Source organism: Serratia sp. 121840015-1 (assembly GCF_053627655.1).
Genome location: NZ_JBSEYF010000004.1, coordinates 171,891 through 228,585, shown reverse-complemented (window position 1 = coordinate 228,585; position 56,695 = coordinate 171,891). Strand labels below are relative to the sequence as shown.

Annotated in this window: 52 protein-coding genes and 1 other RNA gene (1 of these 53 running past the window's edge); 31 read left to right on the top strand and 22 right to left on the bottom strand. The window is 61.6% G+C overall.

Annotation, left to right across the window (positions count from 1 at the left end; genetic code table 11):
- Positions 1-871, top strand: the 3' portion of a protein-coding gene (locus ACUXAC_RS19275) for an AraC family transcriptional regulator (protein ID WP_342179159.1). The gene continues 8 nt to the left of window position 1, outside the view; only the last 871 of its 879 coding nucleotides appear in the window; the start codon falls outside the window, past its left edge; the stop codon is at positions 869-871.
- A gap of 13 nt (positions 872-884) precedes the next feature.
- On the opposite strand, the gene ACUXAC_RS19270 is transcribed toward ACUXAC_RS19275, so the two are convergent.
- Positions 885-1,601, bottom strand: a complete 717-nt coding sequence (locus tag ACUXAC_RS19270; protein WP_387445055.1) for an HPP family protein — start codon at positions 1,599-1,601, stop codon at positions 885-887.
- Between the two features lie 171 nt (positions 1,602-1,772).
- Between ACUXAC_RS19270 and yfcF the strand changes: the two genes are divergently transcribed.
- On the top strand, positions 1,773-2,408 hold the full coding sequence (gene yfcF / locus ACUXAC_RS19265; RefSeq protein ID WP_387444990.1) for a glutathione transferase: 636 nt from the start codon (positions 1,773-1,775) through the stop codon (positions 2,406-2,408).
- Between the two features lie 73 nt (positions 2,409-2,481).
- Here yfcF and ACUXAC_RS19260 read toward each other — a convergent pair whose 3' ends face one another.
- From ACUXAC_RS19260 to ACUXAC_RS19250, 3 genes are read right to left on the bottom strand one after another with little or no spacing between them, the layout of a single operon-like run.
- Positions 2,482-3,723 carry an aromatic amino acid transport family protein gene (locus ACUXAC_RS19260; protein ID WP_454266833.1) on the bottom strand — a complete coding sequence of 414 codons (1,242 nt, stop codon included), beginning with the start codon at positions 3,721-3,723 and terminating at the stop codon, positions 2,482-2,484.
- Between the two features lie 58 nt (positions 3,724-3,781).
- The gene (locus ACUXAC_RS19255; protein ID WP_225529196.1) at positions 3,782-5,236 is read right to left on the bottom strand and encodes an NAD-dependent succinate-semialdehyde dehydrogenase; all 1,455 of its coding nucleotides are present in this window, start codon (positions 5,234-5,236) and stop codon (positions 3,782-3,784) included.
- 12 nt (positions 5,237-5,248) lie between these two features.
- Positions 5,249-6,514 carry a 4-aminobutyrate--2-oxoglutarate transaminase gene (locus ACUXAC_RS19250; protein ID WP_454266832.1) on the bottom strand — a complete coding sequence of 422 codons (1,266 nt, stop codon included), beginning with the start codon at positions 6,512-6,514 and terminating at the stop codon, positions 5,249-5,251.
- A gap of 121 nt (positions 6,515-6,635) precedes the next feature.
- On the opposite strand from ACUXAC_RS19250, the gene pdxR reads away from it, so the two are divergent.
- Positions 6,636-8,126 (top strand): MocR-like pyridoxine biosynthesis transcription factor PdxR, encoded by a 1,491-nt coding sequence (pdxR, locus tag ACUXAC_RS19245; protein WP_454266831.1) that lies wholly within the window; start codon positions 6,636-6,638, stop codon positions 8,124-8,126.
- A gap of 15 nt (positions 8,127-8,141) precedes the next feature.
- Here the strand turns inward: pdxR and ACUXAC_RS19240 are convergent, their stop codons facing one another.
- On the bottom strand, positions 8,142-9,761 hold the full coding sequence (locus ACUXAC_RS19240; RefSeq protein ID WP_454266830.1) for an ABC-F family ATP-binding cassette domain-containing protein: 1,620 nt from the start codon (positions 9,759-9,761) through the stop codon (positions 8,142-8,144).
- Positions 9,762-10,068: 307 nt separating this feature from the next.
- Here ACUXAC_RS19240 and ACUXAC_RS19235 point away from each other — a divergent pair, with 307 nt between their 5' ends.
- Positions 10,069-12,090 (top strand): oxidoreductase, encoded by a 2,022-nt coding sequence (locus ACUXAC_RS19235; RefSeq protein WP_454266829.1) that lies wholly within the window; start codon positions 10,069-10,071, stop codon positions 12,088-12,090.
- 34 nt (positions 12,091-12,124) lie between these two features.
- Here the strand turns inward: ACUXAC_RS19235 and rlmG are convergent, their stop codons facing one another.
- Positions 12,125-13,264 carry a 23S rRNA (guanine(1835)-N(2))-methyltransferase RlmG gene (gene rlmG, locus ACUXAC_RS19230; protein ID WP_015379148.1) on the bottom strand — a complete coding sequence of 380 codons (1,140 nt, stop codon included), beginning with the start codon at positions 13,262-13,264 and terminating at the stop codon, positions 12,125-12,127.
- A gap of 149 nt (positions 13,265-13,413) precedes the next feature.
- Here rlmG and ACUXAC_RS19225 point away from each other — a divergent pair, with 149 nt between their 5' ends.
- From ACUXAC_RS19225 to sstT, 5 genes are all read left to right on the top strand, one after another.
- On the top strand, positions 13,414-13,920 hold the full coding sequence (locus ACUXAC_RS19225; RefSeq protein ID WP_004937154.1) for a M48 metallopeptidase family protein: 507 nt from the start codon (positions 13,414-13,416) through the stop codon (positions 13,918-13,920).
- A 50-nt stretch (positions 13,921-13,970) separates the two neighbouring features.
- The gene (locus tag ACUXAC_RS19220) at positions 13,971-14,951 is read left to right on the top strand and encodes a Gfo/Idh/MocA family protein (protein ID WP_070915396.1); all 981 of its coding nucleotides are present in this window, start codon (positions 13,971-13,973) and stop codon (positions 14,949-14,951) included.
- Between the two features lies 1 nt (position 14,952).
- Complete coding sequence (locus ACUXAC_RS19215; protein ID WP_060424716.1) at positions 14,953-15,684, top strand: glutamine amidotransferase; 732 nt, start codon at positions 14,953-14,955, stop codon at positions 15,682-15,684.
- Between the two features lie 252 nt (positions 15,685-15,936).
- Positions 15,937-16,905, top strand: coding sequence for a TerC family protein (locus tag ACUXAC_RS19210; RefSeq protein WP_318653017.1), 969 nt, complete (start codon positions 15,937-15,939; stop codon positions 16,903-16,905).
- A gap of 262 nt (positions 16,906-17,167) precedes the next feature.
- Complete coding sequence (gene sstT, locus ACUXAC_RS19205) at positions 17,168-18,403, top strand: serine/threonine transporter SstT (protein WP_454266828.1); 1,236 nt, start codon at positions 17,168-17,170, stop codon at positions 18,401-18,403.
- Positions 18,404-18,455: 52 nt separating this feature from the next.
- On the opposite strand, the gene ACUXAC_RS19200 is transcribed toward sstT, so the two are convergent.
- Genes ACUXAC_RS19200 through ACUXAC_RS19190 form a run of 3 tightly spaced genes read right to left on the bottom strand, consistent with a single transcriptional unit; the run spans position 18,456 to position 21,599 of the window.
- Positions 18,456-19,943 (bottom strand): UxaA family hydrolase, encoded by a 1,488-nt coding sequence (locus ACUXAC_RS19200; RefSeq protein WP_141960322.1) that lies wholly within the window; start codon positions 19,941-19,943, stop codon positions 18,456-18,458.
- A gap of 20 nt (positions 19,944-19,963) precedes the next feature.
- Entirely contained in the window at positions 19,964-21,376 is a 1,413-nt protein-coding gene (gene uxaC / locus ACUXAC_RS19195) for a glucuronate isomerase (RefSeq protein ID WP_060424706.1), read from the bottom strand.
- A gap of 55 nt (positions 21,377-21,431) precedes the next feature.
- A complete protein-coding gene (locus ACUXAC_RS19190; RefSeq protein ID WP_454266827.1) occupies positions 21,432-21,599 on the bottom strand; it encodes a hypothetical protein in 168 nt (55 codons plus the stop codon).
- Between the two features lie 77 nt (positions 21,600-21,676).
- Between ACUXAC_RS19190 and ACUXAC_RS19185 the strand changes: the two genes are divergently transcribed.
- From ACUXAC_RS19185 to ACUXAC_RS19135, 11 genes are all read left to right on the top strand, one after another.
- Complete coding sequence (locus tag ACUXAC_RS19185) at positions 21,677-22,975, top strand: MFS transporter (protein ID WP_060424703.1); 1,299 nt, start codon at positions 21,677-21,679, stop codon at positions 22,973-22,975.
- 119 nt (positions 22,976-23,094) lie between these two features.
- A complete protein-coding gene (exuR, locus tag ACUXAC_RS19180; protein ID WP_033636102.1) occupies positions 23,095-23,871 on the top strand; it encodes a transcriptional regulator ExuR in 777 nt (258 codons plus the stop codon).
- Positions 23,872-24,057: 186 nt separating this feature from the next.
- The gene (locus ACUXAC_RS19175; protein ID WP_060424701.1) at positions 24,058-24,504 is read left to right on the top strand and encodes a hypothetical protein; all 447 of its coding nucleotides are present in this window, start codon (positions 24,058-24,060) and stop codon (positions 24,502-24,504) included.
- A 136-nt stretch (positions 24,505-24,640) separates the two neighbouring features.
- Positions 24,641-25,321 (top strand): DedA family protein, encoded by a 681-nt coding sequence (locus ACUXAC_RS19170; RefSeq protein WP_049198505.1) that lies wholly within the window; start codon positions 24,641-24,643, stop codon positions 25,319-25,321.
- Positions 25,318-25,692, top strand: coding sequence for an EnvZ/OmpR regulon moderator MzrA (gene mzrA / locus ACUXAC_RS19165; RefSeq protein WP_004937130.1), 375 nt, complete (start codon positions 25,318-25,320; stop codon positions 25,690-25,692). The genes ACUXAC_RS19170 and mzrA overlap by 4 nt, the downstream gene beginning before the upstream one ends.
- Positions 25,693-25,933: 241 nt before the next feature.
- A complete protein-coding gene (locus ACUXAC_RS19160) occupies positions 25,934-26,305 on the top strand; it encodes a DUF1090 domain-containing protein (protein WP_084827508.1) in 372 nt (123 codons plus the stop codon).
- Between the two features lie 164 nt (positions 26,306-26,469).
- Entirely contained in the window at positions 26,470-26,775 is a 306-nt protein-coding gene (locus ACUXAC_RS19155) for a DUF883 family protein (protein ID WP_060424699.1), read from the top strand.
- Positions 26,776-26,777: 2 nt separating this feature from the next.
- Complete coding sequence (locus tag ACUXAC_RS19150; protein WP_015379160.1) at positions 26,778-27,179, top strand: phage holin family protein; 402 nt, start codon at positions 26,778-26,780, stop codon at positions 27,177-27,179.
- Positions 27,176-27,463 carry a YqjK-like family protein gene (locus ACUXAC_RS19145; protein WP_004937121.1) on the top strand — a complete coding sequence of 96 codons (288 nt, stop codon included), beginning with the start codon at positions 27,176-27,178 and terminating at the stop codon, positions 27,461-27,463. Before ACUXAC_RS19150 ends, ACUXAC_RS19145 begins: the two co-directional genes overlap by 4 nt.
- 294 nt (positions 27,464-27,757) lie before the next feature.
- The gene (locus ACUXAC_RS19140; protein WP_004937119.1) at positions 27,758-28,153 is read left to right on the top strand and encodes a DoxX family protein; all 396 of its coding nucleotides are present in this window, start codon (positions 27,758-27,760) and stop codon (positions 28,151-28,153) included.
- A 70-nt stretch (positions 28,154-28,223) separates the two neighbouring features.
- Positions 28,224-29,210 (top strand): glutathione S-transferase family protein, encoded by a 987-nt coding sequence (locus ACUXAC_RS19135; protein WP_060424696.1) that lies wholly within the window; start codon positions 28,224-28,226, stop codon positions 29,208-29,210.
- A 50-nt stretch (positions 29,211-29,260) separates the two neighbouring features.
- Here the strand turns inward: ACUXAC_RS19135 and ACUXAC_RS19130 are convergent, their stop codons facing one another.
- Positions 29,261-30,157 (bottom strand): LysR family transcriptional regulator, encoded by an 897-nt coding sequence (locus tag ACUXAC_RS19130; RefSeq protein WP_004937113.1) that lies wholly within the window; start codon positions 30,155-30,157, stop codon positions 29,261-29,263.
- A gap of 107 nt (positions 30,158-30,264) precedes the next feature.
- On the opposite strand from ACUXAC_RS19130, the gene ACUXAC_RS19125 reads away from it, so the two are divergent.
- Entirely contained in the window at positions 30,265-30,966 is a 702-nt protein-coding gene (locus ACUXAC_RS19125) for a pirin family protein (RefSeq protein ID WP_049273683.1), read from the top strand.
- Positions 30,967-31,023: 57 nt separating this feature from the next.
- Here the strand turns inward: ACUXAC_RS19125 and rnpB are convergent.
- Positions 31,024-31,401: RNase P RNA component class A (gene rnpB / locus ACUXAC_RS19120), an RNA gene on the bottom strand.
- 41 nt (positions 31,402-31,442) lie between these two features.
- Entirely contained in the window at positions 31,443-32,306 is an 864-nt protein-coding gene (gene rsmI / locus ACUXAC_RS19115; protein WP_004937108.1) for a 16S rRNA (cytidine(1402)-2'-O)-methyltransferase, read from the bottom strand.
- Positions 32,307-32,368: 62 nt separating this feature from the next.
- On the opposite strand from rsmI, the gene ACUXAC_RS19110 reads away from it, so the two are divergent.
- The 4 genes from ACUXAC_RS19110 to dolP are packed head-to-tail and all read left to right on the top strand — an operon-like array spanning position 32,369 to position 35,985.
- Positions 32,369-34,408, top strand: a complete 2,040-nt coding sequence (locus ACUXAC_RS19110) for a penicillin-binding protein activator (protein WP_308342916.1) — start codon at positions 32,369-32,371, stop codon at positions 34,406-34,408.
- On the top strand, positions 34,405-34,758 hold the full coding sequence (locus tag ACUXAC_RS19105) for a YraN family protein (protein ID WP_094300729.1): 354 nt from the start codon (positions 34,405-34,407) through the stop codon (positions 34,756-34,758). The genes ACUXAC_RS19110 and ACUXAC_RS19105 overlap by 4 nt, the downstream gene beginning before the upstream one ends.
- Before the next feature lie 51 nt (positions 34,759-34,809).
- Positions 34,810-35,400 carry a DnaA initiator-associating protein DiaA gene (gene diaA / locus ACUXAC_RS19100; protein WP_004937103.1) on the top strand — a complete coding sequence of 197 codons (591 nt, stop codon included), beginning with the start codon at positions 34,810-34,812 and terminating at the stop codon, positions 35,398-35,400.
- 9 nt (positions 35,401-35,409) lie between these two features.
- Positions 35,410-35,985 carry a division/outer membrane stress-associated lipid-binding lipoprotein gene (dolP, locus tag ACUXAC_RS19095; RefSeq protein ID WP_004937101.1) on the top strand — a complete coding sequence of 192 codons (576 nt, stop codon included), beginning with the start codon at positions 35,410-35,412 and terminating at the stop codon, positions 35,983-35,985.
- 40 nt (positions 35,986-36,025) lie between these two features.
- On the opposite strand, the gene mtgA is transcribed toward dolP, so the two are convergent.
- The 4 genes from mtgA to ACUXAC_RS19075 all read right to left on the bottom strand — a co-directional run bounded on the left by mtgA (position 36,026) and on the right by ACUXAC_RS19075 (position 41,015).
- Positions 36,026-36,757: a monofunctional biosynthetic peptidoglycan transglycosylase gene (gene mtgA, locus ACUXAC_RS19090; protein WP_187321787.1), complete on the bottom strand. Its 732-nt coding sequence runs from the start codon at positions 36,755-36,757 to the stop codon at positions 36,026-36,028.
- Positions 36,754-37,407 carry an isoprenoid biosynthesis glyoxalase ElbB gene (gene elbB, locus ACUXAC_RS19085; RefSeq protein ID WP_187321788.1) on the bottom strand — a complete coding sequence of 218 codons (654 nt, stop codon included), beginning with the start codon at positions 37,405-37,407 and terminating at the stop codon, positions 36,754-36,756. The genes mtgA and elbB overlap by 4 nt, the downstream gene beginning before the upstream one ends.
- A gap of 237 nt (positions 37,408-37,644) precedes the next feature.
- Positions 37,645-39,984 (bottom strand): aerobic respiration two-component sensor histidine kinase ArcB, encoded by a 2,340-nt coding sequence (gene arcB, locus ACUXAC_RS19080; protein WP_087763593.1) that lies wholly within the window; start codon positions 39,982-39,984, stop codon positions 37,645-37,647.
- A 92-nt stretch (positions 39,985-40,076) separates the two neighbouring features.
- Positions 40,077-41,015 (bottom strand): TIGR01212 family radical SAM protein, encoded by a 939-nt coding sequence (locus ACUXAC_RS19075; protein ID WP_060424679.1) that lies wholly within the window; start codon positions 41,013-41,015, stop codon positions 40,077-40,079.
- A 692-nt stretch (positions 41,016-41,707) separates the two neighbouring features.
- Between ACUXAC_RS19075 and gltB the strand changes: the two genes are divergently transcribed.
- The 3 genes from gltB (at position 41,708) to ACUXAC_RS19060 (ending at position 48,246) form a co-directional block, all read left to right on the top strand.
- Complete coding sequence (gene gltB, locus ACUXAC_RS19070) at positions 41,708-46,168, top strand: glutamate synthase large subunit (protein ID WP_084827504.1); 4,461 nt, start codon at positions 41,708-41,710, stop codon at positions 46,166-46,168.
- Positions 46,169-46,182: 14 nt separating this feature from the next.
- A complete protein-coding gene (locus ACUXAC_RS19065) occupies positions 46,183-47,601 on the top strand; it encodes a glutamate synthase small subunit (RefSeq protein WP_454266826.1) in 1,419 nt (472 codons plus the stop codon).
- Between the two features lie 165 nt (positions 47,602-47,766).
- The gene (locus tag ACUXAC_RS19060; RefSeq protein ID WP_084827503.1) at positions 47,767-48,246 is read left to right on the top strand and encodes a hypothetical protein; all 480 of its coding nucleotides are present in this window, start codon (positions 47,767-47,769) and stop codon (positions 48,244-48,246) included.
- Positions 48,247-48,310: 64 nt separating this feature from the next.
- Here the strand turns inward: ACUXAC_RS19060 and sspB are convergent, their stop codons facing one another.
- The 5 genes from sspB to zapE form a co-directional block, all read right to left on the bottom strand.
- Positions 48,311-48,811 (bottom strand): ClpXP protease specificity-enhancing factor, encoded by a 501-nt coding sequence (gene sspB, locus ACUXAC_RS19055; RefSeq protein WP_004937084.1) that lies wholly within the window; start codon positions 48,809-48,811, stop codon positions 48,311-48,313.
- Positions 48,812-48,816: 5 nt separating this feature from the next.
- Positions 48,817-49,458 carry a stringent starvation protein SspA gene (gene sspA, locus ACUXAC_RS19050; protein WP_004937082.1) on the bottom strand — a complete coding sequence of 214 codons (642 nt, stop codon included), beginning with the start codon at positions 49,456-49,458 and terminating at the stop codon, positions 48,817-48,819.
- A gap of 325 nt (positions 49,459-49,783) precedes the next feature.
- Positions 49,784-50,176, bottom strand: a complete 393-nt coding sequence (rpsI, locus tag ACUXAC_RS19045) for a 30S ribosomal protein S9 (protein WP_004937080.1) — start codon at positions 50,174-50,176, stop codon at positions 49,784-49,786.
- A gap of 15 nt (positions 50,177-50,191) precedes the next feature.
- Entirely contained in the window at positions 50,192-50,620 is a 429-nt protein-coding gene (gene rplM, locus ACUXAC_RS19040; protein WP_004937079.1) for a 50S ribosomal protein L13, read from the bottom strand.
- Between the two features lie 264 nt (positions 50,621-50,884).
- The gene (gene zapE, locus ACUXAC_RS19035) at positions 50,885-52,012 is read right to left on the bottom strand and encodes a cell division protein ZapE (RefSeq protein WP_084827502.1); all 1,128 of its coding nucleotides are present in this window, start codon (positions 52,010-52,012) and stop codon (positions 50,885-50,887) included.
- Positions 52,013-52,243: 231 nt separating this feature from the next.
- Here zapE and zapG point away from each other — a divergent pair, with 231 nt between their 5' ends.
- The 3 genes from zapG to degS all read left to right on the top strand — a co-directional run bounded on the left by zapG (position 52,244) and on the right by degS (position 55,344).
- Positions 52,244-52,645, top strand: a complete 402-nt coding sequence (gene zapG, locus ACUXAC_RS19030) for a Z-ring associated protein ZapG (RefSeq protein ID WP_004937074.1) — start codon at positions 52,244-52,246, stop codon at positions 52,643-52,645.
- Between the two features lie 181 nt (positions 52,646-52,826).
- Complete coding sequence (gene degQ, locus ACUXAC_RS19025) at positions 52,827-54,197, top strand: serine endoprotease DegQ (protein WP_060440980.1); 1,371 nt, start codon at positions 52,827-52,829, stop codon at positions 54,195-54,197.
- Between the two features lie 88 nt (positions 54,198-54,285).
- On the top strand, positions 54,286-55,344 hold the full coding sequence (gene degS / locus ACUXAC_RS19020; RefSeq protein ID WP_019453130.1) for an outer membrane-stress sensor serine endopeptidase DegS: 1,059 nt from the start codon (positions 54,286-54,288) through the stop codon (positions 55,342-55,344).
- A gap of 71 nt (positions 55,345-55,415) precedes the next feature.
- On the opposite strand, the gene murA is transcribed toward degS, so the two are convergent.
- The gene (gene murA, locus ACUXAC_RS19015) at positions 55,416-56,675 is read right to left on the bottom strand and encodes a UDP-N-acetylglucosamine 1-carboxyvinyltransferase (protein WP_004937068.1); all 1,260 of its coding nucleotides are present in this window, start codon (positions 56,673-56,675) and stop codon (positions 55,416-55,418) included.
- Between the last annotated feature and the right edge of the window lie 20 nt (positions 56,676-56,695).

Sequence of the window (56,695 nt, the reverse complement as noted above, 5' to 3'; positions counted from 1 at the left end):
GAACAGTTCCTCCAGGCCAATGAAAACCAGACGCGAGCCAGATGCGAAGCGTTTGCCCTGGTATTCTCCTTCGGGGGCTCCGGTGTCAAGGCGCCGGCTATGCGGGGTGTGTCAGCCGACATTGAAACGCCAGCTGCATACGCCGCAATTCGTCTTCCATGAAGCGACGGTCTTGTTGATCGTGGCCGGCCAGCTCGATATTACAACGGCCTCACACCACCTCTCTCTGGAGAACCCCGACGAACTGGTCTTGATCGCCCCCAATACCCGTGCAGATTTGGTCAAAACACCGGTCGACATCGATCGGCCTTTTCGCTCGCTATTCCTGACGCTGTCGGCAGAATTGCTGGATACCTTTCACCGAAACCGGCAAGCTTCGGCCCCCATTCGCTATACAGACTACGCGTGTAACACGCTGCCTCTGAACGAAGATCTGTCGGCGACGTTTTATCACGTGATTGAAAGCGTGGAAAAACAAGAAATCAGCGATATTCGCCTGCAATATCGCCTGTTGGACTTTTTGACCGCGCTGGCCGAACGGGGGCATGTTTTCACGCATTTGCCATTGGATAGCGCATCACAGCGCCTGCGCACCTTGATTTTTGAGGCTCCGGAACAAAACTGGACGGCGGAAACAGCGGGAAAAACGTTAGCGATGAGCCCGGCAACGTTGCGGCGGCGTCTTGCCGCCGAACAGACGCGCTTCGAAGACTTACTGATAGACGTCCGTATGCATCACGCCATGATGTTGGTTCAAACCACCCGATGGGATATGACCCGCATTGCAGAAGCCTGCGGCTACAAATCCAGAGCGCGCTTTAGCGAACGCTTTCAAAAGCGTTTTGGTTACGCGCCTTCCGCCATCAGATAAAACGCTGGGCTGATCAGGCAATCTTGCTTTGCCGCTGATGCGCCAGCTGCTCGGCGCGCAGCAGGATCTCCTGCAGATCGTCCTCATCGATATCGAACAGATCCCCCTCCATCAGCGCCTCGTGCAGATCGGCGCGGGTGATGGAAACGGCATCGATCGGCAGATTGGCCGGCTTGGCCTCCGCCGGCGCCAGCGCGTGCGGGTAGCGTCGCCCGGCCAGGTTATTGAACAGAATGGCCAGCGCCGCCAGCAGCACCGAGTTCAGCAGCACCGGGTACAGCACAAAGTGATAGCCCATCTGGTGAATGCCGGGGCCGCCGAGGATGGCGGTCAGCGCCACCGCGCCGCCCGGCGGATGCAGGCAGCGCAGCTTGAACATCAGGCCGATGGCCACCGCCGTCGCCACGCCGCAGGCCAGGCCCGGATCGGGGATCAGCAGACCGGCGCTGACGCCCACCGTCGCCGCCAGCGCATTGCCGCCGACGATCGACCAGGGCTGCGTCAGCGGGCTGTTGGGCACGCCGAACAGCAGCACCGCCGAAGCGCCCATCGGCGCGATAAACCACAGGTTCACCTCACCCAAAATAAAGTGGCTGATCCAGCCGGCGAGCATCAGCCCCAAACCGGCGCCGACGCTGGAAATCAGCATCTCTCGCTTGCCCACCGCCAGCGGGTGCGGCCACAGGCGCGCGCATCCCACTTTTACTCGTTCTATCCACTGCGTCTTCATGTTACCCAATACGGCTCAATTCACGTGTTGGCAACAAATATATCACATCACCCTGAAGGAACTCACGGCGCCGTAAACCGCGCCGCCCAAGAACTTTTAGGCTAACAGATTGATTTTTAGCCTCCCCTCGTCAATGATGAATGTTCCCCCCTTAACCCCGAGGAACCGCCGATGTCTCAACCGATCATCGAGCTTTATACCGACAGTGAATTTTTCAGCCCGTACGCCATGTCCGCCTTTGTCGTGCTGACGGAAAAAGGCATTCCGTTCACCGTGAAGCCGGTGGATCTGGCGAAAGAAGAGAACAAAGAGGCGGCCTACGCGGCGCTGTCGCTCACCCGCCGGGTGCCGACGCTGGCGATCGGCGAGTTTCAGCTCTCGGAGTCTTCGGCGATCGCCGAATACCTGGAAGACATCCACCCGGCCCACGCCGTGTACCCGCGCGACGTGAAGCTGCGCGCCAAGGCGCGCGAGATCCAGGCCTGGCTGCGCAGCGATCTGTTGCCGATCCGCGCCGAGCGCTCGACCGAGGTGGTGTTCAACAACGGCAAGTTCCCGCCGCTGTCCGAAGCCGCGCAGGAGGCCGCGCGCAAGCTGATCGCCGCCGTGGAAAAGCTGCTGAGCCACGGGCAGGACAATCTGTTCAGGGAGTGGTGCATCGCCGACACCGATCTGGCGCTGATGCTCAACCGGCTGGTGATGCACGGCGACCCGGTGCCGGAGCGCGTGCGCCACTATGCGCACAAGCAGTGGCAGCGCCCGTCGGTGCAGGCCTGGCTGGCGTTGTCGGAAAAAGGGCGCGCCTGAGAAAAAAATCGGCGGCCACGACGCCGCCGTTCTCAATGCCGAGAAACAACATCACTGCTTGAGGGAAGGCAAATCACCATCCAGAGGGCAGATAGCCTAACAATGAAGCGATGGCGTACACCGCGCTGGCCAGGTACAGCAGCACAATGCTGACCTGCAGCAGCGGGTGCGTGATCCAGTTGCACTGCCAGCGCGGGGTCTGGTCGCCATGTTTGCGCGCGCCGCGCAGGATCAGCATCGGCATGATCGACAGGATCACTCCGCTGAACACCCCGGCGAAGTAGAGCGCGTTGACGAACGACACCAGCCCGCTGTAGGCCAGCACGAACGGCGGCACTACCACCAGCAGCAGCACGCCGAAGCGGCGCAGCGGCAGCTCGTCGTTGCCCAGCCGAAACTTGTCGAAAATATTGGTCAGGAAGCTGCCGCCCAATCCCCAGTACGAGGTTAGCATCGCACACAGCGCAAAGATGTTGGCGGAGAAGAACGCCCACTGCCCCAGCGCCTGGCCCCAGGAGATGGTGGCCACGTCGGAGATGTCATCCAGCCCGCTGAGCGCGATCACCGACATCGGCACCGCCGCCAGCAAAATGAAGGTCACCACCATACCGACGATGATCGCCTTCGGCAGTTGTTCCGGCTTGTCGGCAAAGCCGCGCGCCATTTCCGGCACGATGTACTGCGCCGAGAAGCAGAACACCACCACGTTGAACACCGGCACCATATAGCGCCAGTCACCGTCCAGCAGGTTGCGCATCTGGGTGGTGTCTTTCAGCAGCGTTGCCGCCACCAGCGCGGTCAACATCACCACCATGCCGATGCTCATGAACTTCTCGCCGCGGCCGATCGCTTTCAAACCGAGGTACAGCACGCCGGCGGCGGGCACGAAGAACAGCAGGCTGCCCAGCGCCGGCGAGATGCCGAACAGCGATTGCAGCAGCTTGCCGCTGCCGGTCATGTAGGCGGTAAGCGCCCCAACGCTGTTGACGCACACCGAAGCGAACATAAGCCAGGCGCCCAGGCCGCCGACGTAGCGCTTCGCCAGCCCGCTCAGCTGCAGATGTGCGCGGGTGCGCAGCGTGGATTCGGCGACGTACAGCATAGTGATGGTGGTCAGGCTCCCCACCAGCACCAGCCAGAACAGCAGCGGCAGGAAACCGGCCTTGCTGGAGGCGTAGGCGATGGAGAGCACCCCGGCGCCGATGTTGGTGCCGACGATCATCGCCACCCCTTCGAGGAAACTTAACGATTTGGCGGGTGCAGGTGCTCGCACCCCGGCGGCAAGCGCCGGAGAAACAGAGATATTATCAGACATGCATCATCCTTTATCGCCCGGCGACGCTGGCCGCCGGGATGGGTTAACGTCCTGACGCTCAACAGCTCACATCGATACACAGGTATTTCAGCTCCAGATATTCTTCTATCCCGTAGCGCGATCCTTCACGCCCGAGCCCTGACTGTTTCACGCCGCCGAACGGCGCCACTTCGTTGGAAATCAGCCCGGTGTTGATGCCGACCATGCCGTACTCCAGCGCTTCCGGCACGCGCCACTGGCGCGCGGCGTTCTGCGTGAACAGGTAGGCGGCCAGGCCGAATTCGGTGTCGTTGGCCATGGCGATGGCTTCCGCCTCGTCATGGAAGCGGAACAGCGGCGCCACCGGCCCGAAAGTCTCTTCTTTGGCGAAGCGCATCTTCTGCGTTACCCCGGTCACCACCGTCGGCTGGAAGAAAGTGCCGCCAAGCGCGTGCGGCTGGCCGCCGGTGGCGATCTGCGCCCCTTTGATCAGCGCGTCGTCGATATGGCTCTGCACCTTCGCCACCGCATCGCTGTCGATCAGCGGCCCCTGGGTGGTGCCTTCCTGGCTGCCGTCGCCAACTTTCAACTGCTCGACCGCCGCCACCAGTTTCTCCGCCAGCCGCTCGTAGATGCCGTCCTGCACGTAGATGCGGTTGGCGCAGACGCAGGTCTGGCCGCTGTTGCGGAACTTGGAGGCCATGATGCCCGCCACTGCCGCGTCCAGATTGGCGTCGTCGAACACGATGACCGGCGCGTTACCGCCCAGCTCCAGCGACAGTTTTTTGATGCTCGGCGCGCACTGCGCCATCAGGATGCGGCCAACCTCGGTCGAGCCGGTAAAGCTCAGCTTGCGCACCACCGGGCTGTCGCACAGCACCTTGCCCACCTGCGCCGCTTCGCCGGTCACCACCTGCAACACGCCGGCGGGAATACCGGCGTCCTGCGCCAGCTTGGCCAGCGCCAACGCGGTCAACGGCGTTTGCTCAGCCGGTTTGACGATGATGGCGCAACCGGCCGCCAGCGCCGGCGCCACCTTGCGGGTGATCATCGCCGCCGGGAAATTCCACGGGGTGATGGCCGCACACACGCCGATCGGCTGTTTCACCACCACCAGGCGCTGCGAAGCCTGCGGCGCCTGCAATACCGCGCCGTCCACCCGCTTGGCCTCTTCGGCGAACCAGGTGATGAACGACGCGGCGTACGCCACTTCGCCACGCGCTTCCGCCAGCGATTTTCCCTGCTCGGCGGTCATCAGCTGCGCCAGATCTTCCTGTGCGGCCAGCACCTTGTCGGCCCAGGCCAGCAGCAGCGCAGAACGCTGCTTGGCGGTCTGCTGTTTCCACTCGTTTTGCGCCCGCTGCGCCGCCGCGATCGCCTGCTGGGTTTCCTCTTCGCTGACCAGCGGAATGCTGGCCAGTTCGGCGCCGGTGGCCGGGTTGATCACCGCTTCGCGCTTGCCGCTCAGGGCATCGCACCATTCGCCGTTGATCAGACACTGGCTGCGCAGCAGCTCGGGATTGTTCAATTTCATGCCGTTCGCTCCTTAGTGGGCCAGCGCGCGAGACAGGATGCCCATCGCCTTGGTGAACTGATCGTCCGGGATGGTCAGCGGGTACAGGAAGCGAATCACGTTGCCGTTCACGCCGCAGCTCAGCAGCAGCAGCCCTTCCTCCATCGCCTTCTGCTGCACCTGACGGGTGATATCGGCTGAAGGTTTACCGGTAGCCGGATCGTTGAACTCCACCGCCACCATCGAGCCTTGCGCGCGCACATCGGCGATCGCCGGGCTGGTTTTGCGCGCCTGCTGCAACACTTCCACCAGATGCTGGCCGAGACGCTGAGCGCGCTGGCACAGCTGCTCTTCGTCGATCACGTCCAGCACCGCATGCGCCGCGGCCACCGCCAGCGGGTTACCGGCGTAGGTGCCGCCCAGCCCGCCCGGCGCCGGCGCGTCCATCACCTCGGCGCGGCCCGCCACCGCCGACAGCGGCATGCCGCCCGCCAGGCTTTTCGCCATGGTGATCAGATCCGGTTTAACGCTGTAGTGCTCCATAGCGAACAGTTTGCCGGTACGGGCGAAGCCGGTCTGCACTTCGTCGGCGATCAGCAGAATGCCATGCTGGTCGCACAGCGCACGCAGCGCCTGCATGAATTCGGCCGGCGCCACGTTGAAGCCGCCTTCGCCCTGCACCGGCTCCAGCACGATCGCCGCCACCTGCTTGGGATCGATATCCGCTTTAAACAGGCGATCCAGGCTGTTCATCGCGTCTTCGGTGGTCACGCCGTACAGCGCGTTCGGGTACTGGCCGTGAAACACCGAGCCGGGGAATGGGCCAAAGCCCAGTTTGTAAGGTGCCACTTTGCCGGTCAGCGCCATGGTCATATAAGTACGGCCGTGGAAACCGCCGCCGAAGGTGATCAAGCCCGGACGGCCGGTGTAAGCGCGGGCGATCTTCACCGCGTTTTCCACCGCTTCCGCGCCGGTGGTGAAGAAGGCGGTTTTACTCGGGCCGGCGATCGGCGCGCGCTGGTTGATGCGCTCCGCCAACGAAACATAGCTTTCGTAAGGAACGATCTGATAGGCGGTGTGGGTGAAGGCCTGCAGCTGCTTTTCAATCGCGGCGATCACCTTTGGGTGGCGGTGGCCGGTGTTCAGCACGGCGATCCCCGAGGCGAAGTCGATCACTTCTTTGCCTTCCACATCCCACAGCGTGGCGTTCTCTGCGCGCTCGGCGTAAAAACCACACATCACGCCCACTCCGCGCGGGGTGGCGTCCTGACGGCGTTGGTTCAATTCTGCGTTTTTCATGCTGTTCTCTCCGGTCGGTGCCAGTTACACGTTTCGTTCACATTCGTGAAACAATGCCGTTTATTTACACAGGATGTGGCCCTATAATCGAGTGCCAGTTACGAATAATTGAGGGATCCAATTGCGCTCATTGAGTGGTGATCTGTTGCTGCAGCGCCTCGGCGAGCAGCCCGATGACAAGCTGCACAAGCGGCTTTACAACGCGATCCGCACCAGCATTCTCGACGGCAGCCTGCCGCCCTCCAGCCGCCTGCCCGCCTCGCGCGATCTGGCGCAGGAACTCAGCCTATCCCGCAACACCGTGTTAACCGTTTATGAACAACTATTGGCGGAAGGTTACGTGTTGGCGCGCACCGGCAGCGGCACCTTCGTCGCCGACACGGTGCCGGACAGCTGCCTCTCCACCGGCAGCGCCCCGGCGGACGGCAGCGGGCAACCGCGCCGCGTCGAACTGTCGGAGCGCGGCGCCACGCTGCTGCACCACGCCAGCGCCAGCCCCAAACAGTGGGGGGCATTCATTCCCGGCGTGCCCGACGTCAACGCCTTTCCCCATCAGCTGTTCAGCAAGATCCAGGCGCGCCTCAGCCGCCGCCCGGCGCCGCAGCGGCTGACCTACAGCAATCAGGGCGGTAGCCCGGAGCTACAGCATGCGCTGGTGGAGTATTTACGGGTGGCGCGCTCGGTGCGCTGCTCGCCGGAACAGATCCTGATCACCGAGGGCATCCATCAGGCGATCGATCTGGTGACGCGCATGCTGTGCAATCCAGGGGATGACGCCTGGATCGAAGAGCCGGGCTATTGGGGGATCCGCAATATCCTGCGCATCAATGCGCTGAACATCTGCCCGCTGGCGGTGGACGAAGCCGGGCTGGTGCCGCCGGAGCAGCCGACCACCCCGCCGCGGCTGATCTTCGTCACCCCGTCACACCAGTATCCGCTCGGCTCGGTGATGAGCCTGGCGCGCCGCCAACGGCTGCTGGCGCTGGCGCGCAACGCCGGCGGCTGGATCGTCGAGGACGACTACGACAGCGAATTCCGCTTTTCCGGCCAACCGATCCCGGCGCTGCAAGGGCTGGAGGCCGACGCGCCGGTGATTTACATCGGCACCTTCAGCAAAACGCTCTACCCGGCGCTGCGCCTCGGCTATGTGGTGTTACCGCCGCCGCTGGTGCAGGCGCTGAAAACCGCCCACGCCGAGCTGTACCGAGGTGGGCACCTCCTGATCCAGAGCGCGCTGGCTGAATTTATTCAGGCAGGGCACTACACCGCGCATATCCGCCGCATGCGGTTGCTGTACGCCCGGCGGCGCGCCTTCCTGACCGGATTGATCGAACAGCACATCGGCAAACAGGCGCTCAGCGAATTCAACAGCAACGCCGGATTGCACCTGATCCTCAACCTGCCGGACGAGGCCGACGACGTGGCGATCGCCGCCGCCGCCGGCGCGCAGGGGGTGCTGGTGCGGCCGCTGTCGCGCTACTACATGCTGCCCAACCGCCGGCGCGGCCTGCTGATGGGGTTTGCCTGCGTGCCGGAAGAGCAGATGGCCGCGGCCTTCACCCAACTGTTGGCCTGCATTAACGCGCCCGAGATGAAAAAGGCGGCCCCCTAGGGCCGCCTTTGCGCGTTACCAGGCCTGAAGCCGCCAGCCGTCCGCCTGCCGGTTCAGGCGGTGCGTCGGCCGCAGCGCCTGCAGGAAGTCTTCGTCGTGCGATACCACCAGCATCGCGCCGGGGAAATCCGCCAGGGCAGTTTCGATCGCCAGCGACGACGCCAGATCCAGGTGGTTGGTCGGTTCGTCCAGCAACAGCAGCTGTGCCGGTTGTCGCCGCCACAGCGCGCAGGCCAGCGCCGCCTTGAGCCGTTCGCCGCCGCTCAGCGCGCCCAGCGGCAGCGCGATGCGATCCGCGCCAAGCTGCAGCTGCGCCAGCCGGGTGCGAAACGCGCCTTCCGCCAGCGGCGAATCCTGCAGCCCCAGATGGTCCATCACCGACAGACTCGGGTCGAGCTGCGACAGAGTTTGATCGAGGTAGGCCGTCGACAGCGGGCAATGACAATGGCCGGAAAGCGCCGTCAGCTGACCGAGAACGGTCTTCAGCAAGGTGGATTTGCCGCAGCCGTTGGGGCCGGTCAACGCCACGCGCATCGGGCCGTCGATCCGCAGATCCAGCGGCGGCGCGCTGACGAACGGCAGCTGCAGCTGCTCGAGTACCAGCACCTGCTTGTTCGCGCTCACTTCGCTGCCCGGCAGCGCCAGCAACACCGGCTGCTCGTCCTCCACCCGCTGATAGGCCTCGCGCACCGCCGCATCGAGGCTGTCGCGCTGATCCTGATGCTGTTTGCGCAGCGTGCCAAGGCTCTCCTTCGCCGCCGATTTGTAGGCCGCCCGTTCGAAAGAGGCGATATTCAGCGTATCGACGACGCGCAGCGTTTGCGCCGAGCGCCGCTGGCTCATGTCGTGCTCTTTCTGCTGACGGGCGCGGGTGCGGCGGCGCTCCTCGCGCGCATGTTCCAGATCGGCGCGCGCCGCCTGCTGCTCCGTGTCGCGCTGGCGCCGGTAGTCGTCGTAGTTGCCGCCATAGCTGCGCAGCGCGCCGGGCGTCAGTTCGACGATGCGCTCCATACGCCCCAGCAGCTGCCGATCATGGCTGGCGATCAGCAGCCCGCCGCGCCACTGATCCAGCTGCTGATACAGCCAGGCGCGCCCGGCGCTGTCGAGGTGGTTGGTCGGTTCGTCCAACAGCAGATAATCCGCCTCCCCCAGAAAAGCGCCACACAGCGCCGCGCGCATCCGTTCGCCGCCGCTCAGTGAGCTTGCGGATCGCAGCGGATCGAAGGCCGGCAGCCCGGCGGCGGCGAAGGCGCTTTGCAGGCGATCGTTGAGATCCCAGCGTCCTTCCAGACGATCGATGTCGTCCGCCAACGGCCGCCCTTGCTCGATGCGCGCCAGCGCGGCGAAGACCTCTCCGTAGCCCAGCAGCTGCGCCAGCGTGGTGTTCGCCGCGATCTCCGGCTGCTGCGCAACGTAAGCCAATGCGGCATGGGATTCGACGTGCCCGTTGCCCGGCCGCTCCCGCCCGGCGATCAGGCGCAGCAGCTGGGTTTTGCCGACGCCGTTACGCCCCACCAGGCCGCAGCGCGACCGTTCGAAAGCGAGATCCAGCGGGCCGAACAGCGTTTCGCCGTCAGCAAATTGGCAGGTCAGTTGATGTAAAACGAAATAAGGGGACTGCGCAAAATGAGCCATAAGCACTCCTGAATGAGATCAAAACATCCCCACAGGGCGCGGGAGCGCACAGCGTGGGACCCGATATCAGCAGGTGTGGTTGTTCATTTTCGGTTATGGCTCCGCAGAGAGAAGGTATTTACAACGCGCAAAGGTTAACCGATCTTTTGTTCGTTATGCAAACGGTGCCTGAGATTCATGACGTCTATCACATTCGGCACAACGCAGATTCCCAAGCGGCGCGACAACGGCTAGATTTATCTCATCCGACCACTTATGTTCACATAATTATAACAACGGGCCCCGATTTCACCCGATGGAGAGTGCAATGAGCAATTACCCTCACCTGCTGGCGCCGCTGGATCTCGGCTTCACCACCCTGAAAAACCGGGTGCTGATGGGATCGATGCATACCGGCCTGGAAGAGCTGCCTGACGGCCCGCAGCGCCTGGCCGCGTTCTATGCCGAGCGCACCGCCGCCGGCGTGGCCCTGATCGTCACCGGCGGCATCGCGCCCAACGACAAAGGCGTGGTGTATCGCGGCGGCTCCACCCTCAACAGCGAGGCGCAGTTGCCTCACCATCGGCCGGTCACCGAGGCCGTTCATCGCGCGGGCGGCAAGATAGCGCTGCAGATCCTGCATGCCGGCCGCTACAGCTATCAGCCGCACCCGGTGGGCCCTTCCGCGCTGCAGGCGCCGATCAATCCCTTCGCGCCAAGCGCGCTGAGTGAAGCGGAGATCGAGCAGACCATCGCCGACTTCGCCCGCTGCGCGGCGCTGGCGCAACAGGCCGGCTACGACGGCGTTGAGGTGATGGGTTCCGAAGGCTACCTGATCAACCAATTTTTGGCGGCGCGCACCAACCAGCGCGACGATCGCTGGGGCGGCAGCTTCACCAACCGCATGCGCTTCGCCGTCGAGATCGTGCGGGCGGTGCGACAGGCGGTGGGCGCGGAATTCATTCTGATCTACCGGCTGTCGATGCTCGATCTGGTGGAAGACGGCTCCAGCTGGCAGGAGATTGAACAGCTGGCGCTGGCGGTCGAACAGGCGGGCGCCACGATCATCAATACCGGCATCGGCTGGCACGAGGCGCGCATCCCGACCATCGCCACCATGGTGCCGCGCGCCGGGTTCAGCTGGGTGACCCGCAAGCTGATGGGCAAGGTGGGTATTCCGCTGATCACCACTAACCGCATCAACGATCCGGCGGTGGCCGAGCAGGTGCTGGCGGACGGCTGCGCCGACATGGTGTCGATGGCGCGCCCGTTCCTCGCCGACGCCGCCTTTGTGCAGAAAGCCGCCGAGGGACGCGCCGACGAGATCAATACCTGCATCGGTTGCAACCAGGCCTGTCTCGACCAGATTTTTGAAGGCAAGCTGACGTCTTGCCTGGTCAACCCGCGCGCCTGCCGCGAAACCGAAATGCCGTTGACGATGGCGGAGAAACCGAAAAAGCTGGCGGTGATCGGCGCCGGCCCCGCCGGGCTGGCCTTCGCCACCACTGCCGCCAGCCGCGGCCATCAGGTGACGCTGTTCGACGCGGCCGATCAGATCGGCGGCCAGTTCAACATCGCCAAGCAGATCCCCGGCAAGGAAGAATTCCATGAAACCCTGCGTTACTTCCGCCGCCAGCTGGCGCTGCGCGAAGTGACGGTCAGGCTGGGCGTCAAGGTCGAGGCGGCGGATTTAAGCGAATTCGACGAAGTGATCCTCGCCTGCGGCATCTTGCCGCGCACCCCGGACATCCCCGGCATCGGCCACGCCAAGGTGCTGAGCTATCTGGACGTGCTGCGCGATAAAAAACCGGTCGGCCAGCGGGTGGCGATCGTCGGCGCCGGCGGCATCGGCTTCGACACCGCCGAGTACCTCAGCCAGCACGGCGTGTCCAGCAGCCAGGATCAGGCGGAATTCAACCGCGAATGGGGCATTGACGGCCGCCTTGAGCAGCGCGGCGGGCTGGCGGCGCAAGGCCCTCAGGCGCCACGCGCCGCGCGGCAAATCTATCTGCTGCAGCGCAAAACCAGCAAAGTGGGCGAAGGCCTGGGGAAAACCACTGGTTGGATCCACCGCGCCAGCCTGGCGATGCGCGGCGTGAAAATGCTCAACAGCGTCAGCTATCGGCTGATCGACGACGAAGGGCTGCACATCACCCGCGCCGAGCAGGACAGCTGCCTGCCGGTAGACACGGTGGTCATCTGCGCCGGGCAGGAACCGCGCCGCGAGCTGCAGCAACCGCTGCTGGCGATGGGGAAAACCGTGCATCTGATCGGCGGCGCCGACGTGGCCGCCGAGCTGGACGCCCGCCGCGCGATCGATCAGGGTACGCGGCTGGCGATGGCGCTGTAAAAAAGGGGCGCACCGCGCCCCTTGGTCATCACGCTCAGCGACGCGCGCCGGATTTCACCGCTCTCAAGATCACGAACTTCTTGTTCGAGGCTACCAGCGTGCAGTTGCCGAACAGACGCTTGAGCTTCTGATGATAGTCGAGGTGGCGGTTGCCGACGATGCGTAACTCGCCGCCTACCTGCAGGCAGCGCTTGGCGTCGCAGAACATCTGCCAGGCGGTGTGATCGGTAATGGCATGCTGCTGGTGGAACGGCGGGTTACACAGCACCGCCTGCACGCTTTCGCGCTCGATGCCCGCCAGCGCGTTGTTCACCTCAAACTGGCAACGATCCAGCTCTTGCGGCAGGTTGTGCTCCACGTTCAGTTCGCTGGAAGCCACCGCCATGTAAGATTCATCGACGAAGGTCACCTGCGCTTCCGGGTTTTGCGCCAGCGCCGTCAGGCCAATCACGCCGTTGCCGCAGCCCAGATCGACGATATGGCCGTTCAGGCCACGCGGCAGATGTTCCATAAACAGGCGCGCGCCGATATCCAGGCTGCCGCGCGAGAAGACGTTGGCGTGGTTATGGATAAGCCAATCGGTGCCGTCCAGCGTCCAGTCGGTGGTTTCCGCCGCCGCCGGTGGGACGATATCCGCCGCCTGGCAGAAGATCAGGCGCGCTTTCTTCCACGCCAGGCTGGTGCGCGTCGGGCCCAGCACCTTTTCAAACAGCTGCATCGTCGAGGTATGCACGTCGCGCGCCTTGGCGCCGGCGACGATCAGCGTGTCTTCGGTCACGACGTGGCGCAGCGCGCGCAGCTGCTGCTCCAGCAGCGCCAGCGCTTTCGGCACGCGAATCAGCACCACCGCCGGCGCCGCCGGCAGCTCGGCCAGGCTGTCCAACAGCGTGACCTGCTCGGGATCCAGACCGTTGAGCTTCAGGTTGTGGCGCGTCGCCAGCTGGCTCATGTACGAGTCGCTGACGCTGTAAGGACGATGCGCGTGCAGCGCACAGGCCAGGGTGCCGAAGTTATCGTTGAAAATCAGCACCGGACGGCCGCCGATATCTACGTTTTCAAGCTGTTGCAGCAGATATTCGTCCGCTGCTTCCCACGCCTGCAGTTGGGTGGATTCTTCCTGTTGGGGATAACGCTCCAGCTCAAGTTGCTGTGTTCCCAGATCGAGTTGGCTCATTGCCCCTCCTGACTGATAAAATTTGGGCTGTTTATCCCCTAAAAACGCCCGTCAGTAAAATGTTTTTTCGGATAAATTGCGTATGTCAGGATTTGAGCGAAAAAACAGCATAGAATGACCGGCTGAATGGCCGTTGATACGGAACAAGAATGTCTGAATTGACCTACCTGCAAGGCTACCCAACGCATCTGCAAAGCCAGGTGCAGCAACTGATCCATCAGAATCGGCTGGGAGACGTGCTGCTGCAGCGCTATCCGCAGGTGCACGACTGTACCACCGACAAGTCGCTGTATCAGTTTACCGTCGATCTGAAAAACCAGTATCTGCGCAACGCCCAGCCGCTGAGCAAGGTGGCCTACGACAGCAAGATCCACGTCATGAAGCACGCGCTTGGCCTGCACACCGCCATCTCGCGCGTGCAGGGCGGCAAGCTGAAGGCCAAGGCGGAAATCCGCGTGGCGACGGTGTTCAAGGTGGCGCCCGAACCCTTCCTGCGCATGATCGTGGTGCATGAGCTGGCGCACCTGAAAGAGAAAGATCACAACAAGGCGTTCTACAGCCTGTGCTGCCATATGGAGCCGGATTACCACCAGCTGGAGTTCGATACCCGGCTGTATCTGACGCACCTTTCGCTGTTCGGCGAGCTGTATGCATAGCGAGTGAGGGCGTGATAATCTGCGGTTTTAGGCCTGGACCGGAGCTCGCCATGATTCGCTTTGCCGTCGTCGGCACCAACTGGATTACGGAACGTTTTATCGATGCCGCCCATGAAAGCGGCAAACTCAAGCTGAGCGCCGTGTATTCACGCTCGCTGGACCAGGCGCAGGCATTTGGCGCCAACTATCAGGTCACGCAGTTTTTCGACTCGCTCGAGGCGATGGCACAGTCTGACGCCATAGACGCGGTGTATATCGCCAGCCCCAATTCCCTGCACTGCCCGCAATCGCTGCTGTTCCTGCGCCATAAAAAACACGTGATCTGCGAAAAGCCGCTGGCCTCCAACCAGCGCGAAGCGGAACAGCTGGTAGCCTGCGCGCGGGAAAATCAGGTGGTGCTGTTCGAAGCGTTCAAAAGCGCCTACTTGCCGAATTTCCTGGCGCTGCAGCAGGCATTGCCGAAAGTCGGCCGGCTGCGCAAAGCCTTTATCAACTACTGCCAATACTCTTCGCGCTACCCGCGCTATCTCGCCGGCGAGAACCCCAACACCTTTAACCCCCAGTTCTCCAACGGCTCGATCATGGACATCGGCTACTACTGCCTGGCCAGCGCGGTAGCGCTGTTCGGCGCGCCGCAGTCGGTGCTGGCCAGCGCCACGCTGCTGGATACCGGCGTGGACGCCCACGGCACCGTCTGTCTGAACTACGGCGATTTCGACGTCACGCTTTCCCATTCCAAGGTCAGCGACTCGGCGATCCCCAGCGAGATCCAGGGGGAAGAAGGCACGCTGATTATCGACAAGATTTCCGAGTGTCAGGGCGTGGCGCTGACGCCGCGCGGCGGCAACCGCCAGGATCTGAGCCAGACGCAGCACATCAATACCATGCTGTATGAAGCGCTGGCCTTCGCCGAGCTGATTGAGAAGCATCAGGTGGAACACCCGGGGCTGGAGAATTCGCTGATCGTCGCCCGCCTGCTGACCGACATCCGCCGCCAGACCGGCGTCGTCTTCCCCGCCGACGGAGAATGAGATGAAACCGCTGCTCGTGATGCAAACCGGCGACGCGCCGCAGGCCATTCGCCAGGAACTTGCCAACTTTGAAGGTATGTTCCTGCAACAGGGCAACATCGACGCCGAACGCGCGCACATCGTGCATCTTCCCGCCGGCGAGAGGCCGTTGCCGCCGGCCGCCTATTGCGGCGTTGTCATTACCGGCTCACCGGCGATGGTGACCGAACAGCTGCCGTGGAGCGAGGAAGCCGCCGAATGGCTGCGTCAGGCGATGGCGATCAAACTGCCGTTGTTCGGCGTCTGCTACGGCCACCAGCTGCTGGCCTACGCGCTCGGCGGCGAAGTGGGCTACCACCCGCAGGGCATGGAGGTGGGTACGCTGGAGATCGAACTGCTGCCCGCCGCGGCCGAAGACCGGCGGCTCACCCTGCTGCCGCCGCGTTTCAAGGCCAACCTTATCCATTCGCAGAGCGTGCTGACGCCGCCCGCCGGCGCGCAGACGCTGGCGCGTTCGCAGCAGGACGCGCACCAGATCCTGCGCTATGGCGATCACGCCCTGACCACCCAGTTCCATCCGGAATTCAACGGCGCGGTGATGAGCCAGTATCTGCAGTGGCTCGGCGAACTGCATCCCGAGCAGCAGGCCCGCTATCAACAGCAACAACAACAGGTTAGCGACACGCCGTTCAGCCGCCTGCTGCTGCAGGGATTCGTCGTCAGCCTCGGCGCGCAAAAAGCGATGGCCGGCTAACGCGATTCACGTTGACCGCCGACACATTTTGCATTACTTTCTGCTCTGCAAAGGGGAGTAACTTCATTGCCGGTCAATCGTCATTACGATGCGCAAGCATCCGGTTACCGGGCAACCTGATGTCAAAGGTGTAACCACCTTCATCAACGTTGTAAGTGAGACCTTGCCGGAAGGCGAGGTTTGCTTGCAGCGTTCACAGAGCGGCTGGCGTCTTCCGACGTTGGCCGTTTTTGTTTTTGAAGGATACCTCTGATGATGAATTCCGTTGGCACACCGTGGTTATGGGGCAGCTTCGCCGCCGTCATCGTCGTGATGCTCGCAATCGACCTCCTGTTGCAAGGCCGTAAAGGCGCGCACACCATGACCCTGAAGCAGGCCGCCAGCTGGTCGCTGGTGTGGGTCAGCCTCTCCCTGCTGTTCAATTTCGGTTTCTGGTACTACCTGAATGAAACCGCCGGGCGCGCCGTCGCCGATACCCAGGCGCTGGCCTTCCTGACCGGCTACCTGATCGAAAAAGCGCTGGCGGTGGATAACGTGTTCGTCTGGCTGATGCTGTTCAGCTACTTCGCCGTGCCGGCCAATCTGCAGCGGCGGGTGCTGATCTACGGCGTGCTGGGCGCGATCGTCCTGCGTACCATCATGATCTTCGCCGGCAGCTGGCTGGTCAGCCAGTTCCAGTGGCTGCTGTATCTGTTCGGCGCCTTCCTGCTGTTCACCGGTATCAAGATGGCGCTGGCGAAGGAAGATGACTCGGCGATCGGCGACAAGCCGCTGGTGAAATGGCTGCGCAGCCACCTGCGCATGACCGACAGCCTGGAAGGCGAGCGCTTCTTCGTGCGCCGCAACGGCATCCTGTTCGCCACCCCGCTGGTGCTGGTGCTGATCCTGGTCGAATTGAGCGACGTGATCTTCGCGGTGGACAGCATCCCGGCGATCTTCGCCGTGACCACCGATCCGTTCATCGTCCTGACCTCTAACCTGTTCGCCATCATGGGCCTGCGCGCCATGTACTTCCTGCTGGCCAACGTAGCGGAGCGTTTCTCGATGCTGAAATATGGCCTGTCGGTGATCCTGGTGTTTATCGGCATCAAGATGCTGATTATCGACTTCTTCCACATCCCGATCGGCGTGTCGCTCGGCGTGGTGGCAGGCATCCTGACGCTTACCTTGCTGATCAACGCCTGGGTCAATAGCCGCAACGATCGCCTGGCGAAGAAATAACCACAATCTGTTATCCGGGGCGCTAGTCGCCCCGCGATTGTTTGGCAATTCCCCCAAAACGCCAAACGTTATTGCGATCACACAAATGTAACCAGTATGTTATCAAGTGTTGATCCGCGCTCAGAATTTCATCCCCGCCTCTTTCCAACATCATTCGATTGCTGAATACTGATTCGGCAAACACACTTAGTTACAGAATCATATAAAGCTACCCGGCGTCGTTCCCGCCGCGGCGGCCAGATAACATCAGGAAGAAAGCACTATGCAAAAACTACTACAAAAGATCACGCAGGGTAGCCTGGTCAAACAAATCATGGTTGGCCTGGTGGCCGGCATTCTGTTGGCGCTGGTTTCGCCGGCGGCGGCTTCCGCCGTCGGCCTGCTCGGTTCCCTCTTCGTCGGCGCGCTGAAAGCGGTGGCGCCGGTGCTGGTGCTGATTCTGGTGATGGCCTCGATCGCCAACCATAAACAGGGGCAGAAGACCAACATTCGCCCGATCCTGTTCCTCTACCTGCTGGGCACCTTTGCCGCCGCGCTGGTGGCGGTCGTCGTCAGCTTTATCTTCCCTTCTACGCTGGCGCTGACCACCGGCGCGACGGACATTACCCCGCCGGGCGGCATCGTGGACGTGATGAAAGGCCTGTTGATGAGCGTGGTGGCCAACCCGTTCCATGCGCTGATTAACGCCAACTACATCGGTATTCTGGCGTGGGCCGTCGGGCTGGGGCTGGCGCTGCGCCACGCTTCCGAAACCACTAAAGGGCTGATCAACGACATGTCCCATGCGGTTACGCTGGTGGTGCGCGCGGTGATCCGCTGTGCGCCGCTCGGCATCTTCGGCCTGGTGGCTTCCACGCTGGCGGAAACCGGCTTCGGCGTGCTGTGGGGCTACGCCCAGCTGCTGATGGTACTGCTCGGCTGCATGCTGCTGGTGGCGCTGGTGCTCAACCCGCTGATCGTTTACTGGAAAATCCGCCGCAACCCGTATCCGCTGGTGTTCGCCTGCCTGCGCGAGAGCGGCGTGACCGCCTTCTTCACCCGCAGCTCCGCCGCCAACATCCCGGTGAACATGGAGCTGTGCAAGAAGCTGAATCTGAATGAGGACACCTACTCGGTTTCCATCCCGCTGGGCGCCACCATCAACATGGCCGGCGCGGCGATCACCATCACCGTGCTGACGCTGGCGGCGGTGAACACGCTGGGCATCGCGGTGGACGTCCCGACCGCTCTGCTGCTGAGCGTGGTGGCCGCCCTGTGCGCCTGCGGGGCCTCCGGCGTGGCCGGCGGCTCGCTGCTGCTGATCCCGTTGGCGTGCAACATGTTCGGCATTCCGAACGACGTGGCGATGCAGGTGGTGGCGGTCGGCTTTATTATCGGCGTGCTGCAGGATTCGGCGGAAACCGCCCTCAACTCCTCCACCGACGTGCTGTTCACCGCCGCGGCCTGCCAGGCGGAAGATCAACGGCTGGCGAACGAAGACCCGCTGAAGGTGCGTTAAGCGCAAGTTGCTTCATAAAAAGGCGCTCCCTCGAGCGCCTTTTTTGTCAGCGTTAGAGCGTCACCCCGCTTTTAAAGATCGCCAGCTCGCGGAAATCGTTGGCTTCATTGCGCGCCGGGCGGCCGTTGGCGATTTCGACGATCAGATCGACGAAGCGGCCGAGCAAGGTCTCCATCGCCACGCCGTGGATCAGGCCGCCGGCGTCGAAATCGATCCAGTGCGGTTTCTTCGCCGCCAGCTCGCTGTTGGTGGCCAGCTTCACCGTCGGCACAAAGCCGCCGTACGGCGTGCCGCGCCCGGTGCTGAACAGCACCATATGGCAGCCGGCACCGGCCAGCGCGCTGGTCGCCACCGCATCGTTGCCCGGCGCGCTGAGCAGATTCAGCCCCGGCACGCGCAGCCGCTCACCGTACTTCAGCACGTCCACCACCTGGCTCAGGCCCGCTTTTTGGGTGCAGCCGAGCGATTTCTCTTCCAGCGTGGTAATGCCGCCGGCCTTATTGCCCGGCGATGGGTTCTCGTATATCGGCTGTTGATGGGCGATGAAATAGCGTTTGAAATCGTTGATCATGTCGACGGTTTTGTCGAAGGTCTCCCCGTCGCGGCAACGGCTCATCAGAATGCGCTCGGCGCCGAACATCTCCGGTACTTCGGTCAGCACCGTGGTGCCGCCGTTGGCGATCACATAATCGGAAAAGCGCCCCAGCAACGGGTTGGCGGTGATGCCCGACAATCCGTCCGAACCGCCGCACTCCAGGCCGAACTTCAGCTCGCTCAGGCGGCCCGGTTCGCGGCGATCGTGGCGCATCTCCCGGTACAGCTCGTGCAACAGCGCCAGCCCGGCCTCCACCTCGTCGTCCTGCTGTTGGCACACCATAAAGCGCAGCCGCCGCTCGTCCGCCATCCCCAGCGTGGCGCGAAAAGCATCCACCTGATTGTTCTCGCACCCCAGCCCGATCACCAGCACCGCGCCGGCGTTGGGATGGCGCGCCATGTTCTGCAGCATGATGCGGGTGTTGGCATGATCCTGCCCCAGCTGCGAGCAGCCGAACGGATGGCTGAACAGATGCACGCCGTCGATCCCCTCCGCCTGCGTTTGCTGCAAAAAGCGCTGCTGGATCTGGCGGGCGATGCCGTTGACGCAGCCGACGGTCGGCACGATCCACAGTTCGTTGCGGATCCCCACGTCGCCGCCGGCCCGGCGGTACAGCTGCACCTCGCGATCCGCCGCCTGCGGCGGCAACGCCGGGAACTGCGGCTGGTAACGGTAGCTGTCCAGATCGCTCAGGTTGGTTTTGGCGTTTTGCGAATGAATATGCTCCCCAGGGCCGATGGCCACGAGCGCGTGGCCGATCGGCTGGCCATATTTGATGATGTCCTCGCCCTCGGCGATCGGGCCGAGCGCAAACTTGTGCCCGCGCGCCACCGGCTGCACCAGCGGAACGGCTACGCCTGCCAGCTCAACCGTGTCTCCAGCGGCCAGATCGCGCAGCGCTACCGCCACGTTATCCTGCTCGTGAATCTTTATCGTACTTTGCATAAACCGGTCCCGGATAACGGCTACGCCAGGTCAATGGCGAAATAGTCTTTGGCGTTGTCGAAGCAGATGTTTTTCACCATCCCGCCCAGCAGCGCGATATCGGCCGGCGCTTCGCCGTCCGTCACCCAGCGGCCGATCATCTGGCAAAGGATACGGCGGAAGTACTCATGGCGCGTATACGACAGGAAGCTGCGACTGTCGGTCAGCATGCCGACGAAGCGGCTCAGCAGCCCGAGCTGCGCCAGCTGCGTCATTTGGCGCTGCATGCCGTCCTTCTGATCGTTGAACCACCAGCCGGAGCCAAACTGCATCTTGCCCGGCGTGCCTTCCCCCTGGAAATTGCCGATCATGGTGCCGATCACTTCGTTATCGCGCGGGTTGAGGCAATAGAGAATGGTTTTCGGCAGGCCGCCCTGCCGCGCCTGGGCATCCAGCAGCCGCGACAGCGGCTCCGCCAGCGGCCGATCGTTGATCGAGTCGAAGCCGATATCCGGCCCGACGGCGGCCAACATGCGGCTGTTGTTATTGCGCAGCGCGCCGATGTGATATTGCTGCACCCAGCCGCGGCGCCGGTATTCGCCGGCCAGGAACAGCAGCACCGCGCTTTTGAACTGCGCGCTCTGTTCCGGCGTCGGCAGCTCGCCGTTCAGGCGACGCAGCAGGATCGCATCCAGCGTCGCTTCATCGGCCTCGCCGAACACCACCACGTCCAGCGCATGGTCGGCCACCTTGCAACCGTGGGCGGCGAAGTGATCCATACGCTTGTGCAGGGCGTCGCACAGCATGCTGAAACGGCCGATGGCGGTGTCCGCCGCCGCCTCCAGCTGCCGCAGATAGTCATTGAAGCCGGGCGCATCGATGGCGAAGGCCTTGTCTGGCCGCCAGCTCGGCAACACCTTGATATCGAAGCTATGATCGTCGGCGATCGCCCGATGGTGGCGCAGATCGTCGATCGGATCGTCGGTAGTGCCGACCATTTTCACGTTCATCTGCCGCATGATGCCGCGCGCGCGAAACTCATCCTGCGCCAGCAGCGCATTGCCGCGCTGCCAGATCTCATCCGCCGTGCTCGGCGACAGCAGCGTCCCGGTGATGCCGAACGGCCGGCGCAGCTCCAGGTGTGTCCAGTGATAGAGCGGGTTGCCGATGGTGTGCGGCACCGTGGCGGCCCAGGCGTCGAATTTCTCGCGATCGCCCGCATCGCCGGTGCACAGCCGCTCCGCCACGCCGTTGGTGCGCATCGCCCGCCATTTGTAGTGATCGCCCCGCAGCCAGATATCGTACAGGTTGCTGAAGCGGGTATTCTCCGCAATCTGCTGCGGCGGCAAATGGCAGTGGTAGTCGAAAATCGGCTGCTGCGCCGCGTAGTCATGGTACAAACGCCGGGCAAATTCGCTGTCCAGCAGGAAATCTTCGCTCAAAAACGTCGCCATCTCGGGCTCCTTACCTTACTTGCCGTGCGGCACAGGGATCGAATCACAAAAGTTATCACACCAATTTTAGCGAGCGTCCAGCAAATTTTTCCCGCCATCTGCCGTTTTGCTGTCCTCCAATCCCTTTTTCGCTCGTTTTTACGGCAAATGTGCGGTATAAACGCCCTATTTCACCGGCGACAGTATCGCTCAGGCGAATAATTCCTTTTGTGATATCACTCAACTTTTAAACCTGTATGACAGGTTATTGTCTCGCCAGCCGCATCGCCGGCCATACCTTCAAACGGGGAGACATTTCGGATGCGTAAAATTAAAGGGTTACGCTGGTACATGATCGGGCTGGTGACCGTCGGCACCGTGCTGGGTTACCTGACCCGCAACGCCATCGCCGTGGCGGCGCCGACGCTGGAAGATACGCTGCACATCACCACCCAGCAGTATTCCTATATCGTCGCCGCCTATTCCGCCTGCTACACCGTGATGCAGCCGGTGGCGGGCTATGTGTTGGACGTGCTCGGCACCAAGGTCGGTTACGCCATGTTCGCCATTCTTTGGGCGGTGTTCTGTATGGGCACCGCGCTGGCCAACAGCTGGGGCGGGCTGGCGTTGGCGCGCGGCGCGGTCGGCATGGCCGAGGCGGCGATGATCCCCGCCGGGCTGAAGGCCAGCAGCGAGTGGTTTCCGGCCAAAGAGCGTTCGATCGCCGTCGGCTATTTCAACGTCGGTTCGTCGATCGGCGGCATGATCGCCCCGCCGCTGGTGGTATGGGCCATCGTGGCGCACAGCTGGGAGATGGCGTTCATCATCACCGGCGTGCTGAGCCTGATCTGGGCCATCTGCTGGCTGCTGTTCTACAAGCACCCGAAAGATCAGAAGAAACTGAGCCAGGAAGAGCGTCGTTACATCCTCGAAGGCCAGGAAGCGCAGCACCAGACCTCAAACGCCAAAAAGATGTCCGCCTGGCAGATCGTGCGCAACCGCCAGTTCTGGGGCATCGCGCTGCCGCGCTTTCTGGCGGAACCGGCCTGGGGCACCTTCAACGCCTGGATCCCACTGTTCATGTTCAAGGCCTACGGCTTTAATCTGAAAGAGATCGCCATGTTCGCCTGGATGCCGATGCTGTTCGCCGATCTCGGCTGCATCGTCGGCGGCTACCTGCCGCCGCTGTTCCAGAAGTATTTCAAGGTCAATCTGATCGTCTCGCGCAAGCTGGTGGTGACGATGGGGGCGGTGTTGATGATCGGCCCCGGCATGATCGGCCTGTTCACCAGCCCTTATGCGGCTATCGCGCTGCTGTGCGTCGGCGGCTTCGCCCATCAGGCGCTGTCCGGCGCGCTGATCACCCTCTCTTCCGACGTGTTCGGCCGCAATGAGGTGGCGACCGCCAACGGCCTGACCGGCATGGCGGCCTGGACCGCCAGCACGCTGTTCGCCCTGGTGGTCGGCGCCCTGGCGGACACCCTCGGCTTCAGTCCGCTGTTCGCCGCGCTGTCGGTCTTCGACATTCTCGGCGCCATCGTCATCTGGACGGTGCTGCAAAACCGCCCGGCCGCCGAACCGCAACCCGCCGCGCTGCAGCCGGCCCCGGCGCGCAGCTGATCCCGCCGCCCGGCCGCCGCGCCGGGCCTTTTGCTCCTCTGGCAGCGGTGCCGAATAAGTGGTATAACAAATCCGATGGCCACGCGCCCCCTCCCACCGCACCGTATAGAGCATTCACTATGGAATTCACCGAAACCAGACGCCTGTATCAGCAACTGGCCGCCGAGCTTAAGCAACGTATCGAAAGCGGCCGCTACCCGGTAGGCGACAAGCTGCCGGCCGAGCGATACATCGCCGAAGAGATGAATGTCAGCCGCACCGTGGTGCGCGAAGCGATCATCATGCTGGAAGTGGAAGGCTATGTGGACGTGCGCAAGGGATCCGGGATCCACGTGGTGTCCAACCAGCAAAAACACCTGGTGGTGCCGGGCGACAGCATCGAGTTCGCCACCGCGGGCCCGTTTGAGCTGCTGCAGGCGCGCCAGCTGATCGAAAGCAACATCGCCGAATTCGCCGCCACCCAGGTGACCAAACAAGATATCGTGCAGCTGATGGAGATCCAGGAGCACGCCCGCAAAGAGGATCGCTTCCGCGACTCGCAGTGGGATCTGAAGTTCCACGTGCAGGTGGCGCTGGCCACCCAGAACACCGCCATGGCCACCATCGTGGAAAAAATGTGGGTGCAGCGGGTCAACAACCCTTACTGGAAGAAACTGCACGAGCATATCGACGAACGTTCGATCGCCAGCTGGTGCGACGATCACGATCAGATCCTCAAGGCACTGATGCGCAAAGATCCTTACGCCGCTAAACTGGCGATGTGGCAGCACCTGGAAAACACCAAGCAGATGCTGTTTAACGCCACCAGCGACGACTTCGAATACAACGCCGACCGCTACCTGTTCGCCGAGAATCCGGTGGTGCATCTGGATGGCGTGAGCCACGAGCCGAAATAGCCCCGGCGGTCAAAAACCGTCGGCTTATGTCAGGTAATGTAAAATCCGCTGAATCGATGCCGGAACCGCCGTTTGCCGTGTACTATTTCACCGTCGGCAACGTAGATTTCCCTGTTGCCAATCGTGCTATTTTGGTAGAGTTAGCCCACTTTTTTACCCATTGCTGCGGGGGCGGGACGCGAATAAATGCGCTGGTTGTTTGCCATGCTGATTGCTGTTTTCTGCTGGACCGGTTCGGTCTCCGGCCAACAGCTATGCGTGGCGTCACCCAAGCCAACCCCCAGCGCGCTGAGCAGCCTGCCGCTGCTGGCGGAGCCGGCGCTTTCCCCCTATGATCATGTGTATCGGGCGCCGGCCGAAGCGCGCCGCAAAGCCCCCGGCAAGTTGCCGCTGCTGCTGCCCAGAGCGCACTCTTTCCCCGGTTCGCTGCTCGCGTCCTCCCTGACGGCACCGGTCTATACCCTGGCCGCAGAGCCGGGCTACCGAATTCGTTTCCCCCGCCAGGACACCCCGGCCCCCAACCGGCTTGCCCAGGTCGACTGGACGCTGGACGCCTCCAGGCAACAGAGTCGGCAGGCCGGCTGGAAAGAAAGCAACATGCAGTACCGTGGCACGCTGACTTACCACCTATGACCGGTGTCGCACCGCTTAGAAACCTTAAAGCAACGCCGTTTCATCGTTATCAGCATTCAGGATCGCCGCGCGCTTTCAGCCCACGCCCGCTCCGCCGCTGAGATAAAAATAAACAATGACGTTTTAGGAACACCGGATGGATATCATTAAAGAACTGATACATGCCTTGTGGCAGCAGGATTTTGAGACGCTGGCGAACCCTTCGTTGGTGTGGACCCTCTACATTCTGCTGTTCATGATCCTGTTTTTGGAAAACGGCCTGCTGCCGGCCGCTTTCCTGCCGGGCGACAGCCTGCTGATCCTGGTTGGCGTGCTGATCGCCAAAGGCACCATGGGCTTCCCGCTGACCATCGTCATCCTGACCGTCGCCGCCAGCCTGGGGTGCTGGGTCAGCTATATACAGGGCCGATGGCTCGGCAATACGCGAACGGTGCAAGGCTGGCTTTCGCACCTGCCGGCCCACTACCATCAGCGCGCTCACAACCTGTTCCACCGCCACGGGCTTTCCGCCCTGCTGGTCGGCCGCTTCCTGGCCTTCGTGCGCACCCTGCTGCCGACCATCGCCGGCCTGTCCGGCCTGAGCAACGCGCGCTTCCAGTTCTTCAACTGGATGAGCGGCCTGCTGTGGGTCTTGATCCTGACGACGCTGGGTTTCGCGCTGGGGAAAACCCCGGTGTTCCGCAAGTATGAAGATCAGCTGATGTTCTGCCTGATGATGTTGCCGCTGGTGTTGCTGGTGGTCGGGCTGGTCGGCTCGCTGATCGTGCTGTGGCGCAAAAAACGCGCCGGCAGCCAGAATCCGGGGAAAGGGGCGTGACAGCAAAGCGCCCGCGCTGGCAATACGTCTTGATGATCGCGCTCGCCCTGCTGGCGTTGGCGACGCTGTTGGTGCCCTGCATGGTGCGCACCGAGAGCGAGCTGCGCATTCGCGCCAGCCAGCAAGGGCTGTCGCTGCCCGACGGTTTTTACGTCTATCAGCGCCTGGATGAGCGCGGCATCCGCATCAAAAGCATTACGCCGGAAGGCGATGGCCTGGTCATCCGTCTGGATTCGCCGGAGCAGCAATTGCTGGCGCGCGAAGCGCTGCAAACCATCCTGCCGCCCGGTTACCACATCGCGTTGAGCGAGTCCCCCGTGCCGTCGCACTGGGTACGCGAATTTGCGCGTTCCCCACTCAATCTGGGATAATCCCCTTCATAGGAAGGGGTTTCCTTTCATTGCCATTATCTTCATTTTCATTCGCATTGATTAGCTCAAGAATTAATCAGTCGGCACTGAGTCACGGCTGATTCTTTGGGGGCACGCCGGTTTCATGACTATGCTGAAGGGTAACTTCAGCCGGCGATGAACGCCCTCCTCTCGCGCTGCCGCCTTCGGCAGTCAGGAAAGCGGATGCCTGTTCAGGCATCCCATGAAAAGGAACTGAAAGATGAAATTACGCCATTCACTGTTACTGCTGTTGCCACTCTGCACGCTGCCGTCGCTCGCTTCGGCCGCTGAGGGCGGCTGCGCCGCCAAAGCGCAAGACATCCAGCAGCAAATCGACTACGCCACCCAACACGGCAACACCCACCGCGTGGACGGGCTGAAAAAAGCGCTGAGCGAAGTGCAGACTCACTGTACTGAAGCCGGCCTGCAGGCCGAACGCCAGAAAAATATCGCGGAGAAGCAGCGCAAGGTCGACGAGCGCCGGCAGGAACTGAAAGAAGCACAGCAAACCGGCAAGCTGGACAAGGTCGCCAAGAAGCAGCAAAAGCTGGCGGAAGCGCAGGCTGAGCTGAAACGCGCCCAGGCGGAATAATTTTTTTACACCAGCGGATTTATCGATGAGAGCCCCATCACACGGGATTTCTTAAGCATATGGAATTGATGCCTGGTGTTATCTGCTGGCCATCACCCCTTTGCTCCGGCGAAAAAATCCGCTATGTTAAAAGTCTGTCGAAATAAACGTTAAGGAATAATCACATGGCACATGATTCAAATGCAGAAAACTTACGCGCTGAACTGAAGTCCTTAGCCGATACGCTGGAGGAAGTGCTGAACTCCTCCACCGATAAGCCGAAAGCCGAGCTGGAGAAGCTGCGTTCGAAAGCGGAAGGCGCGCTGAAAGAGAGCCGCGCTCGCCTGAGCGACGCCGGTGACAAGCTGGCTTCGCAAACCAAACAGATCGCCGGTCAGGCCGACGACTACGTGCGCGACAACCCGTGGACCGGCATCGGTATCGGCGCGGCGGTCGGCGTCGTGCTGGGCGTGCTGCTCGCGCGTCGTTAATCATGGCTGAACAACCGCAAGTGCGCGCGCAGGGCCCCGCTAAAGGGGTCCTGGATATCGGTCAGCGCATCATCACGATCCTGGTCGGCATGGTGGAAACCCGTGTCCGGCTGGCGGTGGTCGAGCTGGAAGAGGAGAAAGCCAACCTCATTCAGCTGCTGATCATGGCCGGTATGACGCTGCTGTTCACCGCCTTCGGTTTGATGAGCCTGCTGATCCTGATCTTCTGGGCCATCGATCCGGTCTACCGGCTGGTGGCGCTGGGCGCCACGACCGGCGTGCTGCTGTTCCTGGCCGTGGTCGGCACCATCTGGACGCTGGTCAAGGCCCGTCGCACCACGCTGCTCGGCGCCACGCGCAAGCAGCTGGAACTCGACCGCGCCGAACTGGAGCGCGAGCCATGAGCCGCCGCCGCTACCTGGAATGGAAAAAAGAGAGGCTGATTCGCCAGATCCAGCAGCAACGCCTGGATCTGGCCGAACACAAGTCTCTGTGGTTGGAGAAGACCGAACGCATCGACCGCGGCTGGCAAACGGTGTTTGGCCTGCGCCGCTATCTGGTGCTCGGTTCCAGCGTCATGGCGCTATACGGCATTCGCCACCCCAGCAAGATGATCCGCTGGTCGCGCCGCGCTTTCGGTGCCTGGAGCGCTATCCGCCTGTTTAAAAAGACCTTCTCCGCCAAGTAAGCCCCACGCCTTTCCTTCAAACATCCTGTTGCTCCGCCCTCGTTTTCCCCCTAAAACAGCGCTGCTTATCCCGAGGGCCGGGCAACCTGCTGACCAGCGTCAGTTTATTAGCACGCTAAAGATTCAGATTTTTTGAAAAATTACGACAGTTTTACTTGCTAACAACCTGAGCACTTCCCGCTTAACATTCACTCCATCAATACGATATGGGCCGGACAGGGTGAGAGACCCGATATACCGCCCGTTGATATGACTACCGCCGAACAGGCGCACAAAAACACTTTGGAGTAGATGATGAAAAAATTAGAAGATACAGGTTTGCTGGTTGCTCGTATTCTGATGCCAATCCTGTTTATCGTGGCAGGCTACGGCAAAATGGGTGACGCTTATGCCGGTACCCAACAGTACATGCAATCGATGGGCGTGCCTGGCTTCTTGCTGCCGCTGACCATCCTGCTGGAATTTGGCGGCGGTCTGGCGATCCTGTTCGGTTTCCTGACCCGCACCGTAGCGCTGTTCACTGCCGGCTTCACCATTCTGACCGCGCTGCTGTTCCACACTGACTTTGCGGAAGGCGTAAACCAGCTGATGTTCATGAAAAACCTGACCATCGCCGGCGGCTTCATCGTGTTGGCGGTTGCAGGCCCGGGCGGCTTCAGCATCGACCGTCTTCTGAACAAGAAATGGTAATCTAAACTGTCATTCAGGGCCCGGCATGCCGGGCCCTGTCGCTTTTCACTCGGACACCAAGGAGATTCCCATGGGACAACTCGTCGATGGCGTTTGGCAAGACATCTGGTATGACACGAAATCTACCGGCGGCCGTTTCAAACGTTCAACCGCTCAGTTTCGCAATTGGGTGACCGCCGACGGTCAGCCGGGCGAACACGGCGCAGGCGGCTTCCAGGCCGAAGCGGGCCGTTATCACCTGTATGTTTCTCTCGCCTGCCCCTGGGCGCACCGCACGCTGCTGATGCGCAAACTGAAAGGGCTGGAGCAGATCATTCCGGTCTCGGTAGTGCACCCGCTGATGCTGAAAAACGGCTGGACCTTCGGCCAGGATTTTCCTGAAACCACCGGCGATCCGTTGTATCACGCCGACTTCCTGTATCAGATCTACCTGCAGGCCGATCCGCACTACAGCGGGCGCGTGACCGTGCCGGTACTGTGGGATAAACAGCGGCAAACCATCGTCAGCAACGAATCCGCCGACATCATCCGCATGTTCAACAGCGCGTTTGACGGCGTGGGGGCCCGCGCGGGCGATTACTACCCGGCCGAGCTGCGCGGCAAAATCGATGAGCTGAACGGTTGGATTTACGATCAGGTGAACAACGGCGTGTACAAGGCCGGTTTCGCCACCAGCCAGGAAGCGTATGACGAAGCGGTCAACGGGGTCTTCAACGCGCTGGAGCGCCTGGAGCAGATCCTGGGGCAGCACCGCTACCTGACCGGCGATCGGCTGACCGAAGCCGACCTGCGTCTGTGGACCACGCTGGTGCGCTTCGATCCGGTGTACGTCACCCACTTCAAGTGCGATAAACACCGCATCAGCGACTACCTGAACCTGTACGGTTTCCTGCGCGACATCTACCAGATGCCGGGCATTGCCGACACGGTCAGCCTGCCGCACATTCGCAACCACTACTACCGCAGCCACGCCACCATCAACCCGCACGGCATCATTTCCATCGGGCCGGCGCAGGATCTGGACGAGCCGCACGGCCGCGATCGGCTCTTCGGCTAAGACAAAAAAATCCCCTTGCCGCCCGGCAAGGGGATGTCATCCCACCGACGTTAACGCTGCGCGAACAGGCGCGGAATTTCGCGCAGGAACCAGGCTTTCGCCTCCCCCATGCTGTCGCGTCGCCAGGCCATGATGATATCGGCTTCGCGGCTGTATTCCGGCCCCACCACGCGCAGCCGCCCGGCCTCGATGTCTTTCTCCACCATCGGATACGGCATGGTCGCCACCCCCAGCCCGGCCAGCAGCGCCAGACGCTTGTCTTCGATGGTGCTCACCGTCAGACGCTGCTGCTTATCCAGCAGCTGCACGGTCAACACCGGGCGCTCGCGGGCGGTATCCGCCACCGCGATGCCGCGGTACTTCACGCGGGTCACCTCGGACAACGGCTCCGGCTCCTGGTGGATAGGATGATCCGGCGCGGCGACGTAAACGCTCATTACCTTGTACAGTTTGCGGGTGTTGATCTCCGACGACGCGCGAAAATGCATGTCCGGCGCGATCACGATGTCGGCGCGCCCCTGCTCCAGCCGTTCCCAGGCGCCCGCCAGCACCTCGGTGAAAATCGACACCTGGGTGTTGGCCTTCAGCGCCAGCTTGTCCACCAGCGGAAACAGCAGGCTTGGCGGCGACAGCGCTTCGCTGACGATAGTCAGGTGGGTTTCCCAACCGCGCGCCAGCGCCTCGGCGTCGGTGGTCAGCTTGTCGGCCGCTTCCAGCAGCACCCGCCCGCGCTCCAGCAACATGCGCCCTACGTTGGTGAACTTGGTGCGGTGGCCCGAACGGTCGAACAGCACCACGTCCAATTCTTCTTCCAATTTTTGCATGGTGTAGCTGAGCGCCGACGGCACCCGGCCCAATTCGTCGGCGGCCGCGGCGAAGCTGCCGCGGCGGTCGATCGCGTCCATCACTCTCAGCGCCTCAAGCGTGAGCGCCCGATCTCTGGCCATCACATCCCTCTGTCAGGAAATTTGAATATGCCGACCAGATTAACTGGCTAACAATCCGACGTCCAGATGCTTACCATTTGGATAATGAATTTAGAGAGCCGATTGCCATGATTACATGCAGAACAGCACAACAATGCGGGCAAGCTGACTTTGGTTGGCTGCAGGCTCGCTACACTTTTTCCTTTGGTCACTACTTCGATCCCAAACTGATGGGCTATGCGTCGCTGCGGGTGCTGAATCAGGAGGTACTGGCGCCGGGCGCGTCGTTCCAGCCGCGCACCTATCCCAGCGTGGATATCCTGAACCTGATCCTGCAGGGCGAGGCGGAATACCGCGACAGCGACGGCAACGCCGCGCGCGCCAAAGCCGGCGAAGCGCTGCTGCTGGCCACCCAGCCAGGCCTGAGCTACAGCGAACAGAACGTCAGCAGCGATACGCCGCTGACCCGCCTGCAGCTGTGGCTGGACGCCTGCCCGGAACGCAACAACGAGCGGGTGCAGCGCCTAACGCTGCCGACGGCGGGCAACCTGCTGCTGGCCTCACCGGACGGCGCGCAGGGCAGCCTGCAGCTGCGCCAGCAGGTCTGGATCCACCATCTCGATCTGCAGCCGGGCGAAGAGCAAACGCTGACGATTAACGGGCCGCGCGCCTATTTGCAGTCGATTCACGGCACCATCGCCGCCACCGGCGAACGCCACGAAGCGCAGCGCCTGACCTGCGGCGACGGCGCCTTCGTACGCGAGGAGAATCGCCTGACGATCCGCGCCGAGACCCCGCTGCGCGCGCTGCTGATTGACCTGCCGGTGTAAGCCGGCCGGAAAACGAAAAACCCCGCGCAACTTGCGTTGCGCGGGGTTTTCTTTTGTCGAGGGAGTTGACCGGTAAGCCGGGTTCTGTCGTGGACAGTCATTCCTCTAGGCCAGCAATCGCTCACTGGCTCAAGCAGCCTACCCGGGTTCAGTACGGGCCGTACCATGTGAACCCCTATTTGGCCTTGCTCCGGGTGGAGTTTACCGTGCCACGAACTGTTGCCAGCCGCGCGGTGCGCTCTTACCGCACCCTTTCACCCTTACCTGATCCCGCTTGCGCGGGCCATCGGCGGTTTGCTCTCTGTTGCACTAGTCGTAGGCTTGCGCCTCCCAGGCGTTACCTGGCACCCTGCCCTATGGAGCCCGGACTTTCCTCCCCTCCATCTGTCTCCCCGAAGAGGACGGCAATGAAGCGGCGACTGTCTGGTCAACTCCGGCGCGGATAGTAGCGTCGCGGCGGCGACAGGTCAACCGCTTTACGGCTGTTGTTGCTCCAGCGCGTGCTTATACAGCGCATTTTTCTTCACGCCGTGGATTTCCGCCGCCAGCGCCGCCGCCTTTTTCAGCGGCAGCTCTTTTTGCAGCAGCGCCAGCGTGCGCAGCGCCTCGAGCGGCAACGCATCCTCCTGCGCCTTGTGGCCTTCGACGATCAGCACCATCTCGCCGCGGCGGCGCACTTCATCTTCCTGCACCCACGCCAGCAGTTCGCCCACCGGCGCACCGTGGATAGATTCCCAGGTTTTGGTCAGCTCGCGCGCCAGCACCACATAGCGCTGCGGGCCCCAGACGGTGACCATGTCCTGCAGGCTTTCCAGCAGGCGGTGAGTGGATTCGTAGAAAATCAGCGTGCGCGGTTCCTCCGCCAGCGCCATCAGCGTATCCTTGCGCCCCTTGGTTTTCGCCGGCAGGAAGCCTTCATAGCAGAAGCGGTCGGAAGCGACGCCCGCAGCGCACAGCGCGGTGGTGGCGGCGCAGGCGCCCGGCAGAGGCACCACGCGAATGCCGGCCTCGCGGCAGCGGCGCACCAGGTGATAACCGGGATCGTTGATCAGCGGCGTGCCGGCGTCGGACACCAGCGCGATGCTCTGGCCTTCCTGCAGTTTCGCCAGCAGCTGATCGGCCTTTTGCTGTTCGTTGTGGTCATGCAGCGCGAACAGACGCGCGTTGATCGCGAAGTGTTGCAGCAGCAATCCGGTATGGCGCGTGTCTTCCGCCGCGATCAGATCAACGCTTTTCAGTACCTCTAACGCACGGTGAGTGATATCGCCCAGATTGCCGATAGGGGTGGGCACCACATACAGCGTTGATGCAGAAATGACTGATTGTTGGTGTTGATTCATTGTTTCATCCGGGTTGCCGATTTAATATTGAGCATCTTGAAAAAAACATCACTGGATACAGTATGCTTTCCTCAACATTCGTTCGTACCAAAGCAGGGCGTTCCAAGCCTGTCCGACTTACCGCAGTCATCGCGGCCGCCCTTTTCCTGGCAGGCTGTCCAAGTCGGGCCCCGCAAACGCCGCCCGCCAATATACAGGACGAAGCGAACGCCAGCTCCGATTACTACCTGCAGCAGTTGCAGCAAAGCAGCGATGATAACAAGGCTGACTGGCAATTACTTGCTATTCGCGCCTTGCTGCGTGAAGGAAAACTGCCGCAGGCCGGCGACCAGTTGAATCAACTGCCGAAAAACCTCAGCGGTGCGCAGCAGACTGAACGCCAGTTGCTGACCGCCGAACTGCAGATCGCCAACAAGAGCTACGTCAGCGCCCGCAGCACGCTGGGCCATCTGGACAGCGCTTCGCTGTCGCCGAATCAGAAGGTGCGCTACTACCAGGCGCAGATTGCCGCCAATCAGGGCAAAGCGTCGCTGCCCTTGATCCGCGCCTATATCGCTCAGGAGCCGTTGCTGACCGGCAAACCGCACCAGGACAACCTGGATCAGACCTGGCAGGCGCTGCTGCAGCTGACGCCGCAGGAGATGAACAGCCTGGTGATCAACGCCGACGAGAACGTGCTGCAAGGCTGGCTGGATCTGCTGCGCGTCTATCAGGACAACAAGCAGGATCCCGATCTGCTGAAGGCCGGCATCAAAGACTGGCAGAACCGTTATCCGAAGAACCCGGCGGCCAAAACGCTGCCCGCTCGCCTGAACCAGGTGCTGAACTTCACCCAGGCCTCCACCTCGAAAATCGCCCTGCTGCTGCCGTTGAACGGCCAGGCGAAAGTGTTCGCCGACGCCATCCAGCAAGGCTTCGAAGCGGCGAAAAACGGCGGTTCCATGCCGGCACCGCAGCCTCAAGCCGCGCAACCGGCTAGCGCACCGGCCCAAACGGCGCCGACCGATCAGGCCGCCACGGGTGACATCAACGCCAACGGCGCGGTCAGCCCTTCGGCGCAAGAGAGCCAGCCTGCCGTGACCGCCGCGCAACCGGCGGCGCCGTCCAGTGCGCCGATAACGCCGCTGCAGGCCGCTAACGCACAGGTCAAAGTGTACGATACCACCAGCCAGCCGTTGGCCGCCTTGCTGAGCCAGGCGCAGCAGGATGGCGCCACCCTGGTGGTCGGGCCGCTGCTGAAAGAGAACGTCGATCAGTTGTCCGCCAGCACCACCACGCTGAACGTGCTGGCGCTCAACCAGCCGGAAACGCCGAAGGACAATCTGAACATCTGTTACTTCGCCCTGTCGCCGGAAGATGAAGCGCGCGACGCCGCCCGCCACATCTGGGAACAGCAGAAGCGTCAACCGCTGCTGCTGGTGCCGCGCGGCGCCTTCGGCGATCGCGTCGCCAAGGCCTTTAACCAGGAATGGCAGAAGCAAGGCGGGCAAACCGTGCTGCGTCAGGACATCGGCTCTGCCGGCGAACTGCGCCAGATGGTCAACAGCGGCGGCATCCGCATGACCGGCACGCCGATATCGAGCGCCCCGGCGCCGCAGAGCGTGACCATCGCCGGATTGACCATTCCTGCGCCGCCGAGCGACGTGCCCGCCGCGACCGGCGGTAGCGTCGACGCGGTGTATATCGTCGCCACCCAGTCTCAGCTGACGCTGATCAAACCGATGATCGACATGGCCACCAGCTCGCGCGGCAAGCCGGCGATGTACGCCAGCTCGCGCAGCTATCAGGCCGGTGCCGGCCCGGACTTCCGCCTGGAAATGGAAGGCCTGCAGTTCAGCGACATCCCGCTGCTGGCCGGTTCAAACCCTCAGCTGTTGCAACAGGCCAGCGCGCGCTTCCGCAACGACTACTCGCTGGTGCGCCTGTATGCGATGGGGATGGATGCCTGGACATTGGCCAACCACTTTGCTGAAATGCGCCAGCTGCCGGGCTTCCAGGTTTCCGGCACCACCGGTACGCTGAGCGCGTCGCCGAACTGCGTGATCAACCGCAAACTGCCTTGGCTGCAATACCGTCAGGGTACGGTCGTTCCGGTCTCTTGAACCCACGCGCCTCAGGGGCGGGCTATGAGTTACTGGCCCGCCGTCACCTGGAACACGCCGGGCTCACCTTCTGCGCCGCCAACGTCGCGGTGCGCGGCGGTGAGCTCGACCTCATCATGCGCGACGGCGCCACCTGGGTGTTCGTCGAAGTGCGCTACCGCCGCAACGACGCCTTCGGCGGCGCGGCCGCCAGCGTCACCTTTCGCAAACAACAGCGGTTGCTGCATGCCGCCGCCGTCTGGCTGGCGGGGCGCGGAGCCAGTTTTGACACATCATCTTGCCGTTTTGATGTTTTGGCCATTACCGGTAGCCAGTTAGAATGGATACCCAACGCCTTCAATGCGGATTAATCGGGGTTTTGCGGCGCAGACCGGCCCTTTGACTTAGTGGATTAATACAACGTGCTGGATAGAATTAAAGTCTGTTTTACCGAAAGCATCCAAACCCAGATCGCGGCGGCGGAAGCATTGCCGGACGCCATTTCCCGCGCTGCGATGACGCTGGTTCAATCCTTACTCAACGGCAACAAAATCCTGTGCTGCGGCAACGGCACCTCGGCGGCCAACGCGCAGCACTTCGCCGCCAGCATGATCAACCGTTTTGAAACCGAGCGCCCCAGCCTGCCGGCCATCGCCCTCAACGCCGACAACGTGGTGCTGACGGCGATCAGCAACGATCGGCTGCACGACGAAGTGTACGCCAAGCAGGTGCGCGCGCTCGGGCACACCGGCGACGTGCTGCTGGCGATTTCCACCCGCGGCAACAGCCGTGATATTGTGAAAGCGGTCGAGGCGGCCGTCACGCGCGATATGACCATCGTCGCGCTCACCGGCTACGACGGCGGCGAGCTGGCCGGGCTGCTCGGCCAGCAGGATGTCGAGATCCGCATCCCGTCGCACCGCAGCTCGCGCATTCAGGAAATGCATATGCTGACCGTAAACTGCCTGTGCGATCTGATAGACAATACGTTATTCCCCCACCAGGACGATTAAGGAACTGAGATGAAGCTAAAAGCCACATTTGCAGTGCTGTCCAGCGCCCTGCTGTTGCAAGGCTGTATTGCCGGCGTCGTCGTCGGCAGTGCAGCCGTCGCGACCAAAACCGCCACCGACCCGCGCAGCGTCGGAACCCAGGTGGATGACGGCACGCTGGAAGCCAGGGTCGAAAGCGCTCTGAGCAAAGACCAGCAGTTGAAGAAAGACGCCCGGGTGGTCGCCACCGCCTATCAGGGCAAAGTGCTGTTGACCGGCCAGTCGCCTAACGCCGATCTCACCGCGCGCGCCAAGCAGATCGCCATGGGCGTGGAAGGCACGACCGAAGTGTATAACGAAATCCGTCAGGGCACGCCGGTCAGCCTGAGCACCGCGTCCTCCGACACCTGGATCACCACCAAGGTGCGTTCGCAGCTGCTCACCAGCGATACGGTGAAATCATCCAACGTGAAGGTCACCACCGAAAACGGCGAAGTGTTCTTGCTGGGCCTGGTCACCCAACAGGAAGGGCAGTCGGCGGCGCAGATCGCCAGCCAGGTGAGCGGCGTGAAGCACGTCACCACCGCCTTTACCTATGTGAAGTAATCCGTTCTGGCGGGAGCGGCACCGTGCTGCTCCCGCCCGTTTAATCCAGCTTGTTCTCGCTTAAAAACGCTTCCCCGCCCAGCTGCCGCATCTGGCGCATGATCCACTGCTGTCGCTGTATCACATAGCCGGAAGGCGCATCGGCCCTGAAGCGATGCGGATTCGGCAATACCGCCGCCAACAGCGCCGCTTCCGCCGCGCTTAGCCGTTTGGCCGGCTTATGGAAAAAGCGTTGTGAAGCCTCTTCAACGCCAAACACCCCGTCGCCGAACTCGACGATGTTCAGATACACCGTCAGAATGCGCCGCTTGGTCCACACCAGCTCGATGCCCGACGTCAATCCGGCCTCAAGCCCTTTGCGTAGCCAGCTGCGGCCATCCCACAGAAACAGGTTCTTGGCGGTTTGCTGCGACAGCGTGGACGCGCCGCGGATGCGCGTCGGGCGCTTCTCGTTGTGGCTGAGCGCCTTTTCAATGGCCGCCACGTCGAAGCCCCAATGGTCTGGAAACTTCTGATCCTCCGCCGCCATCACCGCCAGCGTCATCTGCGGCGAGATGTCGTCCATCGACACCCAATCCGAATGGGCGACGTAGCCAAAGTCGCCGCTCAGCCAGGCGCTGACTTGCCGCTCCACCATCACGGCGGAAAACGGCACCGGCAGGAAGGCAAAGGCCACAATGCCCAACACCCACAGGCCGAGAATCGCGATGACCCCGCGCTTCAGCCAATACCACGGGCGCAGTCGCCGCCATCCGCCGAGCGATTTTCTCATTCAGCCATTTCCAGTACCCGCGCCACCAGCTTATCGATACCGAGGGCCGCCCGCGCGATCGACGGCGCCAGCATATAGGCCGGCGTGGTCACGACTTTGTGTTCGCTGTCCACCACGATATCGTCTACCGGACAAATCACCGGCTCGCCGCCCATGGCGTCAATCACTTCTCCCAGGTCCGGATCGTTGCCAATGGTCAGCCGCGCTTGTTGATCCAGCAGTTTCGGCAACAGCGCCGGCGCGATGCACATCAGGCCAATTGGTTTGCCGGCCTTATGCATCTCGCGCGTCAGACGCGCCAAATCCTCATCGACCCAACATTCCGCGCCGGCTTCGGCGAAATTGCTGAGGTTCTTGGCGGCGCCGAAGCCGCCGGGCACGATCAGCGCATCCAGCTGCGCGGCCTCCGCCAGCGCCAGCGGCTGCACCACGCCGCGGGCAATGCGCGCCGACTCGATCAGAACATTGCGCGACTCCGTCATCTCCTCACCTGATAAGTGATTAATAACATGACATTGTGGTTTATCGGGCGCAAAGCACACCGCCTGCGCGCCGGCACGGTCCAACGCCAGCAGCGTCAGCACCGCTTCATGGATCTCCGTACCGTCATAAACACCGCTGCCGCTGAGGACGACACCCACCTTTTTCATCACTCTTACTCCTGTCGCTGCTGTCAACTGGTTCGTGCTCGGAGTTGACAAACACTAATCTACATCACACATTTTAATGAATCTTCTAACAAGAGCGCTTACATTTGCTATGTTGTTGGCTGTATGATGTTTAGGAATTCGCTACAACCTGCTCGACCAGAACACTGAAACCAATACGCAGGTTCACAATTTCCCTGGTGTTGGCGCAATATTCGCGCACCCCGGCTTAGGTCGGGGTCATTTTTTTTCAGCGTTCTCTACCCAAGCCCGCAGTACCTGCACGTCGTTGCGCCACTCTTGCTTCAACTCATCCACCCAATCCTGCACGTTATCCCACCAGGCCGGCAGCGTCGGCGTTTGAATCTGTTGCGCCAGCTGCTGCAGGTGGCGCAGACCGACCGAACCGGCGGCGCCTTTGATCTTGTGCCCTTCCTCGGTGATGCCTTTCTGATCGCGCGCCGTCATGTTGGAATCCAGCACCGCCAGATAGCCCGGCATCATCTGTTCGAACATCTCCAGGCTTTGGTGGATCAGCTGCGGGCCAACCAGGTCCATGTACTGTTCCAGCATCGCGGTATCGAGTAACGACTCATTAATCTGCATCGCCTTGTGCTCCGTTTTCTTTGAAGTGTGAGAAGGTTGATGATCCCAATAGTGTTTGATGACCTGGGTCAACGCCGGCACCGACAGCGGCTTGCTCAGCACATCGTCCATGCCCGCCTCGAGGTACTCTTTTTTGTCTTTCAGCACGTTGGCGGTCAGGGCCACCAGCGGCGGCAGCGCCTGCCCGGCGTAGCGCTCGCGCAGTACCCGGGCGATGTCCAGCCCGGTCATGTCCGGCAGCTGAATGTCCAGCAGCACCAGATCGAACTCGTCCGGGTCGAACATCGCCAGCGCGTCGTGGCCGTTCATCGCCACCTCGACGCTGTTGCCCAGCTTTTCCAGCACCGAACGCGCCACGATCACGTTCAGCTCGATATCCTCCACCAGCAGGATGTGCAGCGCCGGCAACGGCAGCTCCTCTTCCTCCGGCGCCGCGCTGGCGGCTTCCTGCACCGCCGGCGCCTGAATGGTCAGGGTGAAGCAAGAACCGTGCCCTTGTTCGCTGCGTACGGTGATGTCGCCACCCATGCTCTGCGCCAGTCGCTTGGAGACCGCCAGCCCGATGCCGGTGCCGGTGGCCGGGCGGCCGCCGCGCTGATCTTTCACCTGGTAATACATGGCGAAGATCTTGTCCTGCTCGTCCTGCGGGATGCCCATGCCCGAGTCTTCCACCTCGAACACCAGCTTCTCCTGCGCCTCGCGCCGCACGCGCACCACGATTTGCCCCTGCTGGGTGAATTTCACCGCGTTGCCGATCAGGTTCCACAAAATCTGCCGCAGGCGCGTACCGTCGGTCACGATCTGCTGCGGCAGCGGCGTCTGCGGCTCCATGATGAACTGCAGCCCTTTCGGCTGCGCCAACAGGCCGGAGAGGTTCTCTAGATCCGCCAGGAAGCCGGTGAAGTCCACCGGCTGGTTGTCGAGCTGCACCTTGCGCCGCTCGAGCTTATCCATTTCGATAATGTCGTTGAAGATATTGCCGAGGGTGATGGCGCTGACGTGAATGGTCTTCAGGTATTTCAGCTGCTCGTCGTTCAGCTCGGTATCGAGCAGGATACGGCTCAGGCCAACGATGCCGTTAAGCGGCGTACGCAGCTCGTGGCTGATCGTAGAGATAAAGGTGGTCTTCTCCCTGCTGGCGTTCTCCAGCGCGTCCTGGTAGCGCTTACGCTCGGTAATATCGCGGCCGAAGCCCATCAGCCCGTGGCGTTTGCCCACCCGGTCATAAAACGGGACCTTGCGCAGCTCGAAACAGGCCTTGCGGCCATCGGGATACACCAGCCACTGTTCGTAGGTCAGCGAGACGTTGTGGCGGAACACCTTCTCGTCGGTCTCAATGACCTTTTCGGCGATCTCCTGGCCGTAGACGTCGAACGGCGTCAGGCCAATCAGCTGCTTCTCGCTCTTGCCGGTCAGCAGCTCCATCGCGCGGTTGCAGCCGGAAAATTCTTTGTCTTCGTTGCGGTAGTAGACCAGATCCGGCGAGGCATCGAGGAAGGAACGCAGCAGCGCCGATTGCTGGCCCAGCTCAATCTGCGCCAGTTCACGCTGTTCCATCTCTTCCGTCAGCTTGTCCATCACCTGCAGGCGCTCTTCTTCCGCCTTGATACGGTCAGCGATCTCCTGGTTCAGCTGGCTGATATTGTCCTTAAGCTGCTGATTGAGCTCCAGATCGCGGTGGCGCATTTCCTCCAGCTTGTCCACCAGCCGCGCCAGCCGCTGGCGCGACTCCTCCAGCTGCTCCACCACCACCGAGAGGAAGTAGACCGCCCACGGGGTGATCAACAGGCCGAAGAAGATCGAACGCACCACGTCGATGCTTTCCACTTCGCCGCGCAGCAACATGGTCACAGCCATCTGCACCACCATCGCCAGCACCACCAGCGCCGAGGCCAGCAGCAGCGAGAAGCGCACCAACCCCAGTTTCACCATTAAATCGACGTAGTACTGGGCCAACACCCGGATTTGCTTCATAGCGGCTCCCATCAGACACAATCTTTTGAATCATACCGTAAAACAGCGGTGAGATAAGGCGGCAAACGCCGAAGTGTGGCAAAGATTGCACTTCAGAGCGGCATTCCAGGGCGGTAGCGCCGCTTTTCATCCAGCGCGCTGCCCTGCCCGCCGTATTGCTGCAGATAAGCGCCCACCGCCTGCATGCCGCTCCAGCGGTTTTCGCACCACAGCGGCGCCAGCAGCGTGGGCCGACGGGCGCTGGCGGACAGGCGGTGATACACCACCTCGCCAGGCGTGTGGCGGATCATCTCCCCGGCGCTGACGGCGTAGTCCTCCAGCGCCAGTTCGGGCAAACGCCCGGCTCGCCACGCGCGGGCCAGGGTACTGCCAGTGACGACGTGCAGCGGATGCAGCTTGATGCCATCCACGCCGGACTCCACCACCCGCTGCAGCGTGAGCAGATGATCGCGCTGGGTTTCTCCCGGCAGCCCGACGATCAGATGGCAGCACACCTTCAGCCCGCGCTGCCGGGCCCGTTGCGCGGTCTGCTGATAGCAGCGGAAATCATGGCCGCGGTTGATGCGTTTGAGCGTTTTATCGTGCGCTGTCTGCAGCCCCAGCTCCAGCCACACTTCATAACCCTCCTCGCGATACCCCGTCAGCAGATCCAATGCGGCGGGCGGCACGCAGTCCGGCCGGGTGCCGACGCACAGGCCGACCATCTCACTCTGCGCCAACGCCTGCCGATACATCGACGCCAACAATTCGACCTCCGCATAGGTGCTGGTATAGGCCTGGAAATAGGCCAGATAGCGCCGCGCCCGGTTGACCCGCGCGGCCTGCTGCGCCAGCTGTTCGGCGATACTTTGCCGCTGCATCGCCTCATCGGCAAACGAAGCGACGTTGCAAAACGTACAGCCGCCGCGCCCCAACGTGCCGTCGCGGTTAGGGCAGCTGAATCCGCCGTGCAGCGTGAGTTTATGGATCTTTTCGCCATAGCGGCGCTGGAGATCTGCGCCAAACATATTGACTAATTGCGGCAACTGCATAATCTTGGTGATTCTCTGTGTTCAAAGCCGCGATGCTAATAAGAAACGGCTTTTCCCGCGATGACAGAGATCAACGCTTTCCCCGCAAGGCGCCACCAGGCATAACTATTCATCATAAATGCAAATCAATTCACTATAATTCTGATGAATTATTCTAATCGTCGCGCAACCGTTAACGGCAATATGACAATGCGGTGAAAAACAGTGACAAACATCAACAAAGAAATATCTTATAGAATAAAATTCTGCCATTAACCCCCGCACTAGCATGGTGCAGAGATTAAGGGGTTGCACTATAGTGAGACAGCTCACACTTCTGTGGGGATCGGCGTTGCCCCACGATAGTGCAAAAACACATTAAAATACTTATTTTTCAAATAAATAAACATCATCAATTCGATAAGAATCTATCTTAAGCCCACATTTGACCTGCGAATTCTTTCTCGCTAAGTTGGAAGTCCGCTGGAAGCTTTCTGGACGGGCAAACGTCTCGTCATATTTATGCAGTAATTGAAGACTCCCTCTTAAAACAAGTCCTATACCACTTGTGAGACCGTCACGAGAGGCCATTGATGGAGGGCGGAAAAGCAGATTAGCGGGGTTAACTTGCTGATTGGACTTCTGCCTGAAATTGGGAAGCCCCCTCGCAGTAGGTTGTGAGAGTCACGCAGAGCCTGGGGAGGTTCACTGATATGTTGTACGATAAATCCCAAGAGAGGGACAACTGTGGTTTCGGCCTGATCGCCCACATAGAAGGCGAACCTAGCCACAAGGTGGTTCGCACCGCCATTCACGCGCTGGCCCGCATGCAACACCGCGGCGCAATCCTGGCCGACGGCAAGACCGGCGACGGCTGCGGCCTGTTGCTGCAAAAACCCGATCGCTTCTTCCGCATGGTGGCGGAAGAGCGCGGCTGGCGTTTGGCCAAGAACTACGCCGTCGGCATGATGTTCCTCAGCCAGAATGAAGAGGAAGCGCGCCTCAGCCGCCGCATCGTGGAAGAAGAGCTGCAAAACGAAACGCTGTCGATCGTCGGCTGGCGTGAAGTGCCGACCAACCCGGACGTGCTGGGTGAAATCGCCCTCTCCTCCCTGCCGCGCATCGAGCAAATCTTCGTTAACGCCCCGGCCGGCTGGCGCCCGCGCGATATGGAGCGCCGCCTGTTCGTGGCGCGCCGCCGCATCGAGAAACGCGTGCAGGACAACAGCTTCTACGTCTGCAGCTTCTCCAACCTGGTGACGATCTATAAAGGCCTTTGCATGCCTGCGGATCTGCCGCGCTTCTATCTCGATCTGGCGGACCTGCGCCTGGAGTCGGCCATTTGCCTGTTCCACCAGCGCTTCTCCACCAACACCGTGCCGCGCTGGCCGCTGGCGCAGCCGTTCCGCTACCTGGCGCACAACGGCGAAATCAACACCATCACCGGCAACCGCCAGTGGGCGCGTGCCCGTACCTACAAATTCCAAACGCCGCTGATCCCGGATCTGCAAGCCGCCGCGCCGTTCGTCAACGAAACCGGCTCCGATTCCAGCTCGCTGGACAACATGCTGGAGCTGCTGCTGGCGGGCGGGATGGATCTCATCCGCGCCATGCGCCTGCTGGTGCCGCCGGCCTGGCAGAATAACCCGGACATGGACGGCGATCTGCGCGCCTTCTTCGACTTCAACTCGATGCACATGGAGCCGTGGGACGGCCCGGCCGGCATCGTGATGTCCGACGGCCGCTACGCCGCCTGTAACCTCGATCGCAACGGCCTGCGCCCGGCGCGCTATGTGATCACCAAAGACAAGCTGATCACCTGCGCCTCCGAAGTCGGCATCTGGGATTACCAGCCGGACGAAGTGGTGGAAAAAGGCCGCGTCGGCCCCGGCGAGCTGATGGTGATCGACACCCGCAGCGGCCGCATCCTGCACTCGGCGGAAACCGACAACGATCTGAAAAGCCGCCATCCGTATAAAGAGTGGATGGAGAAAAACGTCAAACGTCTGGTGCCGTTCGAAGATCTGCCGGACGATCAGGTCGGCAGCCGCGAGCTCGACGACGCGCAGCTCGAAACCTACCAGAAACAGTTCGGCTACAGCAGCGAAGAGCTGGATCAGGTGATCCGCGTGCTGGGCGAGATTGGCCAGGAAGCCACCGGCTCGATGGGCGACGATACCCCGTTCGCCGTGCTCTCCAGCCGGCCGCGCATCGTTTACGACTATTTCCGCCAGCAGTTCGCGCAGGTCACCAACCCGCCGATCGATCCGCTGCGCGAAGCGCACGTCATGTCGCTGGCCACCAGCATCGGCCGTGAAATGAACGTGTTCTGCGAAGCCGAAGGCCAGGCGCACCGCCTGAGCTTCAAATCGCCGATCCTGCTGTACTCCGATTTCAAACAGCTCACCACGCTGGAAGGCGAATACTATCGCGCCGAGACCCTCGATCTGACCTTCGATCCGCAGCAGCAGGATCTGGAGCAGACCATTCGCGCCCTGTGCGACGAAGCGGAACGCAAGGTGCGCGAAGGTGCGGTGCTGTTGGTGCTGTCCGACCGCGCCATCGCGCCCGGCCGCCTGCCGGTACCGGCTCCGATGGCGGTGGGCGCCGTGCAAACCCGCCTGGTGGAGAAAAGCCTGCGCTGCGACGCCAACCTGATCGTTGAAACCGCCAGCGCCCGCGATCCGCACCACTTCGCCGTGCTGCTCGGCTTCGGCGCGACCGCCATCTACCCGTACCTGGCCTATGAAACCCTGGCCAAGCTGGTGGACAGCCAGGCGATCGACAAGAAATACCGCGACGTGATGCTGAACTACCGCAACGGCATCAACAAAGGCCTGTACAAGATCATGTCCAAAATGGGCATCTCGACCATCGCCTCTTACCGCTGCTCCAAGCTGTTCGAAGCGGTCGGCCTGCACCGCGATCTGGCGGATCTGTGCTTCCAGGGCGTGGTCAGCCGCATCGGCGGCGCCAGCTTCAGCGATTTCCAGCAGGATCTGCAGAACCTTTCCAAGCGCGCCTGGCTGAAACGCAAGCCGCTGGAGCAAGGCGGCCTGCTGAAGTTCGTGCACGGCGGCGAATACCACGCCTACAACCCGGACGTGGTGAACTCGCTGCAAAAAGCGGTGCACAGCGGGGAATACAGTGACTATCAGGCCTACGCCAAGCTGGTGAACGAGCGGCCGGTCGCCATGCTGCGCGATCTGCTGGCCATCACGCCGAAAGGCGAACCGATCCCGGTCGATCAGGTTGAACCGGCGGAGTCGCTGTTCAAACGCTTCGACACCGCGGCGATGTCGATCGGCGCACTGAGCCCGGAAGCGCACGAGTCGCTGGCGATCGCCATGAACGGCCTCGGCGGCTTCTCCAACTCCGGCGAAGGCGGCGAAGATCCGGCGCGCTACCGCACCAACAAGGTGTCGCGCATCAAACAGGTGGCTTCCGGCCGCTTCGGCGTGACGCCGGCCTACCTGGTGAACGCCGACGTGATCCAGATTAAGGTGGCGCAGGGCGCCAAGCCGGGCGAAGGCGGCCAGCTGCCGGGCGACAAAGTCACTCCGTACATCGCCAGACTGCGTTACTCGGTGCCGGGCGTGACCCTGATCTCTCCGCCGCCGCACCACGACATCTACTCGATCGAAGATCTGGCGCAGCTGATCTTCGACCTGAAGCAGGTCAACCCGAAGGCGGTGATCTCGGTGAAACTGGTGTCCGAACCGGGCGTCGGCACCATCGCCACTGGCGTGGCGAAGGCCTATGCCGATCTCATCACCATCGCCGGTTACGACGGCGGCACCGGCGCCAGCCCGCTGTCCTCGGTGAAATACGCCGGCTGTCCGTGGGAGCTGGGCCTGGTGGAAACCCAGCAGGCGCTGGTGGCCAACGGCCTACGCCACAAGATCCGCCTGCAGGTGGACGGCGGCCTGAAAACCGGCGTGGACATCGTCAAAGCGGCGATCCTGGGCGCGGAAAGCTTCGGCTTCGGCACCGGGCCGATGGTGGCGCTGGGCTGTAAATACCTGCGCATCTGCCACCTCAACAACTGCGCGACCGGCGTCGCGACTCAGGACGACAAGCTGCGCCGCGATCACTACCACGGCCTGCCGGAACGCGTGACGAATTACTTCCAGTTTATCGCGCGTGAAACCCGCGAGATCATGGCGCAGCTGGGCGTGAGTCAACTGGTGGATCTGATCGGCCGCACCGAGTTCCTGACCGAGCTGGACGGCATCTCTGCCAAGCAGAACAAGCTGGATCTGTCGCCGCTGCTGAAAACCGCCACGCCGCATCCGGGTAAAGCGGTGTACTGCACCGAAAGCAGCAACCCGGCGTTCGACAAGGGCCTGCTGAACAAAGAACTGCTGGCGCAGGCGCAACCGTACATCGAAGCGAAGCAGGGTAAAACCTTCTACTTCGACATTCGCAACACCGACCGCTCCGTGGGCGCCATGCTGTCCGGCGCTATCGCCGACGTGCACGGCGATCAGGGCATGGCGGCCGATCCGATCAAGGCGCACTTCTCCGGCACCGCCGGGCAGAGCTTCGGCGTCTGGAACGCCGGCGGGGTCGAGCTGACCCTGACCGGCGACGCCAACGACTATGTCGGCAAAGGCATGGCCGGCGGCAGCATCGCGGTGCGTCCGCCGATCGGCTCCGCCTTCCGCAGCCATGAAGCCAGCATCGTCGGCAACACCTGCCTGTACGGCGCTACCGGCGGCAAGCTGTTCGCCGCCGGCCGCGCGGGCGAACGCTTCGCGGTGCGCAACTCCGGCGCCATCACCGTGGTGGAAGGCATCGGCGACAACGGCTGCGAATACATGACCGGCGGCATCGTCTGCGTGCTGGGTAAAACCGGCATCAACTTCGGTGCGGGCATGACCGGCGGTTTCGCCTACGTGCTGGACGAAGACGGCGAGTTCCGCAAGCGCGTGAACCCGGAGCTGGTGGAAGTGCTGGATGTCGATCAGCTGGCGATCCATGAGGAGCACCTGCGCGGCCTGATCACCGAACACGTGCAGGCGACCGGCTCTTCCCGCGCGGAAGAGATCCTGGCCAACTGGCCGGAGTGGGCACCGAAGTTCGCCCTGGTCAAACCGAAGTCCAGCGATGTCAAAGCGCTGTTGGGTCACCGTAGCCGTTCCGCAGCCGAGCTGCGGGTGCAGGCGCAGTAAGAGGTAGGTCATTAATGAGCCAGAACGTTTACCAATTTATCGACCTGCAGCGTGTTGATCCGCCAAAGAAACCGCTGAAGATCCGCAAAATCGAGTTCGTCGAGATCTACGAACCGTTTTCGGAAACCCAGGCCAAGGCCCAGGCGGACCGCTGTCTGTCCTGCGGCAACCCGTATTGCGAGTGGAAGTGCCCGGTGCACAACTACATCCCGAACTGGCTGAAGCTGGCCAACGAAGGCCGCATCATGGAAGCGGCGGACCTGGCGCATCAGACCAACAGCCTGCCGGAAGTGTGCGGCCGCGTGTGCCCGCAGGATCGCCTGTGCGAAGGCTCCTGCACCCTGAACGACGAGTTCGGTGCGGTCACCATCGGCAATATCGAACGCTACATCAGCGATAAGGCCATCGAAATGGGCTGGAAGCCGGACATGTCGCACGTGCAGCCGACCGGCAAGCGCGTGGCGATCGTCGGTGCCGGCCCTGCCGGGCTGGCCTGCGCCGACGTATTGACCCGCAACGGCGTCAAGGCGGTGGTATATGACCGTCATCCGGAGATCGGCGGCCTGCTGACCTTCGGCATCCCGGCCTTCAAGCTGGAAAAGGAAGTGATGGTCAAACGCCGCAGCATCTTCAGTGAGATGGGCATCGAGTTCCAGCTGAACACCGAAGTGGGCAAAGACATCAGCATGGAGACCTTGCTGAACGAGTACGATGCGGTATTCCTCGGCGTCGGCACCTATCAGTCGATGCGCGGTGGCCTGGAGAACGAGGAAGCGCAGGGCGTGTACGATGCGCTGCCGTTCCTGATCGCCAACACCAAGCAGCTGATGGGCTATGAAACCGAGCAGCACGAGCCTTACGTCAGCATGGAAGGCAAGCGCGTGGTGGTGCTGGGCGGCGGCGATACCGCCATGGACTGCGTGCGTACCTCGGTGCGCCAGGGCGCGACGCAGGTCACCTGCGCCTACCGCCGCGACGAAGCCAACATGCCGGGTTCCAAGCGCGAAGTGAAGAACGCCCGGGAAGAAGGGGTAGATTTCCAGTTTAACCTGCAGCCGCTGAGCATCGAGCTGAACAGCGCCGGCCGCGTGGCCGGGGTGAAGATGGTACGCACCCAGCTGGGCGCACCGGATGCCAACGGCCGTCAGGCGGCGGAGCAGGTGCCGGGTTCCGAACACGTGATCGACGCCGACGCGGTGGTGATGGCATTCGGCTTCCGCCCGCACCGTATGGACTGGCTGGCGGCGCACGACGTGCAGCTCGATAAACAGGGCCGCATCCTGGCGCCGGAAGGCAGCGACAACGCGTTCCAGACCAGCAACCCGAAAATCTTCGCCGGCGGCGACGCGGTGCGCGGTTCCGACCTGGTGGTGACGGCGATCGCCGAAGGCCGCAAGGCGGCAGACGGCATCATGAACTACCTGGAAGTGTAAACCTTCCGTACCGCCAGAGGCCCGGCACATTGCCGGGCCTCTGTTTTTAGCCTGCCACGCTTTGTAACAACCTCCCCTCACCTCACCGCGTCAACGCGCTATAGTATTGAGTTAGCACCATTGCGGGGCGCGGCTGCGCCTGACACCGAGATAAGGATAGCGAACATGAAATGCTCCATTTCCCTGTTGGCCGGCGCAGTGCTGGCCGTCAGTTTCAGCGCTTCAGCCATGGCGCTGGATTCGCAGGAGGTCGGTTACAATATCGAAGCGCGCGGCGCGCGGCCGGTCGTGGCACAGTTGGGCAAGGCCGGGCAGTTCAGCGCCGTGGAAAACAGCATCCGGCTGGGGGACGACAGCTGGATTGCCCTGGCGCCCAAGCTGGCCGGCGGCGGCAATGCCGGCTTCACCGCCGGCATCAAATCGGCGCTCTCCGCCGCCCTGATTTACAATCCGGCGGCGGTGTTGCAGGCGCTCAACAAAGGCAACGATCTGCCGCTCAATGACATTTGCACCGCGCCGCCGGAAGTGCAAGGCGACACCGCCATCACCAGTTTCCGCCAGCGCGCAACCCGCGCCTTGTCCACCGTGCGCGTAGGCGATCTCAGCGCACCGCGCGATGCCTGCATTGCCGCCTTGAAAGGCTGATCCGCTTCTGCCGGGCAAAAAAAAAGCACCCCATAGGGTGCTTTTTCGTTTGTTCGCGCAGGGATTACTTCACCACGCGCAGCGCCGGGCGGCCACCGCGCGGCGGCTGCGGCGGCTCGTCGTCCGGGCCGTTGTCTTCCGCGGTATCCGGGCGATCGCCGTCGATCACCGACATCAGGGTTTCCGAAGGGATCGTCTCATTGTCCAGGCCTTCGAACACGCCTTCGCTCTCGTCGTAGGCGGCTTCCGGTTCGAACATCGTGCCGGCGCCGTTTTCACGCGCATAGATCGCCAGCACGGCGGCCATCGGCACCGAAACCTGACGCGGCACGCCGCCGAAGCGCGCGTTGAACTGCACGTCTTCATTGCCCAACGCCAGGTTGCCTACCGCGCGCGGCGCGATATTCAGCACGATCTGGCCGTCACGCGCGAACTCCATCGGCACCTGCACGTCCGGGCGAGTCACGTCGACCACCAGGTGCGGCGTCAGCTGGTTATCCAGCAGCCAGTCATAAAACGCCCGCAGCAGATACGGGCGACGCGGCGTCATCTGAGACATGTCCATCGCGCTTAGCCCCGGGTTTGCAGGCGCATTTCACGCTCGGCTTCGGTCAGCGACGCCAGGAAAGCGTCGCGTTCGAAGACGCGGGTCATGTAGCCTTTCAGCTCTTTGGAGCCGGCACCGCTCAATTCAATGCCCAGCTGCGGCAGACGCCACAGCAGCGGCGCCAGATAGCAATCCACCAGGCTGAACTCTTCGCTCATGAAATACGGCGCCTGGCCGAAGATCGGTGCGATCGCCAGCAGCTCTTCACGCAGCTGACGACGGGCGGACTCCGCTTCCTGACCGCTGCTCTTCTCGATCTTGTCCATCAGCGAGTACCAGTTCTTCTCGATGCGCAGCATCATCAGACGGCTCTCGCCACGGGCAACCGGGTAAACCGGCATCAGCGGCGGGTGCGGGAAACGCTCATCCAGGTATTCCATGATGATGCGGGATTCATACAGGGTCAGTTCGCGATCGACCAGCGTAGGCACCGTCTGGTAAGGGTTGAGGTCAATCAGATCTTGCGGCAGGTTATCCATTTCGACCTGCTCGATCTCGACGCTGACACCTTTCTCCGCCAGTACGATACGTACTTGATGGCTAAAAATGTCGGTCGGGCCAGAGAACAGCGTCATTACCGAACGTTTGTTGGCAGCGACAGCCATGAAAACCTCCAAGTTATCTAGAAAATACTGCGAATAGCCAACTGACAGGCTGCTATCCTGAATAATCTTGCCGCAGGCCGGCAGCACGCAGCGCGACCCGAGCCCATGAAAAACCGGCCCAGGAGGTCAACTGCACGGCGAACAGGCGCAAAAGTGGGTGATAGTTTACCAGATTTTGCTTGTTTTGTGGGGACGGTGCGGTGAATTCATGTTGAATTGTCTGATCTGCCACAGATTTTAGTCGGGGACGGCGGATTTCAGGCATAAAAAAACCCGGTGAAGCACCGGGTTTTTTGCGTAAATCGCACTGCCGAAGCAGCGAAAATTAACGCTTGGAGAACTGCGGACGACGACGTGCTTTACGCAGGCCGACTTTCTTACGTTCAACCTGACGAGCGTCACGGGTGACGAAGCCAGCTTTACGCAGTTCAGAACGCAGAGTCTCATCGTACTCCATCAGTGCACGGGTGATACCGTGACGGATAGCGCCAGCTTGACCGGAGATACCACCACCTTTAACGGTGATGTACAGGTCCAGTTTGCCAACCATGTCGACCAGCTCCAGCGGCTGACGAACTACCATGCGGGCAGTTTCGCGACCGAAGTACTGTTCCAGGCTGCGCTGGTTGATAACGATGTTACCGTTGCCCGGCTTGATGAAGACGCGAGCGGCGGAGCTTTTGCGGCGACCAGTGCCGTAGTATTGATTTTCAGCCATTGCCATTAATCCCGATTAAATGTCCAGAACTTGCGGTTGCTGTGCCGCGTGATTGTGCTCGGTGCCCGCGTAAACCTTCAGTTTACGGAACATAGCACGACCCAGCGGGCCCTTTGGCAGCATGCCTTTAACCGCGATTTCAATCACGCGCTCAGGACGGCGGGCAATCATCTCTTCAAAGGTCGCTTGCTTGATACCACCGATGTGGCCGGTGTGGTGGTAGTACACTTTGTCTGTACGCTTGTTGCCGGTTACAGCAACTTTGTCAGCGTTCAGAACGATGATGTAATCACCGGTATCCACGTGCGGGGTGTATTCCGCTTTATGCTTGCCGCGCAGGCGACGAGCCAGTTCAGTAGCGAGACGGCCTAAAGTTTTACCATCTGCATCAACAACGTACCAGTCGCGTTTTACGGTTTCTGGTTTAGCTGTAAAAGTTTTCATTAGAAAGCTTACCCAATAATTAGTTACACGTTGGTGAACACCCAAACGCTCGAAAACAGTTGAGGCTCACACGACCATACAAGTCCAGCAAACCTACCCCTTCGAATAGCCATTGCCGGCACTATAAAGTTTTTGGGAAAAAAAACTTTGTTGTAACGTGGGGTCGCAAGATTATAGAGAAGTCGCTCACAAAGATCGAACGGTTTTTGAATGGAAAATAAATTTATCGCCGGCGGCAGGCAACCGGCGATAGGCCCGGCGGACTCAGGGCAGATGCGGCAGCTTGAGGTACTCTTCGCTCTGCATTTCCTGCAGGCGCGACAGGCAGCGCTGGTACTCGAACTTCAGCCTCTCCCCCTGGTAGATCTCGAACATCGACGCCTCGGCGCCGATCACCAGCTTGACGTGTCGCTCGTAGAATTCGTCCACCAGCGCCAGGAAGCGGCGCGCGGTATTCTCTTTCAGCGGCCCCATCACCTGCACATTATACAGGATCACGCTGTGATACAGCCGCGACAGCGCAATGTAGTCCAGCTGGCTGCGCGCCTCTTCGCACAGCGTGTGGAAATCCACCGCCAGCACGCCGTCCACCGAACGGATCGCCTGCAGCGGCCGATGGTTGATCTGCAGCACCGGCGCGTCCTCCCCCGCCTTGCCCGCCAGCTTGACGAACATCCGATCCAGGGTCGCGCGCGTCTGGTCGTTCAGCGGCGTCAGGTAGAGGTGCGCCTGGGTCAGGGTGCGCAGACGATAGTCGATGCCGGCATCGACGTTCATCACGTCGCAGTACTCATTGATCAGATCGATTGCCGGCAGGAAACGCGCCCGCTGCAGGCCGTTGCGGTACAGATCGTCCGGCGGGATGTTCGACGTGGCCACCAGCGTGATGCCGCGGGCGAACAGCGCCTGCAGCAGCGTGGCCAGCAGCATGGCGTCGGTGATGTCGGACACGAAGAATTCGTCGAAGCACAACACATCGGTCTCAGCCTTGAAGCCGTCAGCGACGATTTCCAGCGGGTTTTCCCGCCCTTGCAGTTCGGTCAGCTCTTCATGCACCCGCAGCATGAAGCGGTGGAAGTGCAGACGCATTTTGCGATCGCCCGGCAGGCTGTGGAAGAACATGTCCATCAACCAGGTTTTGCCGCGCCCGACGCCGCCCCACATATACAGCCCCTGCACCGGACGCTGCGGCGCCGTTTCGCCGCCCTTGCCCAACAAACGGCTGAGCTTGCCGCGTAGCCCGCCCGCAGGCGCGCTCGCCACGGGCTTTTGCAACAGAGCCTGATAAATGCGATCCAGTTGGGCGACGGCCCGGCGTTGAACCTCATCGGCCTGATATTCCCCCGCGTCCAGCGCCTGCTGGTAGCGAGATAACGGTGATAGTGCCTGCATCTGTTCGATGTTCCCTAAGAACGCTTAGAAATTATTTAGCCAACGTTAGCGGCAAGTTGATGCCGATTCGCACCGTTATCGCCACAAATGCCCGCTGCGGGCGCCGTTGAAAACCCTGTAAACACTGGGTGGAAGCGCATCAGGATTCCACTCGGACAAGGTTAACGGTTATAGTGGATATTATTAAGTGAAAAATCCCTGCGGAACAACGAAGTCAAAATAGGAGTCATCATGACCTGGGAGTATGCGCTGATTGGTTTGGTCGTCGGTATCGTGATTGGAGCGGTGGCGATGCGTTTTGGCAACCGTAAATTACGTCAACAACAAGTCCTGCAGAACGAGCTGGACAAGAGCAAAACCGAGCTGGAAGAGTACCGCCAGGAGCTGGTCGGCCACTTCGCCCGCAGCGCCGAGCTGCTGGACAACATGGCTCGCGATTATCGCCAGCTGTATCAGCATATGGCGAAAAGCTCCAACAACCTGCTGCCGGATCTGCCGATGCAGGAGAATCCGTTCCGCTATCGCCTGACCGAAGCGGAAGCGGACAACGATCAGGCGCCGGTGGAAATGCCGCGCGACTATTCTGAAGGGGCCTCCGGCCTGCTGCGCGGCCAAAGCGCTCGCCGCGACTGATATTCCTTCTTCGCCCGCGGGGCCACCCGCGGGTTTATTCCCCCTTTGTGCCTTATTGACCTTCCTTCGCATTACCTTTACTGAACTTTGCACGCAAATTCACGGTCTTACCCTTCACTATGACAAGGTGATTGCCTTATCATCAAATTTTCATCGGCAGGTATTGAGAGAGTTATCATCAATGAAGAAAAAGTCTTTAATTCTTAGTGCATTGGCAATGAGCCTCGGCCTGACGTTCAGCGCAGTACCGGTGGCCAACGCGGCCCTGCCCGTTGCCGTTCAGGGGCAGCCGCTGCCGAGCCTGGCGCCGATGCTGGAAAAAGTCTTGCCCGCCGTAGTGAGCGTGCATGTCGCAGGCACCCAGGTGCAGCGTCAACAGCTGCCGGAAGAGTTCAGACGCTTCTTCGGCCCCAATTTCCCCGGCCAGCAGCAGAGCTCCCGCCCGTTTGAAGGGCTGGGTTCCGGCGTCATCATCGACGCTGCCAAAGGCTACGTGCTGACCAACAACCACGTCATCAACAACGCCGATAAAATCCGCGTGCAGTTGAACGACGGCCGCGAACTGGACGCCAAGCTGGTAGGCCGCGATGAACAATCCGACATCGCCCTGCTGCAGCTCAGCGACACCAAAAACCTGACCGCCATCAAGATGGCCGATTCCGACCAGCTGCGCGTCGGCGACTTCGCCGTGGCGGTCGGCAACCCGTTTGGCCTGGGCCAAACCGCCACCTCCGGCATCATCTCTGCGCTGGGCCGCACCGGCCTGAATCTGGAAGGGCTGGAAAACTTCATTCAGACCGACGCCTCGATCAACCGCGGCAACTCCGGCGGCGCGTTGGTTAACCTGAACGGCGAGCTGATCGGCATCAATACCGCCATTCTGGCGCCGAGCGGCGGCAACGTCGGCATCGGTTTCGCCATTCCGAGCAATATGGCGCAGAACCTGAGCCAGCAGCTGATCGAATTCGGCGAAGTGAAACGCGGCCTGCTCGGCATCAAGGGCAGCGAAATGACCCCTGACATGGCCAAAGCCTTCAACACCGACGCGCAGCGCGGCGCCTTCGTCAGCGAAGTGCTGCCGAAATCCGCCGCCGCCAAGGCCGGCATCAAAGCCGGGGATATTCTGGTTTCCGTCGACGGCAAGCCGGTGAACAGCTTCGCCGAGCTGCGCGCCAAGGTCGGCACCACTGCGCCGGGCAAAACCCTCAAAGTGGGCCTGCTGCGCGACGGCAAACCGCAGGAAGTCTCGGTCACGCTGGACAACAGCGAGAGCGCCTCGACCAATGCCGAAACGCTGTCGCCGGCGCTGCAGGGCGTTTCCCTCAGCAACGGTGCGCTGCCGAGCGGCGACAAGGGCGTGAAGGTAGAGAACGTGGATAAAGGCTCGACGGCGGCGCAAATCGGCCTGCAAAAAGGCGACGTGATCATCGGCGTCAACCGCCAGCGCGTGGACAGCATTACCGCGCTGCGCAAGGTGCTGGAAGCCAAACCACCGGTGATGGCGCTCAATATCGTGCGCGGTACCGAAACCATTTATCTGCTGCTGCGTTAATTTGTGCAAAAACCGGGCTCGGTGACATACTGCGCCCGGTTAACTCATGCTATCCTCCGAACATCGTTCACCACACCACGAAAACTCCATGTTTGCTAAGCTCTTGCGTTCTGTCGTTATCGGTCTCATCGTTGCCGGCCTGCTGTTGGCTGCCCTGCCCATGCTGCGCTCTTCCAACGGCCTGTTTGCAGAGAAAACCGAGAATACCAGCGACGAAACGCCGGTGAGCTACAACAAGGCGGTGCGCCGCGCCGCGCCCGCCGTGGTGAACATCTACAACCGCAACCTGAACGGCGCCGCCAACGTGCTGTCGCTCGGTTCCGGCGTGATCATGAACGAACGCGGCTATATCATCACCAACCGCCACGTGATCAAAGACGCCCAGCAGATCACCGTGGTGTTGCAGGACGGCCGCCGCTACGAAGCGCTGCTGGTCGGCTCCGACGGCCTGACCGATTTGGCGGTGCTGAAGATCGATCCCGGCAACCTGCCGGTGATCCCGACCAACAAAAACCGCGTTGCCCACGTCGGGGACGTGGTGCTGGCAATCGGCAACCCGTATAACCTGGGGCAGACCGTCACTCAGGGCATCCTCAGCGCCACCGGGCGCATCAGTATGAGCACCACCGGCCGACAGACTTTCCTGCAGACCGACGCTTCAATCAACCGCGGCAACTCCGGCGGCGCGCTGGTCAACTCGCTGGGCGAGCTGATCGGCATCAACACCCTGACCTATGACAAAATCACCGACGGTGAAACGCCGGAGGGCCTCGGCTTCGCCATTCCGATCGAACTGGCCACCAAAATCATGGACAAGCTGATCCGCGACGGCCGCGTGATCCGTGGCTATTTCGGCATTCAGGGCAAGGAGATCATTCCGCTGCGTTCCTCCAATTCCGGCATCGATCGCCTGCAGGGCATCATCGTGACCGAAATTACGCCGAACGGCCCGGCGAGCAGCGCCGGTTTCCAGATCAACGACATCATCATCAACGTGGATAACAAACCGGCGGTATCCGTGCTGGAGACCATGGACCAGGTTGCGGAGATCAGGCCGGGCACCGAGATACCGGTCATCGTGCTGCGCGACGGCAAACGCATTACGTTGAAAATGACGGTGGGTGAATTCCCGGAAGACAGCAATTAAAAAAGGGCCGGCATTGATAGCCGGCCCTTTGATTTTCATCCTGCCGACGCAGCCGCGCCGGCGCTAATCACTTACTCGCCTTTCACGCGTTCGATGTTCGCACCCAGCGCGCGCAGCTTGTCTTCAATACGCTCATAGCCGCGATCGATGTGGTAGATGCGATCGACGACGGTCACGCCGTCGGCGATGCAGCCGGCGATCACCAGGCTGGCGGAAGCGCGCAGATCGGTCGCCATCACCTGAGCGCCGGACAGCTGCTCAACGCCGTGGCAGATTACGGTGTTGCTCTCGATTTCCGCGTGCGCGCCCATGCGGATCAGTTCCGGCACGTGCATGAAGCGATTTTCGAAGATGGTCTCGGTGATGACGCCGGTGCCTTCCGCCACCAGGTTCAGCAGGCTGAACTGGGCCTGCATGTCGGTCGGGAAGCCCGGGTGCGGCGCGGTGCGCACGGTGACCGCTTTCGGGCGTTTGCCGTGCATGTCCAGGCTGATCCAGTCTTCACCCACTTCGATATCGGCCCCGGCTTCGCGCAGCTTGGCCAGCACCGCATCCAGCGTGTCCGGACGGGTGTTGCGGCACATCACTTTGCCGCCGGAAACCGCGGCGGCGATCAGGAAGGTGCCGGTCTCGATGCGGTCAGGCAGCACGCGGTACACGCCGCCGCCCAGACGCTCGACGCCCTCGATGGTGATTTTGTCACTGCCGGCGCCGCTGATCTTCGCGCCCAGCGTGTTGAGGAAGTTGGCGGTATCGACAATTTCCGGCTCACGCGCGGCGTTCTCGATAACGGTGGTGCCGGTCGCCAGGGTCGCGGCGCTCATGATGGTCACGGTCGCGCCCACGCTCACCTTGTCCATGACGATGTGCGCGCCCTTCAGGCGGCCCTCGACGGACGCCTTGACGTAACCTTCTTCCAGCTTGATCTCGGCACCCAACTGCTCCAGGCCGGTGATGTGCAGATCGACCGGACGCGCGCCGATCGCGCAGCCGCCCGGCAGGGAAACCTGGCCGCGGCCGAAGCGCGCCACCAGTGGCCCCAGCGCCCAGATGGATGCGCGCATGGTTTTCACCAGATCGTAAGGGGCACAGAACTCGTTCACACCGCTGGCGTCCACGAAGACCGAACCGTTGCGCTCAATCTTGGTACCCAGCTGGTTGAGTAGTTTAATGGTGGTGTCGATGTCCTTCAGCTTAGGGACATTCTGCAGTTCGACCGGCTCTTCCGCCAACAGGGCGGCGAACAGGATCGGCAGGGCGGCGTTTTTGGCCCCGGAAATAGACACTTCACCGCTCAGGCGAGTCCGACCCTGCACACGAAATTTATCCATCTGACTACTCTCTGTTATCT

Coding starts and splice junctions, on each gene's coding strand:
- ACUXAC_RS19270 (WP_387445055.1), bottom strand. CDS start 1,601: ATGAAGACGCAGTGGATAGAACGAGTAAAAGTGGGATGCGCGCGCCTG.
- yfcF (WP_387444990.1), top strand. CDS start 1,773: ATGTCTCAACCGATCATCGAGCTTTATACCGACAGTGAATTTTTCAGC.
- ACUXAC_RS19260 (WP_454266833.1), bottom strand. CDS start 3,723: ATGTCTGATAATATCTCTGTTTCTCCGGCGCTTGCCGCCGGGGTGCGA.
- ACUXAC_RS19255 (WP_225529196.1), bottom strand. CDS start 5,236: ATGAAATTGAACAATCCCGAGCTGCTGCGCAGCCAGTGTCTGATCAAC.
- ACUXAC_RS19250 (WP_454266832.1), bottom strand. CDS start 6,514: ATGAAAAACGCAGAATTGAACCAACGCCGTCAGGACGCCACCCCGCGC.
- ACUXAC_RS19240 (WP_454266830.1), bottom strand. CDS start 9,761: ATGGCTCATTTTGCGCAGTCCCCTTATTTCGTTTTACATCAACTGACC.
- ACUXAC_RS19235 (WP_454266829.1), top strand. CDS start 10,069: ATGAGCAATTACCCTCACCTGCTGGCGCCGCTGGATCTCGGCTTCACC.
- rlmG (WP_015379148.1), bottom strand. CDS start 13,264: ATGAGCCAACTCGATCTGGGAACACAGCAACTTGAGCTGGAGCGTTAT.
- ACUXAC_RS19225 (WP_004937154.1), top strand. CDS start 13,414: ATGTCTGAATTGACCTACCTGCAAGGCTACCCAACGCATCTGCAAAGC.
- ACUXAC_RS19220 (WP_070915396.1), top strand. CDS start 13,971: ATGATTCGCTTTGCCGTCGTCGGCACCAACTGGATTACGGAACGTTTT.
- ACUXAC_RS19215 (WP_060424716.1), top strand. CDS start 14,953: ATGAAACCGCTGCTCGTGATGCAAACCGGCGACGCGCCGCAGGCCATT.
- ACUXAC_RS19210 (WP_318653017.1), top strand. CDS start 15,937: ATGATGAATTCCGTTGGCACACCGTGGTTATGGGGCAGCTTCGCCGCC.
- sstT (WP_454266828.1), top strand. CDS start 17,168: ATGCAAAAACTACTACAAAAGATCACGCAGGGTAGCCTGGTCAAACAA.
- ACUXAC_RS19200 (WP_141960322.1), bottom strand. CDS start 19,943: ATGCAAAGTACGATAAAGATTCACGAGCAGGATAACGTGGCGGTAGCG.
- uxaC (WP_060424706.1), bottom strand. CDS start 21,376: ATGGCGACGTTTTTGAGCGAAGATTTCCTGCTGGACAGCGAATTTGCC.
- ACUXAC_RS19185 (WP_060424703.1), top strand. CDS start 21,677: ATGCGTAAAATTAAAGGGTTACGCTGGTACATGATCGGGCTGGTGACC.
- exuR (WP_033636102.1), top strand. CDS start 23,095: ATGGAATTCACCGAAACCAGACGCCTGTATCAGCAACTGGCCGCCGAG.
- ACUXAC_RS19175 (WP_060424701.1), top strand. CDS start 24,058: ATGCGCTGGTTGTTTGCCATGCTGATTGCTGTTTTCTGCTGGACCGGT.
- ACUXAC_RS19170 (WP_049198505.1), top strand. CDS start 24,641: ATGGATATCATTAAAGAACTGATACATGCCTTGTGGCAGCAGGATTTT.
- ACUXAC_RS19160 (WP_084827508.1), top strand. CDS start 25,934: ATGAAATTACGCCATTCACTGTTACTGCTGTTGCCACTCTGCACGCTG.
- ACUXAC_RS19155 (WP_060424699.1), top strand. CDS start 26,470: ATGGCACATGATTCAAATGCAGAAAACTTACGCGCTGAACTGAAGTCC.
- ACUXAC_RS19150 (WP_015379160.1), top strand. CDS start 26,778: ATGGCTGAACAACCGCAAGTGCGCGCGCAGGGCCCCGCTAAAGGGGTC.
- ACUXAC_RS19145 (WP_004937121.1), top strand. CDS start 27,176: ATGAGCCGCCGCCGCTACCTGGAATGGAAAAAAGAGAGGCTGATTCGC.
- ACUXAC_RS19140 (WP_004937119.1), top strand. CDS start 27,758: ATGAAAAAATTAGAAGATACAGGTTTGCTGGTTGCTCGTATTCTGATG.
- ACUXAC_RS19135 (WP_060424696.1), top strand. CDS start 28,224: ATGGGACAACTCGTCGATGGCGTTTGGCAAGACATCTGGTATGACACG.
- ACUXAC_RS19130 (WP_004937113.1), bottom strand. CDS start 30,157: ATGGCCAGAGATCGGGCGCTCACGCTTGAGGCGCTGAGAGTGATGGAC.
- ACUXAC_RS19125 (WP_049273683.1), top strand. CDS start 30,265: ATGATTACATGCAGAACAGCACAACAATGCGGGCAAGCTGACTTTGGT.
- rsmI (WP_004937108.1), bottom strand. CDS start 32,306: ATGAATCAACACCAACAATCAGTCATTTCTGCATCAACGCTGTATGTG.
- ACUXAC_RS19110 (WP_308342916.1), top strand. CDS start 32,369: ATGCTTTCCTCAACATTCGTTCGTACCAAAGCAGGGCGTTCCAAGCCT.
- dolP (WP_004937101.1), top strand. CDS start 35,410: ATGAAGCTAAAAGCCACATTTGCAGTGCTGTCCAGCGCCCTGCTGTTG.
- mtgA (WP_187321787.1), bottom strand. CDS start 36,757: ATGAGAAAATCGCTCGGCGGATGGCGGCGACTGCGCCCGTGGTATTGG.
- elbB (WP_187321788.1), bottom strand. CDS start 37,407: ATGAAAAAGGTGGGTGTCGTCCTCAGCGGCAGCGGTGTTTATGACGGT.
- arcB (WP_087763593.1), bottom strand. CDS start 39,984: ATGAAGCAAATCCGGGTGTTGGCCCAGTACTACGTCGATTTAATGGTG.
- ACUXAC_RS19075 (WP_060424679.1), bottom strand. CDS start 41,015: ATGCAGTTGCCGCAATTAGTCAATATGTTTGGCGCAGATCTCCAGCGC.
- gltB (WP_084827504.1), top strand. CDS start 41,708: ATGTTGTACGATAAATCCCAAGAGAGGGACAACTGTGGTTTCGGCCTG.
- ACUXAC_RS19065 (WP_454266826.1), top strand. CDS start 46,183: ATGAGCCAGAACGTTTACCAATTTATCGACCTGCAGCGTGTTGATCCG.
- ACUXAC_RS19060 (WP_084827503.1), top strand. CDS start 47,767: ATGAAATGCTCCATTTCCCTGTTGGCCGGCGCAGTGCTGGCCGTCAGT.
- sspB (WP_004937084.1), bottom strand. CDS start 48,811: ATGGACATGTCTCAGATGACGCCGCGTCGCCCGTATCTGCTGCGGGCG.
- sspA (WP_004937082.1), bottom strand. CDS start 49,458: ATGGCTGTCGCTGCCAACAAACGTTCGGTAATGACGCTGTTCTCTGGC.
- rpsI (WP_004937080.1), bottom strand. CDS start 50,176: ATGGCTGAAAATCAATACTACGGCACTGGTCGCCGCAAAAGCTCCGCC.
- rplM (WP_004937079.1), bottom strand. CDS start 50,620: ATGAAAACTTTTACAGCTAAACCAGAAACCGTAAAACGCGACTGGTAC.
- zapE (WP_084827502.1), bottom strand. CDS start 52,012: ATGCAGGCACTATCACCGTTATCTCGCTACCAGCAGGCGCTGGACGCG.
- zapG (WP_004937074.1), top strand. CDS start 52,244: ATGACCTGGGAGTATGCGCTGATTGGTTTGGTCGTCGGTATCGTGATT.
- degQ (WP_060440980.1), top strand. CDS start 52,827: ATGAAGAAAAAGTCTTTAATTCTTAGTGCATTGGCAATGAGCCTCGGC.
- degS (WP_019453130.1), top strand. CDS start 54,286: ATGTTTGCTAAGCTCTTGCGTTCTGTCGTTATCGGTCTCATCGTTGCC.
- murA (WP_004937068.1), bottom strand. CDS start 56,675: ATGGATAAATTTCGTGTGCAGGGTCGGACTCGCCTGAGCGGTGAAGTG.